The organism is Arthrobacter sp. TJ-217, assembly GCF_058269255.1.
Window position 1 is genome coordinate 113,131 of sequence record NZ_JBZCNJ010000007.1, and the last position, 54,772, is coordinate 167,902.

Consider the following 54,772-nt stretch of genomic DNA (forward strand, 5'->3'; position numbering starts at 1 on the left):
CCCGCAGCCCGCTGCCGATCAGGATGCGCACCAGCTCGCCGCCGCTGACCTCCACCGCGCCGAGGCGGACCAGCTCCGGGTACCGGTGTGAGGGTACGTCGTAGTGGTCCTGGTCGAAGGCCCGGGCCGGCACCCCGGCCAAGGCGGCGAAATCATGGAGTTCCGCGAGGGAGGCGTCGGAGATGAGGTGCGAGAAGACAGTGCCGTGCGCCGGCCAGAGCGGCGGATCGATGAAAACGGCCATGGGGCAAGTCTAGGCGGGGCGGCGCAGCCTATCCGGGCCCGTCTATGTACAGATGGGCGGGGCTGTGCCATTCTCGCAGTGGCATCACAAGCACCGCTCATCGTCCTTGGAAAAACACCGTGGGGGAGTTATGACGGATCAGAACAGTGCTGTTCTGGCGATTGGCACGAAAAAGGGACTGTGGCTGGCCACCAGCCCCGACCGGCGTTCCTGGACCTTGTCCGAACCCATGTTCCTCATGCAGGAAGTCCCGAGCGTTGGTATCGATACCCGGGGCGGAGGCACCCGGATCCTCGTCGGCACCCGTTCCGAGCACTGGGGACCCTCGGTGGTCCACTCGGACGACCTCGGCGCCAGCTGGACCGAGCCGGAACGAGGTGGCATCGGTTTCGACGCCGCCGACGGCACCGCGCTGGAGCGCATCTGGCAGCTTCAACCGGACTCCGAGAACAGGCCCGGGGTCGTCTGGGCCGGTTGTGAACCGATCTCCGTGTGGAAATCCACCGACGGCGGGGAGCACTTCGAGCTCAACCGGGCACTGTGGGACCACCCGCACCGGCAGGACTGGGGCGCGGGTTACGGTGGCGCCGCCGCCCACACCGTGCTGCCCAGCCCGGCCGATGACACGGTGCACGTGGCGATGAGCACCGGAGGGGTGTACCGCTCGCGGGACGGCGGTGCGTCCTGGGAGGCCCGCAACCGTGGAATCTCCGCCTATTTCCTGCCCGACCCGCAGCCCGAGTTCGGCCAGTGCGTCCACAAGATCGCGCGCGATGCACAGGACCCGGAGCGCCTTTTCGCCCAGAACCACCATGGTGTCTATGTGAGCGAGGACGGAGCGGAATCGTGGGACTCGATCGCCGATGGCCTGCCTTCCGACTTCGGGTTCGTCATGCTCGCCCATCCCCGCCGGTCCGGGACGGCCTGGGTGATTCCGCTGAAGGCCGACGGGGAGAGGATTCCCCCCGACGGCAAACTCGCGGTCCACCGCACCGACGATGCGGGCGGCTCCTGGACCCGGCTCGATACAGGCCTTCCCCGCCGCGAGTTCAACGCTGTCCTGCGCGACGCGGCGTCGGTGGACACCGCCGAACCGGCCGGTGTGTATTTCGGCACCCGCGGCGGAAGCGTCTACGCCAGTGCCGACGAGGGTGCCACCTTCACCGAGGTCGCGGCCAACCTTCCCGACGTCCTCTGCGTCCGCGCCGCCGTCATCGGCTGACCCCGAACACGCCATGGGCAACTCCGTCACCGTCCTGCTTCCCACCCTCCTGCGGCCCTACGCGGAAGGGCGCAGCGAGGTCGACGTACCACTGCGCTCCCCTGCCACCGTTGCCGGGGTCCTCGAGGAACTGTGCAACGGGCGTCCCCTTCTCGCACGCCGCCTGCGCGATGAAACAGGTGAACTGCGCCGATACGTCAACGTGTACGTCGACGGCGAGGATGTGCGCCGGCTCCAGCTCCTCCAGACCCCGGTTGAGCCGGGCGGCACGGTGATGGTCATGCAGTCGGTGGCCGGCGGCTGAACTTCCGGGCGCCCGCGCTGCGTGCGTAACGTGGAGCTGAGCTGTATACCGGGCACACGGCGCAGAGTACGATCGCCGCCATGGAATCCACAGAAGCCCCGGGCTGGTTTGAGGGTTTTGAAGCCCGCTCCTTCGACGTCGAAGGCGCCTCCATCTTCGCCCGGTACGGCGGCAACGAAGCCGGCCCCACCCTGCTTCTGGTCCACGGCTCACCGCAGACTCACGTCATGTGGCGGCGTGTGGCGGAGGAGCTGCGCCGGGAGTACTTCATCGTTCTGCCCGACCTGCGCGGGTACGGTGATTCGTCGAAAGCACCGGGGATGCCCGACCACAGCAATTACAGCAAACGCGCGATGGCCCAGGACCTCGTGGATGTCGTCGATGCCCTTGGGCGCGGGAGTTTCCTTCTCTGCGGGCACGACCGCGGGGGGCGCGTCGGCCACCGGCTCGCCGTCGACCATCCGAACCGCCTCGACAAGCTCTGCGTGATCGACATCGCCCCCACTTTGGACATGTACAACGCGACGGACATGGCCTTCGCGACCGCGTACTACCACTGGTTCCACCTCATCCAGCCGAAGCCGCTGCCGGAGCAGATGATCACGGGCAGCGCCCTGCCCTACCTTCACGCCACCCTCGGCGGCCTGGGCGGCGGCGGGCTGGGGTTCATCGAACCTGCAGCGCTCGCCGAGTATGAACGCTGCTTCGAGCCCGGCACCATCCACGCCATCTGCGAGGACTACCGGGCGAGCGCAGGCATCGACCTCGAGCACGACCGCGAGAGCAGGGCGAACGGCGGGAAAATCCGCTGTGACACCCAGGTGCTCTGGGGCGAACGTGCCGTGGTCAACCGGCTCTTCCAGCCCATTGACCTGTGGCAGGCGCAGTGCGGGGGAAAGGTCAGCGGCCAGTCCCTGCCGTCCGGGCACTTCATCCCCGAAGAACTGCCGGGTGAAACCGCCAAGGTCCTCGCCTCCTTCTTCGGTGCGGAGCAAACCGTCGCCGGCTAGCCGATGAAGGCCCGCCGGCATCTCCAGGGCACCGGCGAGTGCTCTGAAGAATGGGAGAGCCCGGCGTAACGCACAGGGAATTTCGGGGATTCGCTTGCCTTCGGGAAGGCCGCCGCTATGTTTGGTTATCTGGTAGAGAGCCGATCAAGGCATCTCAATTCCCTGCTGAACCGCTTCCGGAAGCGTCGATTCGGCAGGGCGACAGGCCGTGCCAGCAGCCGGATCTGAACGCCGTTTTCCGCACCTCCGGACGGCACTCCGGCCGGGCGGCCTGGCCTCTCTTCAAGCAGGACCTCAATCCAATCGAAGGGAAGAACAATGAGTGATTCATCAAGGCCGCTGGCGGTACTCATCCACGGCGCGTACGCCGAGTCGGCAAGCTGGAACGGCGTCATCGAACGCCTGCAGCGTGAAGGCTACACGGCCCTGGCCGTGGCCAACCCGCTGCGCGGAGTTGCGGTCGACACTGAATACCTCGCCAGTGTGGTCGCCGGCCTGAACCGCCCTGTCGTGCTTGTGGGCCACTCGTACGGCGGCATGCTCATCTCCCGGGCCGGGGCGGACAACCCTAACGTGCGCGCACTGGTCTTCGTCGGCGCCTACGCCCCTGAGGACGGCGAAAGCGCAGCGGACCTTTCGGGCAAGTTCCCCGGCGGCAGCCTCGGGCCGACCCTGGTGACCTACCCGCTTCCCGACGGCTCCAACGACACCTACATTGACGTGAAGAAGTACCACCACCAGTTCGCCGAAGACGTGCCCGACGACGTCGCATTCCTCATGGCCGCCACCCAGCGCCCCATCCCCGACAAGGCCCTTGGGGAGGCCTTCTCCGGCGAGCCGGCGTGGAAGTCCGTCCCTTCCTGGTTCGTCTTCGGCGACCAGGACCTCAACATCCCCGCCGCGGCGCACCGCTTCATGGCAGAGCGGGCAGGATCCCGGCGCACGGAGGACGTCGCCGGGGCCTCCCACGCCGTCGGTGTCTCCCAGCCCGACGTGGTCACCAGCGTCATCCTCGACGCCCTCAAGGCCAGCAACGGCGGCTGACGAGCCCGCGCGCCATCAGGGGGCAGGGACCGTCCGGGCGGTCCCTGCCCCCTGATGCGTCAAGGGCCTGCGGCGGGTGCCTGACGCGTGTTAGTTCGCTCACCCGCGCCCAGTCCCGGACCGCCCAGCGCTCATGGGTGCGGCCCCATGCTGACCTGTTCGGGGAATTTCTCCGTATAGTTGAACAGTTGGACAAAAAGCTACCTGACTGCCCTCCTGCCACCCGCGGACGCGGAGTGCTGGGCCGCCAGGGGCCCGCGCCAACCGCAGTGCCAGTGATTCGCCCGTACGGGGCCGAAGCGATACGCGGTAACCAGGCCTTTTCCCGGACCTACCGTTCTCCCCCGCGCCGGTGACCGCTCCGGCGGCAAGACACCGGCCCGCACCGCACCTCCGTCTTACCCGTGAAAGGCCTCCCCCATGGCAGAAATTTCAGTACACCAGCTCAACGAGCTGCGAACCCTTATCTCAGGACCGGTGTTCGCACGCGGCGATGAAGGCCTCCCAGCGGAAGCGGCAGCGTACAACCTGTTTGTGGAGCACCGCCCTGATCTGGTGGTGGGCGCCGAGTCCGAGGCCGATGTGGCAGCCGCCGTGCGCTTCGCGGGGGATAACTCCCTTCCGCTGACCGTTCTGGCCACGGGCCACGGATCCTACGCCAACGTCACCGACGGCCTCCTGCTGACCACGTCCCGGCTGGCGGGGGACGTGCAGATCGACCCCTCGAGCCGCACCGCCACAGTGCTGGCCGGGCACCGCGTCAGTGACGTCGTCGCAGCCGCGGCCAAGCACGGCCTGGCACCCGTTGTGGGTTCCTCGACGAATGTCGGAGCCGTCGGCTACCTGCTCGGCGGCGGGGTGGGCCCGCTGGTGCGCACCTTCGGCATGTCCTCCGACTGGGTCCGCAGCTTCCGGGTCGTCACCGGTGACGGCGACCTCCTCCACGCCGATTCAATGACCAACCCCGACCTGTTCTGGGCGCTGCGTGGCGGAAAAGGCGGCCTCGGCGTGATCACCTCCCTTGAGCTCGAACTTGTGCCACTGGAGACGCTGTATGGCGGTTCCCTGTTCTTCGACCCCGAACACGTCGGACGTGTCTTCACCGCCTGGCTCGAGTGGACGAAGACGGTACCCGAAACGCTCACCTCATCGGCGGCGATCGTCCGGTTCCCGCCGCTCGACTTCATCCCTGAGCCGCTTCGCGGCAAGACGGCGCTGCACCTGCGCGTGGCGTACGTGGGCGACGCGGGAGAGGGCGAGCGGCTCCTGGCACCCCTGCGTGGGGCCGCCCCGGCGCTCATCGATGCGGTCGGTGAGATGGCGGCAGCCGACATCGGAACAATCCACAACGACCCATCGGATCCGATTCCCCTATGGGACGGCAGCGTCCAGCGGCTCCTGACCCACGCCGATGCCGGCTTCGCGGCCGCACTCCTTGGAGCCGTTGGCCCCGAGGTCAACGTTCCCGTCGTGGCAGCGGAAGTGCGCCACCTTGGAGGTGCGGCCGGCCGCGATGTCCCCGAGGGAAGCGCCGTCGGTGGGCGAAGCGCCGACTACTCGGTCCTGCTGGTCGGCGTGCCCGATCCGAGCCTTTTCGAGACGGTCCTGCCGCAGGTCATGGAAAACGTCACGGCCCAGCTGGACCCGTGGCTCTCGGACGGGACTCTGATCAACTTCCAGACCCGACCCGCGGACGAGGCGGCCCTCAGCTCCTGGCCCGCCGAGACGCGCACCCGGCTGGCGGAGGTCCGTGCGGCGTACGATCCCCGCGGCATCCTCTAACGGAATACCTGCAGCGGGGCGGCACCAAACCGGTGCCGCCCCGCTGCCGGTGCCGCAGCATTGAGCACTCAGGATTCGCTGCCGAGGATCTCCCGGACCAGGGGGATCACCTTGGTGCCGTACAGCTCGATGTTGTTCATCACCGCGGTGTGCGCCAGGCCCGTCATGCCGAACTTGAGCTGGAACCGGGACGCGTTGAGGACCCTGAGGTTGGCGGCGATCTTGCGGGCCACCGTCTCGGGGGAACCGACATAGATGGCGCCGTGCGGGCCGATTTCGTGCCTGAACGATTCCGGGGTTGGAATGGCGAACCCACGGGTCTTGCTCACATGCTTCATCACCGCGAGGTACCGGGGCCAGAACTCCTTCTGGGCCTGCTCGTCGGTCGCGGCCACGTGGCCCATCGAATGCACGCCGATCGGCTGGGCCGGGCGCTCGAAGTGCTCAAGCGCCTCGAGGTAGAGGCTGGAGAACGGCTGGAAGCGGGCGGGCGAGCCGCCGATGATGGCAAGGATGAGGTTGTACCCGTGGCGGGCGGCCCGGACAACCGACTGCGGGCTCCCCCCGACGCCGATCCAGGTGGGGAACGGCTCAGCCTCGAGGTGCGGGACGACGTCCTGGTCCTTGAGCGCCGCGCGGGTTGTGCCGGTCCAGGTGACGGGGCTTCCCTTGAGCAGCTCGGCGAACAGCTCCGACTTCTCCTCGAAGAGCACTTCATAGTCGCTGAGGTCGTAGCCGAAGAGCGGGAACGAATCGATGCTCGAACCACGGCCCAGGATCACCTCGGCCCGCCCCGAGGACAGCGCGTTCAGGGTGGAGTACCGCTGGAAGACGCGGACGGGATCGTCGGAGCTCAGCACGGTCACGGCGGAGCCGAGATGGATGTTCCTGGTCCGCGCTGCAATGGCACTGAGGACCAGGTCGCCGGCGGAGAGCGGGTAGTCGTAGGTGTGGTGCTCGCCGATGCCGAAGAAATCAATGCCCACGGAATCCGCAAGGACGCCCTGCTCGACGATGTTGCGGACCGTCTGGGCGTGCGAATTGAGGGTCCCGTTCTCGTCGGAATGGACATCACCGAAGGTGTCGAGTCCGAAGGTCAGGGGAAAGCCCGTCCGCAGGCTTGGTGAGTCGTTCACAATTGTTCCTTTTATCTGGGTGGTGGGTGCGGGCACTCCCGCAGGGTCCCTAGCGGTGTGACCGCGGACAGCGGTGCGGCCTAGGCCGCGGTCTTCTCGGTGAGGACCTGCGCGAACTGCTCCTCATTGAGCGAAGCGCCGAAGACCGGCCCGCCGGGTTCGAGGATCCGCCCCTCGCGGAGGCTGTCCAGCAGGACGGCGTCGTAGCCGATGTTCTCCACCAGGGCGGCGACCAGCTCCACCGCTTCCCGGTCGTCCCCCGCCACTCCGAGCGCCAGTCGATCCGCGGCGCCGGCCGGCCGGCGGTCGGCTTCGAGCTCGTGGTACCCGGCGTGGTTGAAGGACTTGACGACCCGCGCGCCGCTGAGGTGCCGCTGGACGATTTCGCTGCTGCCATAGCGCGGGTCCTCGAACAGCTGCTGCGTGCCGTCGATGGGTGCCCAGTAGTTCATCAGGTCGACGACGACCTTGCCGGCCACCAGGGACGGGTCGAAGGTACTGAACTTGTGCAGCGGGATCGCCAGGATCACGATGTCGGCCTCGGCCGCCACCTGCGCGGGCCAGTCGGCCTTCGCTCCCGGAACGAGGATCTGGGTGATGAGGGCGATCTTCGCCGGGTCGCCGGACCCGGCGATGGAGACCGGGTAGCCGGCCTCGATGGCAACCCGGCCGATGGCCGGGCCGACATGGCCTGCTCCGAGAACGCCGATGCGGGGGAGGTTGGAGGCGGAAGGAGTATTGCTCATCGTGGGTCCCCCTTGGAGGAATTGGCTTCGAAGTGCTGGTGGAGTGAATCAAGGATGTCGGCGAGGTTCTCCAGCTGAGATGGCGTCAAGGCGTCAGAGAAGTGCTCCTTCACCGCCTGGAGCTGCGGCACCGAGGCACGCCGGAAGGCGTCGGCTCCGGCGTCTGTCAGCTGGACGAAGGCGCCACGGTTGTCCGTCAGGCATTCTTCGCGGCGCACCAGGCCCCGCTTCTCCATCCGCCCGATGTGGTGGGAGAGCCGGCTGCGCTCCCAGTTGATGGCCCCCGCCAGTTCCGAGGACCGCAGCTCGCGCCCGTCCGCTTCGGTCAGGGCCAGCAGGACCTCATAGTCCTGGCCGGACAGATTCGAGCTGCTCAAGACAACGCCCATGCGCCGGCGAAGTTCGGCCGTCATGTCGAGAAGATCCCGCCAGATGGCCAGCTCGGCGGCCGTCGGGCTGCGGCGCGCTGGATTGTGCTGCCGGTTTTCCTTGGCGGTGCTGTAAGCAGCCATGACTTCCCCTCCACAATTGATTGACATGTCCACTATATGTTCGAGTAGTTGATATGTCAACATCATGAGGCGGTGGCTCGACTTTGTTGACATGTCCATTACATCGGTCCTAGGGTTCGCATAGTTGATACATCAACTACAAGCACCAGGCGTTGGAGATGAAATGGCTGAAATCCTCGAGCAGTACCCGATCATGATCGGCGTCGACAGTTTTGGCGACGTGACAAGAGGCAGCGACGGGGAGCTGCTCAGCCAGCCCCGCAGCATCCACGCCCTGGTGCGTGAAGGTGTTGTCGCCGAGGAATCGGGCCTCGATTTCTTCGGCCTCGGCGAGCACCACGTTGAGGAAATGCCCCTCTCTGCGCCCGACATCGTCCTGGCGGCCGTCGCCGGCCAGACCTCCCGCATCCGGCTCGGTTCGGCCGTCACCGTCCTGAGCTCGGATGACCCGGTCCGGGTCTTCCAGCGGTATGCGACCCTCGATGCGGTCTCGCAGGGGCGGGCCGAAGTGATTCTCGGCCGCGGCTCCAGCAAGGAATCCTTCCCCCTGTTCGGCTTCGACCTCGAGGACTATGGCCGCCTGTTCGAGGAGAAGCTTGAACTGTTCTCCCGGCTCCGGTCCGAGAAGCCGGTCACGTGGTCCGGCACCACCCGCCCCGCTCTGGACGGCCTCGATGTCTTCCCGCGGACCACGGACGGCGCCTTGCCCACCTGGATCGGAGTCGGCGGGAACCCGGCGTCGGTTGTGCGCGCGGCGCAGTACGGCTTCCCCCTGATGCTCGCCGTGATCGGCGGCAATCCGGCACGCTTCGCCAAGCTGAGCGAGCTGTACCGGCAGGCGACCGCTGAGGCGGGCTTCGGTGAGCTCCCCATCGGGCTGCACTCCACCGGCCATGTCGCGGCCACCGACGAGCAGGCCATCGAGGGGTACTGGCCGACGTACGAGACCTTCCAGCTGGAGGCGCGCTACGAGCGGGGGTTCCCGCCCATCACCCGGGAATTCTACGAAAAGGAGATCGCCGTCGGCTCGCTTTATGTGGGATCCCCCGAGACGGTGGCACGGCGGATTGTCCGGAGCATGAAGGCACTGGGAGTGAACCGGTTCGACCTCAAGTACGGGCTGGGTCCGATGCCGAACGCCGTCCTCCTTGAGAACCTGCGCCTCTTCGGCACCGAAGTGGCCCCTCGCGTCCGGGATGAACTGTCCCGTTCCTGAACCCCTCAATGGCGGCCAGCGCCGTCCGCCATTGAGGCCCCGGGCATTCTAGGAACCGGGGCTGAGGTTGTCGACGCCGGGCGGCCGTGGAAAAATCCCTGCCCCGGCGTAGCTCCCTTTATACAATTTCCGCACGGGCATCCGGCGTCCGGCCGCTGCCTTCGGAGCCGAAGGTGGGATCGCCATGGCAACCGGCGTGAAGAGAACGGCCAATCCGCAGCGGGGCGCGCTTCTCGGCGCGATGTTCCTCATGGCCACCAGCGCTGTCGGCCCGGGCTTCATCACCCAGACGACTGCCTTCACTGTGACGCTGGGGGCGGCCTTCGCGTTCGCGATCCTTGTGTCGATCTGCGTCGACATCGCCGTCCAAATGAATGTGTGGCGGGTGATCGGAGTCACCGGCCGCCGCGCGCAGGAACTGGGAAATCTCGTGCTTCCGGGTGTCGGCTGGTTGCTCGCGGTCCTGATCTTCCTCGGTGGGATGGTTTTCAACATCGGCAATACCGCCGGTGCCGGTCTCGGAATCAACGCCATGCTCGGCGTCGACCCCAAAATCGGCGGAATTGTCTCGGCGTGCATCGCGATCGCCGTGTTCCTCGTCAAGCGTGCCGGCGCCGCACTCGACCGGGTGGTTGTTGTGCTGGGTGCCGTGATGATCCTGTTGACCGCCTACGTGGCTATCGTTTCCGGTCCGCCGGTGGGGCTCGCCCTCCGCAACGCGGTGCTGCCCGAGCGGATCGAGTTCCTCGTTATCACCACGCTCATCGGCGGGACAATCGGCGGCTACATCACGTATGCCGGAGCCCACAGGATGCTCGACTCCGGAGTGACCGGGCCCGGAAATGTCGGGCAGATCACCAAGAGCTCAATCCTTGGCATCATTGTCACAGGCGTCATCCGGGTGCTGCTCTTCCTCGCCATCCTCGGGGTGGTGGCCGGAGGCGCCGAACTGGCAAGCGAAAACCAGGCGGCGGAGGCCTTCCAGATAGCTGCCGGGGAGGTGGGGCTGAGGCTTTTCGGGGTAATCCTGTGGTCGGCCGCGATCACCTCGGTCATCGGCTCCGCCTACACGTCTGTTTCCTTCATCACCAGCTCACGGACGAGCCCGCGGCGGCGGAACCTCTACACGTGCGGCTTCATCGCCGTTTCGGCAGTCATCTACCTATTCCTGGGGCAGGCGCCGACGACGCTGCTGATCATGGCGGGCGCGGTGAACGGGTTGATCCTCCCGGTCGGGTTCGCGGTGATCCTCTGGGTGGCCTGGCGCCGCCGGGATCTCCTCGGCGGTTACCGCTACCCCAAGTGGCTGCTCATTGTGGGAGTGGCTGCGTGGCTGCTGACCCTCTTCCTCGGCTACCAGTCGCTGAGCGGCCTCGCCCAGCTCTGGGAGTAGCGCGGCTCAGAGCGTCGGTGCACCCTCCGGTACAGCGGAGAACCGGACAACCGAGCCGGGAGGCAGCTGGGCCACCCGGTCCAGGTCCTCGGCGATGACGACGGCGATCACCGGGTAGCCGCCGGTCACCGGGTGGTCAGCAAGGAACAGAACGGGAAGGCCCGACGGCGGCACCTGCAGGGACCCGGTGACCACACCCTCACTGGCAAGCTCACCGCTGTCACGACGGGTGAGTGGAGGACCGTCGAGGCGCACGCCGATCCGGTTCGATTGCACCGTAACCGACCAGGAGGCCTCGCACAGGCGTTGGAGCTCTCCTTCGGCGAACCAGTCGGCGCGTGGACCCGGGACGATTCTCAGCAATGCCTCGGTATCAAACTCGCGGGGCAGTTCGGCGGTTCCGACAGGGGAGCCCGCGTGGGCCTCCCCCACCGCAAGGAGCGTTCCGGCGGCCAACGGCGGAGGCCCCAGCCCGGACAGGGTGTCGGAGCTCCGGCTGCCCAGGCTGGGGGCGAGATCCACCCCACCACGGACGGCGGTGTAGGAGCGCAGCCCCTTCGAGGGGAAGCCAACCTGAAGGGCCTCCCCCGCACGCAGCACGAAGGGAGCGCAGAGTTCGGCATTCCGCTCGGTGCCGTCGACGCCGCTGATCGTCAGCGGCACCAGCGCACCGGTCACGGCGATCACCTGGTCGGCCCGGGCTTCGAGGGTTAGTCCGCCGAAGACGGATTCGACGGCCGCGGCGCCCGGCGGGTTTCCCACAAGCCGGTTGGCCTGGCGGAACGATGCCCTGTCGAGCGCTCCGGAGCCCGGGACGCCGATTGCCGCCAGTCCCGGCCTGCCCAGATCCTGGATCGTACTGGAAAGGCCCGGACTCGCGACGGTCAGCCCGCCGGCCGCCCCCGGTCCGGCAGCAGCCCCCGGCCGGTACCGGGGAGAGCCCGCCCCGCCCGCGGTCCTGATTGATCCCCGGACCGCGCGGAACCGCACGCGGTTTCCCGGCCGGACCAACGCCGGATTTTCCCGGGCGAGGTCCCACAGCACCGCGTCGGTGCGCCCGATGAGCTGCCAGCCGCCGGGAGATTCCCGTGGATAGACCGCCGAGAAATTGCCGGCAAGGGCAACCGTCCCGGCGGGCACGCTGGTTCTCGGGGAAGCACGCCGCGCCACCTCGAGGCTTTCATTCTCGCCCACGAGGTAGGCGAAGCCCGGGGAGAACCCCCCGAAGGCAGCGGTCCAGGTCTGGGCGGTGTGCGCTTCGACCACCCCCTGCTCGCTGAGCCCCGTGGCGCTTGCCACATCGGCAAGGTCTGCCCCGTCGTAAACCACCTCGATTTCAACGAGCGCGTCGTCAACCTCCGGGGAGGCCGAGAGGTCAAAGCCGCGGATGCGCCCGGCGATCCGCTCCGCTCCCCTGCGGCTTCCGGCGGTCACCAGGACCGTGCGGGCGGCGGCCACCACGTCGATCTGGTCGGGGTCCGGGTCGGCGTCCAGCTGCGCCTGAAGGCTCAGCACCTCGGGCAGCCCTTCGAGTTCGACGAGCACCGCGCGGTCGCCGACCGGGAGAAGGTTGGGAAACGGCGCCATCTCAGACAAAACCCGCTATTTCAACACCCGCATCGAGGAGCGCGTGCCGGACGGCGAAGGCCATCTCCACCGCCCCCGGGGTGTCGCCGTGGACGCAGATGCTCTCCGCCGCGACCGGGACAAGGGTCCCGTCGATCGCGCGCAGCCGCCCCTCGGTTGCGATGCGCAGGACGTGCTCAAGTACTTCGGCGTGGGTTGACAGCACGGCGCCTGGTTCCGTGCGCGGAACCAGCGTCCCGGCCGGGGTGTACGCCCTGTCCGCGAACGCTTCGACGACGGTGCGAAGGCCTGCCGCCCGGGCGGTGCGTTCGATCTCCGAATCCGGCAGCACGAGCAGGGGCAGGGAGGGGTCGACGTCCTTCACGGCCTCGACGACGGCGCGGGCCTGTCCCTGGTGGTGGACGATGGTGTTGTACAGCGCCCCGTGCGGTTTAACGTAGGCCACCTCCGTTCCGGCGGCCCGCGCGATGGCCTGGAGGGCGCCGATCTGGTACACCACGTCGTTCGTCAGTTCAGCCGGGGCCACGTCGAGGAAGCGGCGTCCGAAACCGGCAAGGTCGCGGTAAGCGGGATGGGCGCCGACCTTCACTCCGGCGCCGGCTGCCGCTGCACAGGTGGCCCGAATGCCCGAGGGGTCGCCGGCGTGGAACCCGCAGGCCACGTTCGCGCTTGAGACGGACCGGATGATCGACGCGTCGTCACCGAAGGTCCAGTTGCCGAACGACTCGCCGACATCGCTGTTCAGGTCAATCGTCGTCATGCTGGCCGCCCTTCCCCCGTCGATGCATCAAGCTTGACGGAGGAGTGCCCGCGGTTCAATTAATTCCCGTCCGGGTCGACTCAGACGTCGGTCTTGAAGCCGATCAGCTTATGCGTTCCGTCGCAGTACGGCTTGAGCACCGACGCTCCACAGCGGCACAGGGCAACTGTCCGGCGGGTGCGGGGAAGCGGTTCGCCGTCGGCGCCAAGGATTTCAAATTCCCCCCGGACGAGCAGGGGCCCGTCGGGGCAGGCAACGATCGAGGCCTCGCCGCCGGCTGCCGCGGCGGGCCGCTCTCCGGGAAGCCCCGGCTCCTGGGTGTCGTTCATGCGGCGAAGGTCGGATCTGCCTGGAGGGATGAGCGTCCTGCCTTCCATGACTCCATGATGTGCAGGGTCATCCAGGAGTCGACAAGCAGTGCCGCCGCCGCACCAAAGATGACGTCCTCGAGCAGCCGGGGATCCGACTCAACAAGCCCGCCGGCAAGGTCGCGGCCGGCGATCTGCTCGTGGACGGCGTCGGCCTCAACGTGCTCGTCGAAGTATTCGGCGGCCTCCTGGGAGTAACCGAGGCGGCTGAGGCCGCGGGAGTAGAGGCGGTTGGGCTGGGAGGACGTCATTTCGTAGGCGGCCAGGTGGCCAACGATGGCTCCCCGGAGACGGCGGTTCAGGCCGAACAACGACATCATGTTGTTGGCGGCGAGCGTGATCGCAGGCGCCGCGTCAAGGTATGCGCCGTAGCTGTCGTCGAGGTCAAGGGCGCGCAGGGTGCGGGCGAACAGCGCGGAGTGCATCCGGGCGGGTCTTCCGCCGCCGTACTCGTCGGCCTGGATTTCAACCATGGCGGCCTTGGCCCTCCCCGTGAGCCGGGGGATCGACCAGGTATGCGGGTCGGCTTCCTTGAGCTGGTAGATCGATTTGTGGATGAGGAATTCGCGCAGCTGGGCATCCGTCGCCTCCTTCGCGACGAAGCGGGACATGCTCGGGCCGGAGTCTTCACCCGTCATGCGGAACAGCTCGGCGGCCACCGCCTCACTGGTGGGCTCGGGCAGGTCCGCCGCGTGTACCGCCGCGCGGAGGCGGTCCTCGAACGCCTGCTGGAGTTGGGCGCGCACTCCGAGCAGCCCGGGGTTCCACTCCCATTCCTCATCGGCGCCGTCGATACCGCTGTAGTGAAGTTCATAGAGGCAGAAGAGGCTCAGCTGCAGGTCGTCGTCGTAGACGATGTCCGATACCTCGGCCAGCGCTTTCTCCACCAGCACGGACAGCTGACGCAGGCGTTCATCGGCACCGGCCGGTCCGCCGGCAAGTATGTCGGAGAGGAGCGCGCTCACATCTCCGCGCGCGGTGGGCTGCTTCATCTAACACCCTTTCCTGTTTCGCCCAGATGGGCCTCGGCACAACACCAACACTAAGCGTACTTCGCTTTTTACGGCGAGCCGAAGCCGGTAACGCATCTCAGGGAGCCGCCTGTGGCGGCCCCCTGAGAAAAGCGGCGTCGGCGGAAGCCCGCCCGGCGCTAGAGACGGTTGGCACTCCTGCTGCCCGAGGTGCGCGTGCTCTTCTTCCCCAGCAGCAGGGCGAGCGCAATCATCCCTACTCCGAGGAAGAGGTGGAGCCAGTCGTCCGCATTGTTGAGCGGGACGAAGTTGGCTGCCGTCTCGTGCCCGACGAACAGGCCGTAAAGCCAGAGGACAAGGTAGATTACCCCGCCATACAGCAGATAGCTGCGGGCGCCCGCGATTGTCTTCGCCAGCGCCAGCCCCGCAACACCGAACAATAGGTGGACGATGTTGTGGAGTACCGACACCTGGAAGAGTCCGAGCAGCAGGGCCTCCGACTGGTGACCGGCGAACCGCAGGGTGTCGTAGTTGGTGGTGACGCCGGGAATGAAACCGAGAACCCCGATGAGGAGGAAGACGGCGCCGACCGCCTGGGCCGCCTTCTGCACGCTCGTCTTGCGGTCCACCGCATTATTCCGTGCTGATGTCATTGCTCTCTCCTTTGCATAATTGGCGGAACGTTGAGTCATTCGCGGTTCAGTTTGTCTTGGACGGCCCCTGCGGCCTTTTCAAGCACATTTGGAACCTCTGTGGTTCCGTAGAACCGCGCGTCGGGCCGCGTCGGCGCAGGCAGCGGAGCGCTTGTCGTCGGCCCGTCGTGGTAGGAAAACTCCCCGTGCCCGTCCGGTGTCGGACCCGAGGTCCAGCTCCCCGTTGAAGCGGCTGCGCCGTCCGAGAAGTTGAGGTACTGGTAGGAGACGCTGCGCTCCTCCTTCGCGAGCGGAAAGTTGCTGGGGACCGGAAGCTCCTCGAACTTCTCCTCCTGCAACTCCCGGGCAGCAGCGATCCACTGGTTCTGATGCATCGTGTCGCGTGCCAAAAGGAAGGACAGCATGTCCCGCACGCCGTGGTCGTCAGTCATGTGGTAGAGCCGGGCCACCTGCAGGCGGCCCTGCATCTCCGCGTTTGCATTGGCAGTGAAATCGGCGAGGAGGTTGCCGCTCGCCGTGACATAACTGCCCTGCCAGGGGTTGCCGTTGCTGTCCACCGGACGCGCTCCGGCGCCGGCCACGATGGCCTGCTGCATGTCGGTTCCGCCGATGACCGCGGCCACCGCCGGATCGGACTGGACGGCGTCGCTGGTGATGCCGAGGGGCGCCTTTTCGAGCAGCTGCGCAATCATTGTCGCAAGCATCTCAACGTGTCCGAATTCCTCTGCACCGATACCAAAGAGCAGGTCGCGGTATTTTCCGGGGATGTGGGCGTTCCATGCCTGAAAGCTGTATTGCATGGCAACGGTTATCTCGCCGTACTGGCCCCCGAGAACCTCCTGGAGTTTCCGGGCGTAGACCGCATCGGGCCTGTCAGGACTGGCTTTGTACTGAAGCTCCTGCTTGTGAAAAAACACAGACTCGCACCTCCCCATCCCGGCCCGGTCCTATTTCGATGAACCCACCCCGGGCGGGGCGGCGCCCGGACCTCTTGATTCGAGGCTATGCCCTGAGTAGCATCTTCGAAAGATAATAAGCGTGCTTATTTTAAGCTTGCAATTATCGCCGAACGGCTTGCATGAGTAAACTAAGCATGCTTAGCTTTAGGAAGTAAGTCTGGTGGGCAACCGTCGGACGAACAGATCAGAACACGATGGAGCATCCGTTTTACCGGCAATATCAACGTAAGGAATGAACATGACTACGCAGAATTGGCCGCAGGATCCCTTGGTTCCGTCAACAACCGGCACGGATTTCGAGGGCAGCGGGACACAGTCCGGCCAGTCGACCACTTCGACAGCGAAGGATCAGGCGAAAGAGGTCGGCCAGGAAAGCGCCGGCGCCGCACAGCATGTCGCACAGACTGCTGCAGCCGAAGCGAAGAACGTTGCACAGGAGGCGGGCAGCCAGGCCAAGAGCCTCGTCAGCGGACTTGGATCCGACATCAAGAGCCAGGCCGGGGCACAGCAGCAGAAGGCAACCGAAGGCCTCCGCTCGATCAGCGACGAGCTCCGCTCAATGGCCGAGAAGTCCGATAATAAAGCAGTCTCAAGTATCGTTCAGCAGGCGTCGCAGCGCGCCGGTGCTGTCGCGGGCTGGCTTGAAGGACGCGACGCCACGGACCTCCTCGAGGACGTTAAGGGCTTCGCCCGTCGCCGCCCGGGAGCATTCCTGGCAATTTCCGCAGGCGCCGGCCTCCTCGTTGGCCGCCTCACCCGCGGGCTGACCGGAGCCGCCCAGTCCGGATCCGACGGTTCGCAGACCCGCCCATCGGGCACGTACGACACTGACTACACCGCCACGACGACCTACGACGCATCGACAACGCTCCCGCGGACATCCCGCGGTACCCACGTCGCTGAGTCGTCGCCGGCGTTCGTCGACCCGGCCGTCGAGTACCCCACTATCCCCCCGGGAACTCCGCCCGTGGGCACGCTTCCTGATGAAAGGGACCTGCGCTAATGAGCGAGGCATACTCGGGCGGAGCCCATTCCGCCTCTCCGCCGCCTCCCTCCGAGGCGGAACAGCGGGCCGCGAACAACTCCGTCGGTGAACTGCTTGCCGATGTGACCCGCAACCTCTCCACTCTGATGCGGCAGGAAGTCGCCCTCGCCAAGGCGGAACTGCGCGAGTCCGGGAAGAATGCAGGAAAGGGAGCCGGAATGTTTGCCGGCGCCGCCGTCGGCGGCCACTTCGTCCTGCTCTTCCTCTCGATTGCCCTGATGTGGGGCCTCGGTGCCATCATGCCGCTTGGCTGGGCCGCCGTCATCGTTGCAGTCATCTGGGGCATCATTGCCGCAGTTCTCGCCGCGATGGGCAAGAAGGAAATGAAGCAGATCCGCGGCCTACCCGACACCGCTGAAACCATCAAAGAAATCCCGCCAACACTGAAACCAGGTGAGGAAACCCCATGAGCCAGACTCCAGAAGAAATCCGGGCCGACATCGAGCGCACCCGCCGTGAACTCGGCACCGACGTCGATGCGGTAGCCGACAAGGTGAACCCCTCGAACATCGCGCACCGCCAGACCGAGAAGGTCAAGAACACCTTCAGCAATGTGAAGGACACCGTCATGGGCAAGGCAGACGACGTGAAGGAGTCAGTGATGGGCAAGGCGGACGATATGAAAAGCGGAGTAGCCGGCACGGCCGGCGATACCAAGAGCTCAGCCAAGTCGGCCGCCCACACCGCGCAGGAGAAGGCGCACCAGGCGGGCCAGGCCGTGCAGGACGCTCCGCGGCAGATCAGCAACAAGACGGCCGGCAACCCGTTGGCTGCCGGACTCATCGCCTTCGGAACGGGGCTGCTCGCAGCTTCCCTGATTCCGGCAAGCCAGAAGGAGAAGCAAGCCGCTTCGGCTTTGAAGGAGCAGGCCGCTCCGCTGGCGACCGGGATTACCGATACCGCGAAGGAGGTCGTTGAGAACCTCAAGGAGCCGGCGCAGGAGGCAATGGCGTCCGTCAAGGAAACCGCCACGCAGTCGGCGCAGACCGTCAAGGAAGAAGGCCAGCAGGCCGCTTCCGACGTCAAGGACAAGGCGCAGGACGCCAAGAGCCAGGTTCAGGACTCCCGCTCGGGCGGCATGTAGGGTCCGTTCCGGCTCCGGCTTCAACGCTGACAGCTAGACGCAATAGACGGAAAGAGAGGGAGGGTGCGGATGTCCGCACCCTCCCTTATCTCTTGCCCCGTGCTACCCCCAGGCGGCCCGCAGGGTGCAGTCAGGCCACGGTGCGGTCGGCCGTCGATTGAAGCCGCTGCAGCGCCCGCTTGGTGGTCAGTACCGGTTGGCGGTACTCGTCACTGAGGATGGTGAGCATCGACTCGGCGTAAGTGGGGTTCGTACTTGCGATCGCATCCCGGACGAAGGCCACGCGGAAGTTGTTGGCGAAGGCATCGGCCGCCGTGTGGGCAACGCAGTTGTGGGTGGATACCCCGGCAAGCAGCAGGCCCTCAACCCCCCGCGCATGCAGGCGCTCGGCGAGGTCCGTCCCGAAAAAGGCGCTGTCCCTCGTCTTGACGACCCGCTCGAACCCGTCGGCGCGAAGGCCGGGCACGTAGGCCGCCTGGTCGCTGCCGGCGAAGATGAACCCCTGGTCGTCGTCAAGCATGCTCACGGTCCAGGTCGATTTGTCCCTCAGGTGCTCGGTGGCGACGAACAACACCTCGGCCCCGGCTGCCACCGCCTGGGTTACCAGCTGGTTGCACTCACGGACGAGGGTGTCCCGCTCCCGCCTGAGCGTCTCGTCCTCGAAGTACGCATTCTGCATGTCGATGACCAGAAGCGCCTGCTTCACTGTTTTCCTCCGTTGCTACGTTCCCTGCCGACCGGCATGCTGCCCTAGGACTCGACTGCCCGAAGCTCATCGGCGGGCGTTATCTCCTGCGTGCCCGTCTCGGGAGCGCCGGAGAGGATCGGCACCACGTCGTCGGCCCGCGGCGCTCCAAGCAGCCGTGCGAGGTCGGACTCGGGGATACCCGCAGCCGCGGCGACCTCGGCGGGGGGAACTTCGTCGCGCAGCGCACTCTCGACCGCTTCCCGGCACACGACCGCAAGGCGGTCGCGTTCGAATTCGGCGTTCTCCAGGTCAGCTGCGGCAACAAGGATGCGCTTCAGGTGCCGGTTGTCTTGCTCAAGCATGGATGCCCCTTCTAGTGATGACTCTGTCGTTGGAACGGCGTTGATTCACTGCGCGGAAGCTGCTTCACCGTGGACGAGCCCAACGGCCATCGAGGCCACATCGGGGCGGGGCTGCGGCGCGGCCCTTGGGTCCCCTGCCGCAGACGGTCACCAAAAAAAGGCTCGCGTCGGTGCTCCGAAGTGGAGTTTCCGAGGCCTTTGGCTGGACCTGTTCTCGATTCTACGAAGAACCCGGGCATTTTGCGAAGCTGCGGCTCACAAGGACTCCCGCCCGGGGGCTTCGGGCGAAATTATTTCAACTTGGAAGCTAAGCAGGCTTTCAATTAAGTACTAAGTGTGCTTACTCTATAGGCCGGTGGTCCCTTGAGGGGAGAAGATCCCATCACCGCTGACCTAAGAGCCAGGAAAGTCACGACCCCTCACATTGAGCTACATCGAGAAGGAGAACGACATGATTTCCCAGGAAAACATTGACACCATTCTGAGCCGCGGCGGCAACGTCGTCGGATCCGATGGCGACAAGATCGGGTCGATCGGTCAGATCTACCTTGACGATCAGACCGGCGAGCCCAGCTGGGTCACCGCAAAGACGGGCCTCTTTGGAACCTCGGAGTCATTTGTGCCGCTCCAGGGCGCAGACGTTGAAGGCCATGACGTCCGCGTGCCCTACACCAAGAGCCAGGTCAAGGATGCGCCGCGCATCGAATCCGACGGATCGCTCAGCCCGGAGGAGGAAGACCAGCTCTACCGCCACTATGAACTGGGCGGCGGCTACACCGGGACAACGACCGGCACCACCGGCACCGAGACCTACACCGGCACAACGACCGGCACCACCGGCACGATGCGCGACGACGTCGACATCGATGCCACCTCCGGCCGGCGTGACGCCGACTTCGTTGACAACGACCGCCGCGGCACAGTGGGACACGACACCTCGGGTCCCACCACCGACGACGCAATGACCCTCTCGGAGGAGCAGCTGCACGTTGGAACCGAGCGCCGCGAAGCCGGCAGGGCGCGCCTGCGCAAGTACATCGTAACCGAGAACGTCACGAAGACGGTGCCCGTGAGCCACGAAGAGGTCCGCATCGAGCGCGAGCCGATCACCGACGCGAACCGCGACGCCGCCTACGACGGCCCCGCCATCAGCGAGGAGGAGCACGAGGTGATCCTTCACGAGGAGCGCCCCGTGATTGAGAAGGAGGCCGTGCCGGTTGAACGCGTCCGCCTCGACAAGGAGACCGTCACCAGCGAGCACACCGTCAACGAAGAGGTCCGCAAGGAAGAAATCGACGTAGACGGCGACGAGCGCCGTGGCGGCCGCATCTAGGCTGCCCGTCCGCTGTGGAAGGCCTGGAGCCAGCGCTCCAGGCCTTCCGTCGTCCCGGGGGCATTCTGCCCCGCTGAGGCCCGCCTGCTCGTGCCCCTCCTATGACAGGGGCCAATATAATAAGCAGGCTTCCTATCGGGGTCCGAATTGTTTACAGTAGTAACTAGGACGACCGGGAACCATGAAGGGGAAGGAACCTCCAAAATGCCGGAGCTGAACGAATGGTCGACCAGCCGGCTGCTGACCACCGCGGCGCGCATCGTGGAACACTCCTGGAACGAAAAGCTGCTCAGCATTGGCATCACCCACGCGGGTCTGACGACCCTCGGGGTTCTTGCCCGTGAGGGCACAGTGACCGGGGTGCGCCTAGCCCAGCTGGTGCATGTTCAGGCCCAAACCATCGGCAGGACCCTTGATCGGCTTGAGAAGCGCGGGCTTGTGACGCGGCTGAGAAATACGGCTGACCGGCGGAGCCAACGCATCACCATCACATCGGCCGGGCTCAAGGCCCTTGAAAAGGCCAAGAACATCGAACACGAGCTGATGCCCGAAGACGGGCTCGCCTCGGAAGACCTGCGCACGCGCCTCAAGACCGTCATCGACGAACTGGGCCCGCGCAAGTAGCCGCGGATCAGGCGGGGGCTAGAAGCCCCCGCCGTCTGCGGCCATGTTGTTGAACCGCGAGTAGTGCCCCTGGAATCCGACAACCAGGGTCTTCGTTGGGCCGTTACGGTGCTTCGCCACAATGACGTCGGCCTCCCCGGCCCGAGGGGACTCCTTGTCGTACACATCGTCGCGGTGGAGCAGGATAACCATGTCGGCGTCCTGCTCGATCGAGCCGGACTCGCGGAGGTCGGAGACCTGGGGCCGCTTGTCGGTCCGCTGCTCCGAGCCACGGTTCAGCTGCGACAGCGCAACCACCGGAACATTGAGTTCCTTGGCAAGAAGCTTGAGCGCACGGGAGAATTCCGAGACCTCCTGCTGGCGCGACTCCACCCGCTTGCCTGAAGACATCAGCTGCAGGTAGTCGAGGACAACGAGCTTGAGGTCGTGCCGCTGCTTCAGGCGCCTGCACTTCGCCCGGATCTCCATGAGCGACATATTGGGGCTGTCATCGATGAACAGCGGAGCATCGTTCATGCGCCCCATGGTTGTTGCGATCTTTCCCCACTGTTCGTCCTTGATGGTGCCTTTCCTCAGGTCCTGGAGCCCGATTGTGGCCTCCGCCGAGAGCAGGCGCATCGCGATCTCGTTGCGGCCCATTTCCAGGGAGAAAAACACGGTCGTCATGTTGTGCTTGATCGCGGCGGAGCGCGCCCAGTCAAGGGCGAAGGTCGACTTACCCATAGCCGGACGGGCTGCGACGACGATCATCTGGCCGCCGTGCAGCCCCTGGGTCAGCTCGTCGAGCTCGTAGAAGCCCGTGGGCACGCCGGTCATCCCCTCGCCGCGGTGCCCCGCGGATTCGATCTCGTCGACCGTTCCCTCGATGATGTCCTTGAGCGCCACGTAGTCTTCGGCCGTGCGGCGTTCCGCCACGGCGTACACCTCGGCCTGGGCGGCGTTGACGAGGTCGTCGACCTCGCCGTCGTTGGAGTATCCAAGCTGCACGATCTTGGTCCCGGCATCGACAAGGCGCCGGAGCACGGCGCGCTCCCTCACGATTTCGGCGTAGAAGCCAGCGTTCGCGGCCGTCGGGACGGACTGGATCAGCGTGTGGAGGTAGGCAGGCCCGCCGATGCGCGAAATTTCGCCGCGCTTGGTGAGCTCGTCCGAAACCGTCACGGCATCGGCCGGCTCACCACGCCCGTACAGGTCGATGATCGCTTCGTAGATGCTCTCGTGTGCGGGCCGGTAGAAGTCGATGCCGCGGAGCACCTCGACGCAGTCGGCGATGGCGTCCTTCGACAGCATCATTCCGCCGAGCACCGACTGCTCGGCCACAAGGTCCTGCGGCGGTGTGCGTGAAAATTCGGGTGACCGGGTGTCCGGTGTTGAGTCTGCATGTGCCAAGGACACTGGCGCACCCTTTCTACTGAAAATCGTCCCTCCACGCAGCGGCGCAGCCGTCGGCTGAGGAGCTGGGCCGGGATCGCTTACGGAAGGTGTATCACCCGGCACTCCCATTCTCGATGGGACCTCCGCAACGCTAGCCCCAGCGGCCCGGCACACCAAGCGAGTTGCCAACAGGGCCTGTGGATTACTTGTGGATACTGCGGCGTGTCTTGTGCACAGGCTGGGGAGAACCCTGTGGACAAAAAGAAATCTTTCCACTGAAACCCGCTCTGACGTGGGAAAACTTTATCCAGTGCCTGTGGAGGAAAAGTAATTTGGCGGAAACCTTCATCCACAGGTTGTATGTTGACACCCCGGTTGAGGGAGCGTAGCCGGGTGCGCCGCCGGCGGCGGGCCCGGCGACGGAACGGCGTGGAAGGGCGCTGGAGAGGTGCCCGGCCCCGGAGCCGGGCGCAGGGATACCGCAGCACCCGTGCGCTCCTTCGTGGCCCTGGTGAGGATCCGCTGCCGAGGATCCTCGCCCCGGGTCCGGCCCGGGGCGTGAGCGCCCTTAACGGGCTCCTGACGCGGCCCATGGGGCATTGGCGGGGTCCGCAGGGCCCGGCCACCGGCGAAGGGCGGTACTGCTGCCCGGGAGGCGCGGAGGCCCTCACAGGCTTCCATGGCGCTTTCGGTTGAGGACGAAAAGGGACCCCCGCCGAGGCGGGGGTCCCTTTTCGGAGCGTCGTGCGAAAAGCGCTGGACTAGCCGGCGACGACGTCCAGGTCGATCACTGCGGCAACGTCTTCGTGAAGACGAACGTTGGCCTGGTAGGAGCCAACCGACTTGATGTGCGCAGGCAGTTCAACCTTGCGCTTGTCGATGCTGCCGAGGCCTGCGGCCTCGACGGCCTTTGCGACGTCGTCCGCCTTGACCGTGCCGAACAGGCGGCCGGAGTCGCCTGCCTTGACGGTGAGCTTGACAGGCTTGGCCGAAAGCGCCGCTGCCTGCTTCTGCGCGTCTTCGAGGCTTGCGTGCTCGCGTGCCGAGCGGGCGGCCTTGAGCGACTCAACCTGCTTCTCGCCACCCTTGGTCCACGTCAGGGCGAAGCCGCGGGGCAGAAGGTAGTTACGGGCGTAACCGTTCTTCACCTCGACGACGTCGCCTGATGCACCGAGACCGGTTACTTCCTGGGTCAAAATAAGCTTTGCCATGAAATAGGTTCCTTTCCTTTAGCCGCGGCCGGCGCCGGAGTAAGGCAGGAGCGCAACTTCGCGGGCATTCTTGATTGCCTGGGCGATCTTGCGCTGTTCCTGCACCGTCACACCGGTGACGCGGCGGGCGCGGATCTTTCCGCGGTCGGAAATGAACTTGCGCAGCAGTGCTACGTCCTTGTAGTCGATGACGGTGACGTCAGCGGCCTTCAGGGGATTGGACTTTGGTTTGGGCTTACGAAGTTCAGCCTTAGCCATCGTGGTGCTCCTTTTATCTGTTGGAGCCCGCAGAACGATTCTGCGGGATGGGACGTACTGGTGAATCTTGTGCAAACAGGGGCTTCGGGACCGAAGCCTGCCTGCGGTTAGAAGGGAGGCTCGGAATCCGGACCGTTGCCCCAGCCCTGGGAATTTCCGCCCGCGGGCGCACCCCAGGGATCGTCGGCGGGCTGCTGTGCCTGCTGGCCGCCGCCGCCCCAGTTCGAATTCGTACCGGAGCCGCCGCCGAAGCCACCGCTGTTTCCGCCGAACCCGCCGCCGCCACCGCCGGAGCGCTGGGTGCGGCTGATCTTGGCCGATGCGTAACGCAGGGAGGGGCCGATCTCGTCGACCTCAAGCTCCATGACGGTGCGCTTTTCGCCTTCTTTTGTTTCGTACGACCGTGACTTCAGTCGGCCCTGGGCCACGACCCGGGTCCCCTTTGTGAGGGTCTCGGCGACATTTTCGGCCGCCTCACGCCACACCGACGCGCGGAGGAACAGCGTTTCGCCGTCCTTCCACTCGTTTGACTGGCGGTCGAAGGTACGCGGCGTCGACGCGATGGTGAAGTTCGCCACCGCAGAGCCCGACGGCGTGAAACGAAGCTCAGGATCGTTGGTGAGATTGCCAACGACCGTAATTGTGGTTTCGCCTGCCATGGTGCCTCCTTGGGTCACGTCCCGCCGGAGCGGGCTTGTTGAGTAAGAAAGGGGTACGCCGAAACTACTCGGCGGAAACCTTCTGCTCCTCGGGGCGGATGATCTTGGTCCGCATGATGGTCTCATTGAGGCCAAGCTGGCGGTCGAGTTCAGCTGCTACTGCGGGAGTCGCGGTGAAGTTGACGACGGCGTAGATGCCTTCGGCCTTCTTCTGGATTTCGTAAGCCAGACGGCGACGTCCCCAGATGTCCACCTTGTCCACGCTGCCGCCGCCGTTGCGGACGACGTTCAGGAACTTCTCAAGTGTCGGTTCGACGGTACGTTCCTCGACATCGGGGTCGATGATTACCATCAATTCATATGCACGCATGTGTGAACCCACCTCCTTTGGGCTAAACGGTCACGGCCTTTCCGTAACAGGAGGTTCTTTAGCGTTGATCCGGCTGCCGCCGGCGGGATTTCCCGCCCACAGGACTCAGCACAGACTTGTCAATACTAGCGGATGAACGGGCGGCGGGAGAATCGGTCCGGTTCAGGGGTGGAGGGGGCGCACGAAGAAGCGCGACGCCACCTGTGCAAGGCGTACCGGGTCCTCAACACCGCACATTTCGCGCGCCGAATGCATCGACAGCAGCGGGGTTCCGACGTCGACGGTGCGGATGCCCAGACGGGTAGCGGTGAGTGGACCGATCGTTGAGCCGCACGGCACCGTGTTGTTTGAGACGAACTCCTGGTACGGGACACCGGCCTCGGCGCAGAGAGCGGCCCAGAGCGCGGCGCCGGGGGCGTCGGTGGTGTACCGCTGGTTGGCGTTGATCTTCAGCAGCGGGCCGCCGTTGAGCACCGGATGGTTCGCGGGGTCGTGGCGTTCGGCGTAGTTGGGGTGGATGGCGTGGCCGGCGTCGGCGGAAATGCAGAACGAGGAGGCCATGGCGCGCAGGCGGTCCTCCAGGCCGGCCCCGAGACCCGCCGAAATCCGCAGCAGGACGTCCTCGAGGAACGGCCCGCTCGCCCCTGAACGGGAGGCGCTTCCCACCTCCTCATGGTCGAAAGCCGCGAGCACCGCGATGGGCCGCCCTGGCCCGGCCGCGGACCCGGCGGTGTCGATGAGCGCGGAGAGTCCGGCGTGGACCGAGGTGAGGTTGTCCAGCCGTCCCGAGGCGAAGAACTCGCCGTTCGCGCCGAACACTGCCGGTTCCTGTGTGTCGGCTACGACGATGTCGAACCCGCCCACCGCTGCGGGGTCGAGGCCGGCGGAGTTCGCAAGCACGCCGAGGAGGTCCGCCGCCTGCGGCTCACCGAGACCCCAGACCGGGTTCATGTGCTGCTGTTTGTTGAGGCTCAGGCCGTCATTGGCTGAGCGGTCGAGGTGGATGGCGAGCTGCGGGAACCGAAGCAGCGGTCCGGTTGCGACAAGGTGTTCGCTTCCGTCACCGGTGACGAGCCGCCCCGCCAGGGCCAGCTCGCGGTCCAGCCACGAGTTGAGCAGCGGCCCGCCGTAGACTTCGACGCCGGCCTGGAGCCAGCCGTGCCGGCCGATGGTGGGCTTGGGCTTGAGCTTGAACGACGGCGAATCGGTGTGGGCGCCAAGGATGGCGAACCCCGTGGCGGCGGTCGCATCCTCCGGAACGGACCACGCAATGAGGGCGCCGTCGCGGATCACAAAATAGTTCCCGGGTCCGGAGGGCCACGCGTCGTTCTCCGAGAGTCGCTCGAACCCGGCCGCGGCAAGCCGCCGTCCGCCTTCTGCCGCCGCGTGGAAGCTGGAGGGGGAGGCACTGACATACGCGCCGAGGTCGTTGATGTGGGTTGAGGCTGAAGGCATGTTCCGATTCAACCAGATCCCGCGCGCTGCCGGTCCTAGACGTCCCGCTTCCGGGCGACCACAAGGGAGGCGACAAGCAGGACAACGGCCCAGGCTCCGAGGACGAGGCCGCCTTCCCACTGGGTCAGGGCACCCTCCTCCGCCGTGATGGCGACAAGCCGGTCTCCGGCATTGGTCGGCAGGAAGCGGGCCGCATCGGGAATCCAGTCGGCCAGCCCGGAGATCAGGTTGACCACGATCACGGGAACCACAAAGAACAGTCCCACGGCCGTGACCACCCCGCCTGCGGTGTTGCGCAGCAGTGTCCCGATCCCCATGGAGATCACGGCAATCAGCGCCAGATAGGTTCCGGTGTTGAGAATGCTGGCGCCCACACCCTCGTCGGTGAGGGCGAAGCCGAGGTCTTCGACGGCCAGGATGGGCTGGACGGCGAAATACGAGAGCAGGGCTGCAAGTGCGCCGACAAGGAACGATACGAAGGCGGCGATGACGTTCTTCGCGAGCAGGGCAGGCACGCGTTTGGGAACGGCAACCATCGTTGACCGGATCATGCCCGTGGCCCACTCGGAGGCGATCAGCACCACCGCGAGGGAGGCGATGAGGAGCTGCCCGAAGATGGTGCCCGACGAGGGAGCGGTGCGGGCAAGGTCTCCGATATCCGGCATCGGCTCCTCCGGCGGACCCATCTGGGGCGCGGGCCCGCCCGAATTCAGCTGGGCCTGGGCCGTCTGGAGGGACCACGCGAACAGGGCGGCAAGGCCCACCATCACCACAAGCGTGCAGACGAGGAGGATCACCGTCGACGGAACCGTTGTGATCTTGATCCACTCGGACCTCAGGACGCGGGCGAAGCTGAGGTGGGGTGCGTTTTTGCTGACGGTCCCCGCCCCGGCCGGGGCCGGCGGGGTGGAGGTTGAGGTGCTCATGAGCGGTCTCCTTCGGGGACACCCTGGACGCCCAGGGGCAGGTCGTGCGAGGCGTATTCGACTTCCGAGGCCGTGAGCTCCATGTAGGCCTCCTCGAGGGAAGCCTGAAGCGGCGTCAGTTCGTAGACGAGCACCTGGTGGCGCAGGGCCGTTTCGGCGATCCTGCGGGGATGGGGTCCGGATATTTCGAGGAGCTCGGCTTCGAGGAGTTTCGAGGTCGTTCCGTCGCCCGCGAGCGCCGCCAGCAGGTCGGCCGGGCGGTCGGTGCGGACCCGGGTCTTGAGCTGGCCCGCGCCCGCGAGAATCTCCGAGACCGGGGCATCGGCGATGATCCGGCCACGGCCGATCACGATGAGGTGGTCCGCCGTCATCGCCATCTCGGACATGAGGTGGGACGAAAGGAAGACGGTGCGGCCCTCGGCCGCGAGGCCGCGGGCGAGGTGCCGGACCCACTGGACGCCCTCAGGGTCCAGGCCGTTGACCGGCTCATCGAGAATGACCGTGTGAGGGTCGCCCAGCAGCGCGACGGCGATCCCGAGGCGCTGGCCCATCCCCATCGAGAATCCACCGACCCGCTTCTTGGCGACCGGCCCCAGCCCGGTCATTTCAATGACCTCCCGGACCCGGCTGTTGGGGATGCCGTGGGTTGCGGCCATGGCGCGCAGGTGGTTGTAGGCGCTGCGCTTTGTGTGGAACGCCTTCGCCTCGAGCAGCGCCCCCACCTCGCGCAGCGGCGCCCGGTGTTCGGAGTACCGGCGCCCGTTGACCCGCACCGAACCGGCGCTCGGCGTGTCAAGACCGACGATCATGCGCATGGTCGTGGATTTCCCCGCGCCGTTGGGACCGAGGAATCCTGTCACCTTGCCAGGCTGGACGGTGAAGGAGATGCCGTCGACGGCGGTTTTGGGGCCGTAGCGCTTGGAAAGGCCGTGTGCCTCGATCATGACGTGTCCTTTGGCTGGTTGGTCTGGAGGTGCCGCACGCGGCTGTTTCGCCCCACTCTAGGCTGCCGCCCCGCCGGCACCCCCGGTCCGCGGAGGTTTCCGTGGACCGGGGCGGCGCGGCGCGCGGACGGCCGGGTGCGTGGGCGTGGGCGGAGGCCCGTCAGCGGGAGCTGATCGAGGCGAATTTCCGGATGCACAGCGGGACGAAGATCAGCAGCATCAGGACCGCGCCGATCAGGACCGTGGGCACCGCGTTCTGCATGGGCCAGGAGTCCGGGGTGGGCACCGAGCCGACATTGCCGAAGAGCTCGCGCGCGGCCTGCACCAGCGCAGAAACGGGATTCCAGTTGGCGAACGCTTCAAGGGGTGCCGGGAGGTTCTGGCTCTGCACGAAGGCGTTCGAAATGAACGTCAGGGGAAACAGGATCATGAAGGAGGCGTTGTTGATGACTTCCGGCGACTTCACGCTCATGCCGAGCAGCGCCATCACCCAGCTGAAGGCGTAGGAGAACAGCAGCAGCAGTCCGATGCCCGCGAGGAAGCTTCCAAAGGAGGCGTTGATCCGCCACCCCACAACGAAGCCGGTGGCCATCATGATGATGACCGAGATCCCGTTGAGGACGAGGTCGCTGTTCGTGCGCCCGACCAGGACCGCCGATGAGCTCATCGGCAGGGTCCGGAAGCGGTCGATGATGCCGTCCTTGAGGTCCTGGGCCATGGCGGAGCCGGAGAAGGTCGACCCGAAGATCACCGTCTGGGCGAAGATCCCGGCCATGAGGTACTGGGTGTAGTCGGTGCCTTCGACCGCGATCGAACCGCCGTAGATCTGGCTGAAGAGCAGCACGAACATGATCGGCTGCAGGACGGCGAAGACCAGCATGTCGGGGGAGCGCTTCAGTTTGGTCAGGTTGCGCTTGGTGACGGTCCAGCCGTCCGACAACCACATCGAAGCGGCGCCGGGGTCGGCAGCCGGCCCGGCGTGCCGGTTCTCGGGAGCCAGGACGCTCATTTTGCGTTCTCCTTTGCTGGTGTCGCGGAGCTGTCTTCGGCCGCTTCAGCGTGCCGGCCGGTGAGTTTGAGGAAAACGTCGTCGAGGCTGGGCCGCCGCATGCCGGCGTCGTGGAGTTCGATTCCCGCCTGGCCCAGGTCGCCCAGGACGTACTGGAGGGCCCGCGGCCCGTTGATGACGCCGACTTCCACGGTGCGGCCGTCGTCGGCGACGGTCGGCAAACCGTCGCCGTGGCGCCCAAGGACCTCGCGTGCCGCCGCGGCGTCGGAGGCATCGACAAGGGTCACAACCACGCGGTGGCCGCCGATCTGTGCCTTGAGCTGGTCCGCTGTGCCTTCGGCGATGACCCGCCCGCCGTCGATCACGGCGATGTCATCCGAGAGCTGGTCCGCTTCCTCAAGGTACTGGGTGGTGAGCAGCAGCGTTGTACCGTCGTTGACAAGGTCCTTGATGATTCCCCAAAGCGACAGCCTGCTCCGCGGGTCGAGCCCCGTTGTCGGCTCGTCGAGGAACAGGATCTTCGGATTGATGACGAGGGCGCCGGCCAGGTCGATCCGGCGGCGCATGCCTCCCGAGAAGCCCTTGACGGGGCGGTTGCCCGCCTCCGTCAGTTCGAACTGGTCGATCAGTTCCTGCGCCCGGCGCTTGGCCTCGCGCGCTCCGAGGTGGTACAGCCTGCCGACCATCTCGAGGTTCTCGAAACCGGTGAGGTTCTCGTCGACCGCCGCGTACTGCCCCGAGACACCGATGATCCGGCGGGCTGCCTTGGGGTTGCTGAGGACGTCGATCCCATCGACGTGTGCCGTTCCCTCGGTGGGACGGATCAGGGTGGTCAGCACCTTCACCACCGTGGTTTTGCCGGCGCCGTTCGGCCCGAGCAGCGCCTTTACTGTGCCCTGGGGCACGGAGAGATCCATGCCGTCAAGGGCATGCACCGGTCCGCTCTTTGACTTATAGGTCTTTTTCAGACCGCGTGCCTCAATAATCGCCATTCCCACAGCGTAGGAGGAAAGCGCCCCGCAGACTAACCGATCAGGTCAAATGCTGTCCTTATCCAAAATTGCCGTGCGCTCGGTCTCCCGGCGCTCCCGGGCGGCGGGGGCAACGATGAAGGAAGCGAGGACGGCGACGCCGACGGCGAGCAGGGCCGTGCGGATGCCCACGATGTCGCCGAGGAACCCAAGCAGCGGCGGGCCCGCGAGGAAGGCCGAGTAGCCGATGGTCGACACCACCGACACCCGGGCGGCGGCGCGTGCCGGCTCGTCGGCTGCGGCAGACATTCCCATGGGGAACCCGAGGGCGGCCCCCACTCCCCACAGGACGGCGCCGGCCGCAGCCAGGAGCACGGTGGGCGCGAAGACGAAGAGCAGCAGGCCCAGCAGGGAAGCCCCGAGGCTGGCCTGGAGCACCCGCACTCGGCCGTAGCGGTCGATGAACGGGCCGCCGATGAACCGGAAGGCCGTCATTGCCGCAACGAAGAGGGCGAACATGACAGCCCCGGTGCTCTCGCTTGTGCCGAGCCCGTCAACGCTCGCCTTGGCCAGCCAGTCGTTGGCCGCGCCTTCAGTCAGCGCCGCACCCAGCACGACGAGGCCGATCAGCAGCGTGCGTGGTTCCCGCCAGACGGCGAACCGGCCTCCTGCCGCGGCCGACGGCACCTCGCTCTGGTGGGCGAGGGTGGGAAGGAAGTACCGGGGGATCCAGAGGGAGATGGCCAGGGCCACAACGGAAACCGCCAGCAGGTGGGCGGCAAGTTCCACGTCCAGCGCCGCGAGCGCCGCCCCCAGGAGCGCCCCGAGGAACGCTCCACCGCTGAACGCCGCGTGGAAGCGCGGCATGAGAGTGAAACGGAGCCGGCGTTCAACCTCTGCGCCCTCGATATTCTGCGCCACGTCCCAAAGCGCGACACCGGCGCCGAAGAGGAAAAGCCCGACGGCCGCCAGGGGCACCGAATGGGTCCAGAGCCCCGCGGCGACGGTTGCCGCTGCGACCGACGACGCCGTGCCGCCGGCCCGCACCGTGTTCGCTGTGCCGATCCGTGCCGCCACTGTTCCGGCGAGCGGCAGGGACAACACCGAGCCGATCGCGCCGACAAGCAGCAGCGCCCCCATCTGCCCGGAGCCGAGGCCGAGGGTGGCGGAGGCCGCCGGGATCCGCGCGGCCCAACTCGCAAACACCAGTCCGTTGAGGCCGAAAATGGCAAAGGTCGCCCACATTGCAGGCCGAAGTTTGGGGTTCACCTTGTCACCGTATGCGGTGCGGTCCACGCCTTCCAAACCTGTCAGTCATACGCTTGCGGGATGGACGAACCACTCAACTCGACAGACTCCGCGGGAAAGAAGGCCGGCCGGTGGGAGGAGCGTTTCGCCGGGGGCGGGTTGTCCGGCGAAGGCCGGTATGAGGACGGCGAGCGCTCGGGCCCGTGGACCTTCTACTTCCGCAACGGGCAGGTGAAGGCCAGCGTTTCCTATGTGAACGGACAGCTCGACGGCGAGTGCCTCTGGCACCGCGAGAACGGTGGCCTGCTCCAGCACGGCGCATTCAGCAACGGGCTGCAGCAGGGCCCGTGGAAGCGCTACCACGCCAGCGGCGCGGTCCTCGATGCCGGCCACTACGTCGATGGGAAGAAGACCGGCGAGTGGATCACCTACGATGCGGAAGGCAATGTGACCCGGACCAGGTCCTTCGGCTGACCGCGGCCGCTGCGGAAACCGGCCTCAGCGGACCCGCTCGACCCTCTTTTCGTCCCAGACGGGTTCCTCGGTCTCGTACACCTTCCCGTCGGAGCCGAACACCAGGAAGCGGTCGAAGCTGCGGGCGAACCAACGGTCGTGGGTGACGGCAAGGACGGTGCCCTCGAACCCGTCGATCGCATGCTCGAGCGCCTCGGCCGAGTGAAGGTCGAGGTTGTCGGTGGGTTCGTCGAGGAGCAGCAGGGTTGCCCCTGAGAGCTCGAGCAGCAGGATCTGCAGCCGCGCCTGCTGCCCGCCCGACAGCGAGTCGTACTGCTGCTCGGCCTGACCCGCCAGGCCGTAACGGTCAAGCACGGCCGATGCGGCTTCCCGCCCGAGCCCGGACCGGTGCTCGTCGCCGCGGTGCAGGATGTCCAGCAGGGTGCGCCCCAGGAGGTCGGGCCGCGAGTGGGTCTGGGCGAAGAACCCGGGCCGGATCCGCGCTCCCAGCTTGACCGAGCCCTCGTGCGGAACCTCGGCGATGTCGACGTCGGACACCGGCAGGTGTTCCTTGTCGGGATCCGTTCCGCCGCCCGCGAGGAGGCGGAGGAAGTGGGACTTGCCGGATCCGTTGGAGCCGAGCACTCCCACACGGTCGCCGAACCAGATCTCGGTGCTGAACGGCTTCATCAACCCGGTCAGCTCGAGCTTCTGCGCGACGACGGCCCGCTTGGCGGTCCGGCCGCCGTGGAGGCGCATCGAAACGTTCTGTTCCAGGGGGATCGCCTCGGGCGGACCGGCCTCAAGGAACTTCGCCAGACGGGTCTGCGCCGCGTGGTAGCGGTTGGCCATGTCGGAGCGGAAGGCAGCCTTGTTCTTGTACATGTTCACAAGCTCCTTGAGCTTGATGTGCTCCTCATCCCAGCGCCGCCGCAGCTCCTCGAACCGGGCATTGCGGTCGCGACGGGCCTGGAGGTAGGTTTCGAACCCCCCGCCGTGCACCCATGCCGAGGCGCCGAGCACACCGGGTTCGAGCGTGACGATCCGGGTTGCCGCGTTGGCCAGCAGTTCGCGGTCGTGGCTGACGAAGAGCACCGACTTGGTCGACTCCGCGAGCTTCTTCTCGAGCCAGCGCTTTCCCGGCACGTCGAGGTAGTTGTCGGGTTCGTCGAGCAGCAGCATCTCGTCGGGCCCGAAGAACAGCGCCTCGAGGATGAGCCGCTTCTGCTCGCCGCCCGACAGCGACGACGCGGCCCGGTGCTGGGCGCGCTCAAACGGTATGCCGAGGGCCGCCATCGTCACTTCGTCCCACATGGTTTCGAGCTCGTAGCCTCCCGCGTCGCCCCAGTCGGAGATCGCCTGGGCGTACCGCATCTGCGTCGGCTCGTCGTCGGTTTCCATCATGGCGAGTTCGGCGTCGTCGACCGCCCGCGCCGCGGCGGCAAGGACGGGAGGCGCCGCGGAGACCAGGAGGTCCCTGACGGTTGTGTCGTCACGGACCTGGCCGACGAACTGGCGCATGATGCCGAGGCTGCCGGAGCGCGTGACCGCTCCCTCGTCGGCGCTGATGTCCCCTGAGATGATGCGGAGCAGGGTCGTCTTGCCGGTGCCGTTGGGCCCGATCAGGGCGGTCTTGTGGCCCTCCCCCACCTTGAAGGAGACGGCGTTGAGCAGTTGCCTGCCGTCGGAGAGGAAATAGTCGATGTTGGAAACGTCAAGGTGTGCCACTCCTCAAGCTTAGCGACGCAAAGCCGGGCTGCCGCCGCGGGGCCTGTTCAGGTCCTTCCGCCGGACGTATCATCCCAAGGACGAGGGAGCTTCAAACCCCCGAAGCCCCATCACCCCAGCAGGGCCCACGGGAAGGAACCGCTTCAATGACCGCCGACGCCCCAGCGGATCAGCCGTACGCCTCAGTCCGCGTCGCAGACGCTCCGGAACGCAACCGGTACGAGCTGACCGGCGACGGCTCCACCCTTGGCTTCGTCCAGTACAGGCTCCGTCCCGAGCAGAACCAGATCGTGCTGATCCACACGGAAATCGATGAAGCCTACACGGGACGGGGCTTCGGCACGGTCCTGGTCAAGGGAATGCTCGACGACATCCGCGACGAAGGGCGCAGGATCGTGCCGCTGTGCCCGTACATCGTGTCGTACCTCAAGGACCACCACGAGTACGACGGGCTCATCGACCGCCCGCAGCGCCGGCGTCCCTGAGTTCCCCGCAGGGAAGTCCGCCGACGCGGGTTGCGGCGCCTAGCGTGCGCTCGTTGTCGTGGGCGTCATCCGGTAGCCCACTCCCCGCACGGTGCGGATGAAGCGGGGATTGCTTGTGTCCTCGCTGAGCTTCTTGCGCAGGTTCCGGATGTGCACCTCGACGAGGTGGTGGTCGAGCGCCCATGCCTCGCCCCACACCCGGGTGAGCAGGGCCTCCCTCGTCCAGACCCTGGAGGCGCCGTTGAGGAGCGTTTCGAGCAGGTCGAACTCGATGCGGGTCAGCGGGAGCTCGACGCCGTCGAGGCTGACGGTGCGTCCGTCGACGTCGAGGATGAGTCCGTCGTGGCGGAGGACCTCATGCGGAGCATCGGAGGCGGCGCTGGACGAAGGACCGGTGCGTGGCCGGCGGAACATGGCCGAGACGCGGGCGGTGAATTCCCGGGGGCTGAAGGGTTTGCCGATGAAATCGTCGGCGCCGGTTTCGAGGCCGATGAGGCGGTCGATCTCATCCTGTCGGGCGGTGACCATCACGATGTAGGCGTCACTGACCGCGCGCGACTGGCGGCACACCTCAACGCCGTCAAGGTCGGGCAGGTTCAGGTCGAGGGTGATCAGGTCGGGTTGGTGTTCCCGGACCTTTTGGAGACCTTCAGACCCGGTCGAGGCCTCAAGGATGGTGAAACCGTTCTTGCGCAGCGCTGTGCCCAGGAGCTGGCGGATGTCCTCGTCGTCCTCGACAATGAGGGCGGTGCGGGCGGGTTGAAGATCGGGCATATGAATACATTGCCAGATATTTGTCCTAGCCGCTGGCTGGTCTTGAGGCTGTCTTGAACTTTGTCCTGTAAACGGCCCCATATACTCGCCGAATGGTCTCAGCCACGGTCTCAACCTTTCACGCCCTCGGACAGCAGGTCCGTTTCCATTTTTCGCCGGGCCCCGCGGGGAACACGGAACCGCCGTTCGTGCTCGTTCACGGCATCGGCATGTCCTACCGCTACTTCAAGCGGCTGCATGAGGAGCTCTCCGCGACGGCGGACACGTATTCCGTCGACCTTCCCGGATTCGGCCCGAACCCCCGTCCCCCGGGAATCCTCTCCGTGCAGGATCACGGCGCGGTCCTCACCGATGCCCTGCGGGAGCTGGGCGTGGAAACCTGCGTGCTTGTGGGGCATTCGAAAGGCGCGCAGGTCGTTGTGGCCGCCGCGAGCGCTTCCCCGCTGCTCGCAGCCCGCGTCGTCCTGCTGGGACCGGTGGTTGACCGGGAGCGGCGCTCCGTGTGGCGGCAGTCCGCGGCTTTGGGCCACGATGCCCTCCGGGAGACGGCCTCGGCCAATTACCTGGTGCTGTCTGATTATGCACGTACAGGCATACGTTGGTACCTCAGGGAACTGGGCCCGATGATGGAGTACCGCATTGAGGATGAAGTGCGCCGGCTCTCCTGCCCGGTGCTCGTACTGAGGGGTTCCCGCGACCCCGTGGCGAGGGAACCCTGGTGCAGGGAACTGAGTGAGGCTGCCCCGTCGGGTGCCCTGCTGTCGATTCCTGGGCAGCCGCATGTCGTTCAGCATTCCGCGCCGCGCGAGGTTGCTGCGGCGGTCCGCGAATTCGTCGACCGCCCGTGGCTGGGCGGGCAGACCCGTCCGGATGCCGCATCGGGAGCCGCGCACCAGTAATCGGCGTCGAGCAGGACAATCCCCGCCGCGCCTGACGCATCTTGCCGAAAGCTTCGCCGGGATCACAGGGGAAACTTGAACATCACACTTCATAGTTGGTGTATTGCTGAAAGTCGATACCCGGAAGAAGACCAGTCATGCCCGATCTGAACGAGTGGTCAACGAGCCGCCTCCTCACCACCGCAGCCCGCCTTGTGGATCACGCCTGGAACGAGCGCCTCCTCGACATCGGGATCACCCATGCCGGCTACACCACGCTGGGAGTTCTCTCCCGCGAAGGAACGATGACCGGCTCCCGTCTTGCCCTCGCCGTCCATGTTCAGGCGCAGACCATCGGCAAGACCCTCGAGAAGCTTGAACGGCAGGGATTCATCTCCCGCATCCGGGACACCCGCGACCGCCGGAGCCAGCGGATCACCATCACCCCGTCGGGCCTCCAGGCCCTGACCATGGCGCAGGACATTGAGCGGACCCTGATGACCGGGGAAGGCCTGGAGTCGGCCGAACTGCGCAACCTGCTGCGCGGGATTATCGGTGAACTGGCACCGCAGCGCTCACGGCCGGTGGCCGCGGCGGTCTGACCGGAGCCCCGCAGGGCCCGCGGTCAGCACTCCACGACGTTGAGCGCGAGCCCACCCCGCGCCGTCTCCTTGTACTTGTCCATCATGTCGGCGCCGGTGTCGCGCATTGTCTTGATCGCGATGTCCAGCGAGACGTGATGCTGTCCGTCACCGCGGACCGCCATCCGCGCAGCGGTGATCGCCTTCATGGCGCCGACCGCGTTGCGCTCGATGCACGGAATCTGGACGAGGCCTCCCACGGGATCGCAGGTGAGCCCCAGATTGTGCTCAATGCCGATCTCCGCCGCGTTCTCGACCTGTTCCGGGGTGCCCCCGAGCACCTCGGCGAGGGCGCCGGCGGCCATCGCGCAGGCCGAGCCCACTTCGCCCTGGCAGCCGACCTCCGCACCGGAAATCGAGGCGTTCTTCTTGAAGAGCGAGCCGACGGCGGTAGCGGCGAGCAGGAACCGCACGACGCCGTCCTCGTTGGCTCCCGGGACGAAGTCGACGTAGTACTTCAGCACCGCGGGGATGATGCCGGCCGCCCCGTTCGTGGGGGCCGTGACCACGCGCCCTCCCGCTGCGTTCTCCTCGTTGACGGCGAGTGCGAAAAGGGTGACCCATTCCATTGTGCCGAGGCGGTCTTCGGGATCGTTGGCCTTTTCGAGGAGCTCAAGCTGGCGGGCCGCGCGGCGGCGCACGCCCAGGCCCCCCGGAAGGATTCCCCCGGTGGCCGTGCCGCGGCGGATGGTGTCCTGCATGACCTCCCAGATCTCAAGCAGCCCGCCCCGCACCTCCTGCTCGCTGCGCCAGCCGCATTCGTTGGCCAGGACGACGTCGGAGAAGGACATTCCGTTGGCCCGGCACAGCGCCAGGAGCTCATCCGCCGAGTCGAAGGGGTAGGCCACGGGCACGGCAGCAGCCGCCGCAGCCGCCGGCTCGGAGGCGACCTGGTCCTCGTCGAGCACGAACCCGCCGCCCACCGAGAAGTAGTCCCGGGCCTTCAGGAGAGCGCCGGAGCCGTCGAACGCCTGGAAACGCATTCCGTTGGTGTGGTAGTCAAGCCGCTTGCGCCGGTGCAGGATGAGGTCGACGTCCGGGTCGAAGGTGATGCTCCGGCCCCCGCCGAGCCGCAGCAAGCGGGACGTCGAAATACCCGCAACTCGCGCATCCGCCGTCGTCGGGTCGACGAGGTGGGGCTGGCTGCCCTCCAATCCGAGGAGGACCGCCTTCACGGTGCCGTGGCCGTGTCCCGTGACGCCGAGCGAGCCGAACAGCTCGACCTGCACCCGTTCCACCCGTACGGTCAGGTCCGCCGCCTCGAGCAGCTCGGTGTAGCGGAAGGCGGCGGTCATCGGGCCGCCGGTGTGGGAGCTCGACGGGCCGATGCCGATTTTGAAGAGGTCGAACGCGCTGACCGTCATCGCTACTTCTGCCGCTTGTAGAAAGGGGTTTCAACGACGGTGAAGACCTCGGGCTTGCCGCGCAGGTCCACGTGCAGCTCGGTGCCCGGCTCAGCCATCGAAGCCTGGACGTAGGCAAGGGCGATCGGGAATCCGAGGGTGGGGCTGGGGAGCCCGGAGGTGACGGTGCCGACCGTGGATCCGTCGCGGACCACGTCGTATCCGGCCCGCGCCGAGCGCCGTCCCGAGCCCTTCAGGCCCACGAGGCGGCGTTCCGGCTGTTCGGCCTTCAGCGGTTCAAGCACCGACCGCCCCACGAAGTCTTCGGTCTTCTTCAGGCTGACCACCGGCCCGAGTCCTGCCTCGAACGGGTTGGTGTCCAGCCGCAGTTCGTTGCCGTACAGGGGCATTCCGGCTTCGAGGCGCAGCGAATCCCGGGCGGCAAGTCCGCAGGGCATCAGCCCGTGCGGGGCGCCGGCCTCGATTGCGGCCTCCCACATCCGGACCGCGAAGGAATTGCCGACGAACAGTTCGAACCCGTCCTCGCCCGTGTATCCGGTGCGGGCGAGCAGAACCGGCACGCCGGCAAGCTCGACCTCGACCGCGGCGTAGTAGCGCAGCTCCCGGATGGTCCCTGCGGCTTCTTCGGGGGCCAGGGCGAGCACGACCGCTTCGGCGTTGGGTCCCTGCACGGCGATCAAGGCGGTGTTCTCCGACTGGTCCTCAACCGCGACGTCAAACGTCTCGGCGCGGCGCCGGAGTTCGGCGGCAACGGTGTCGGCGTTGCCGGCGTTGGGCACAACGAGGAAGCTGTCATCGGCCAGCCGGTACGTGATGAGGTCATCGATCACCCCGCCGTCGGCGTCGCAGATGAGGGAGTACTTCGCCTTCCCCACCGGGATCACCGCCAGGTTGCCGACGAGCGCGTAGTTGAGGAAGTCCGCTGCCTGCGCCCCGGTCACGAGAACCTCGCCCATGTGGGAGAGGTCGAAGAGACCGGCGGCCCGGCGCACCGTGTGGTGTTCTTCGAGCTCGCTGCGGTATTTCAGGGGCATCTGCCAGCCGCCGAAGTCGGTGAACGAGGCGCCGAGGGCTTCGTGCTGGGCGTAGAGCGCCGTCTGCTTGGGCATGGTTTAGTCCTCGAACTCTTCGATGGGCGGGCAGGAGCAGATCAGGTTCCGGTCGCCGTGGGCGCCGTCGATGCGGCGCACCGGGGCGAAGTACTTGTCGTGCCGCAGGGACCGCAGCGGGTAGGCCGCGGCCTCCCGGGGGTACGCCTGGTCCCAGGCGTCGCTGATCAGCATCTGGGCGGTGTGCGGGGCCTGACGGAGCGGGCTCTGCTCGACCGGAACGTCACCATTGGCCACGCTCTCGATTTCGCCGCGGATGGCGATCATCGCGTCGATGAAACGGTCGAGTTCCGCGATGTCTTCGGACTCGGTGGGCTCCACCATGAGCGTTCCGGCGACCGGGAAGGACAGCGTGGGCGCGTGGAACCCGTAGTCGATGAGCCGCTTGGCGACATCCTCGGCCGTTACTCCGGTCTTCGCGGTCAGCGGCCGCAGGTCCAGGATGCACTCGTGTGCAACAAGTCCCTGCGCCCCGGTGTAGAGCACGGGGAAGTGCTCGGTGAGCCGGGCGGCGACGTAGTTGGCGGCGAGCAGCGCGTGCGCCGTCGCGCTTGTGAGGCCTTCGGCGCCCATCAGGGCGACGTATGCCCAGGAGATCGGCAGCACACCGGCCGAGCCGTACATCGACGCGCTGACGGGAGCGCCGCCCTCGGCGGAGGGGGCGCCGTCGGTGGCGATGTCGCGGTTCGCGTCGCCGGGCAGGAAGGGAATGAGGTGCTCGGCTACCGCGACGGGGCCAACGCCGGGTCCGCCGCCGCCGTGGGGGATGCAGAAGGTTTTGTGGAGGTTCAGGTGGGACACGTCTCCCCCGAACTCACCGGGCTTGGCCAGCCCGACGAGGGCGTTGAGGTTGGCGCCGTCGATGTAGACCTGGCCGCCTGCAGCATGGACCTGCTCGCAGACCCAGCGGACGTCCTCCTCAAACACACCGTGCGTGGAGGGGTAGGTAATCATGATCGCGGAGAGGTTCTCGGCGTGCTGCTCGATCTTCGCCTTGAGGTCGTCGTGGTCGATATTGCCGTTGGCGGCTGTGGCGACGACAACCACCTTCATGCCGGCCAGGACGGCCGAGGCCGCGTTGGTGCCGTGCGCCGAAGAGGGGATGAGGCACACAGTACGGTTCTCGTCCCCGCGGGAGCGGTGGTAGCCCCGGATGGCGAGCAGGCCCGCGAGCTCGCCCTGGGAGCCGGCGTTGGGCTGCAGGGAGACCTTGGCGTAGCCGGTGATCTCGGCGAGCCGTTCCTCGAGGTCGGTGATCAGTTCCCGCCAGCCCTCGGTCTGGGACTCGGGGGCGAAGGGGTGGATCGAAGCGAACTCCGGCCAGGAGATGGATTCCATTTCCACAGTGGCGTTGAGCTTCATGGTGCACGAACCCAGCGGGATCATGGTGCGGTCCAGCGCCAGGTCCTTGTCGGAGAGCCGGCGCAGGTACCGCAGCATCGCCGTTTCGGAGCGGTGGAGGGAGAAGACCGGGTGGGTCATGAAGTCCGAGGTGCGGACAAGGTCCGCCGGAATCGCGCTCTGCGCTTCGGAATCCGCAGGGACTGCTCCGCCGAAGACCCCGGCGAGGGCTTTGATGTGCTCCTCGGTGGTTGTCTCGTCGCAGGAGATCCCCAGGTGGTCCGCGTCGATGCGGCGGAGGTTGTAGCCCTGGGCCTCGGCGGCGTCGGCCAGTTCAGCGGCTTTCCCGGGCACGCGGACCAGGAGCGTGTCGAAGTACTGCTCGTGGACGACCGTCGCTCCGGCGTCGGCGAGCACCGCGGCGAGCTGGACCGCACTCCGGTGGGTGCGCCGTGCGATTTCCTTGAGGCCCTCGGGTCCGTGGTAGACGGCGTACATGCTGGCGGTGATGGCCAGCAGGGCCTGCGCGGTGCAGATGTTGGAGGTGGCCTTCTCCCGGCGGATGTGCTGCTCGCGGGTCTGGAGGGCCAGCCGGTAGGCGGGGGCGCCGTCGGCGTCCTTGGAGACCCCGACGAGGCGTCCGGGCAGCATCCGCTCAAGCCCCTTGCGCACTGCCATGTAGGCGGCGTGCGGTCCGCCGAAGAACAGCGGCACCCCGAGGCGCTGGGCGGAGCCGACGGCGATGTCGGCGCCCTGCTCACCGGGAGCGGTGATCAGGGTCAGGGCGAGCAGGTCCGCAGCCACAGTGACAAGGGCGCCGCGTTCCTTGGCTGCCGCGATGACGGCTTCGTGGTTGTGCAGGGCCCCTGACGCCCCGGGCTGCTGCAGGACAATGCCGTTGATGTCGCCTTCGGGCAGGCCGCCCGACAGGTCGGCGATTTCGATTTCGAAGCCGAGCGCCTCGGCGCGGCCCCGGACGACGGCCACGGTCTGCGGCAGGCAGTCGGCGTCGATCACGGTGCGCCCGGACTTGTTCCTGCCCGAACGGCGCATGAGCAGCACGGCCTCGGCGACGGCGGAGGCTTCGTCGAGCAGCGATGCGTTGGCGATGTCCAGCGCAGTGAGGTCCTGCACCATTGTCTGGAAGTTGAGCAGCGCCTCGAGGCGGCCCTGGGAGATTTCCGGCTGGTAGGGGGTGTACGCGGTGTACCAGGCGGGTGATTCGAGAACGTTGCGGCGGATCACCGGCGGGGTGACCGTGTCGAAGTACCCCTGGCCGATCATCTGCACGGCGGTCTTGTTCCTGCCGGCGATGCGCCGCAGCTGCGCCAGGACCTCCGGTTCGCTGAGCGCGGGAGGAAGGTTGAGGGCGCGCGCGGAGCGGATGCTCGCCGGCACCGCCATGTCAACGAGCTTGTCGATGCTGGGGTATCCCAGCACGGAAAGCATCTGGGCGGCGTCGGTTGAACGCGGGCCGATATGTCGGTCGGCGAAGGTGGATGCCAAGGCGGGATGGGCGGTCATTGGGAACTCCGTACGTCAAAAAAGCGCTGGGGGCGCACCTGGTCGAGTTCCTCCCCGCTCTGTCTTGGACCTGAGAGATTCCGCAGGGCTCCGTGCCTGCTTGCACCGTCGGTGAGCCGGGCCGCCCCTGGCGGGGAGATCGAGCTGCTTTCCAGAGTTGCCTAACCGCAGCGGTACTAGGGCCTGAGAGATTCCTGGGGAGGATTTGCTCCTACGGCGCCTGCCGGTGTGAACGTCAACGGCAGAACTCTCCCGCTGCAGGTCAAGGGCATATGAAATTTTGTGGTGTGTTGCCACTCACAGACTACCGCGGCTGGGCGCCGCGGGCAAAGGACGGCCCGGCACCTCACTCGACCGCCGGCTCGGTCCTGCGCGGGAGCTCACCGGTGCTGGCAAGCAGTTCGGCGGTGCGGGCGAGTTTGATATTCCTGTCGGAACTTGCCTTGGCGAGCAGGACAAACGCCTGGTCCGCGGTGATCTTGTACCGTTCCATCAGGATGCCCTTGGCCTGCCCGATCAGGTCCCGCGACACCAGTGCGCTGCGCAGCTGCGCCGCCTTCTGCGCATCGGCCAGGGCGATCGCGGCATGGGCTGCGACAAGCAGCCCGGCATGCTCGGAATCCTCATCGAAGGCTTCGGGCTTCCTGCCGTAGAGATTCAGCGCTCCGAGGGTGTCTCCGTCGACGAAGAGCTGGAAGGAGAGCATGCTGGCCGCCCCCAGGGCGGAGGCGCCGCTGGCGAACTCGGGCCAGCGGTTTTCGGTTCGCATATCCGGAACGCTCACCACCCGGTCGTGATACACCGCGTCGAGGCACGGCCCCTGTCCGGTCTGCATCTGCAGTGCGTCAACCTGTCGGGGAAGATTCGACGACGGCGCACGGGACTCGATCTTCTTCCGCCCGGTGACCATACTGATTGACGCTTCGTCCGCTCCCGGCACAAGTGCGACGGCGGCCTCGACGAGCTGGAAAAGGATGTCCGCCTCGTCCTTCTCGGTCTGCATTGACCGCGCAAGGTCTCCAAGGCGCATTGCGAGGTCGTCCTCGGGGACGCCGCCCGCCCCGGGATCGAACCCGCTGTCGTGACGATCATTACCGGTCATTTCCTTGCCTCCCGGGCAATCCTCGCGCTCTAGAAAGAGGTTACGCCTCCGGCGCACCCCGTGCGCCACCCCCGCCCGGGTGATATACCGGCATCAGGGCAAAGCACTGGGCCGGGAGGAACGCCATGCAGTCAACCACAGCAGACCTCGCCGATGAGTTCGGCGACCGCATTGACAGCTGCGCCACCCAGTTCCGCCAGTTCGGCGGCCACCGCGTGTTCTCCGGCGTCATTCTGACCCTTCGTTGCGGGGACAGCGCGCTGGTGGAGCGCGTCCTCGATGAACCGGCGGACGGGCGGGTCCTTGTCGTCGACGGCGGCGGCTCCCTGGACGCCGCGCTTTTCGGCGAACGTGCTGCCCGCCGCGCTGTGGCCAACGGCTGGGCGGGCATGGTGGTTCACGGGGCCGTGCGCGACACGGGGGCACTCGCCGCCCTGGGCCTCGGCGTCAAGGCCCTTGGCACCAACCCGCGGCTGGCCCGGACGGCAGGCGCCGGCGAGCGGAACGTGCCGGTGTCGTTCGGCGGGATCATCTTCACCCCCGGCGCGTTCCTGTGGAGCGACGACGACGGCGTGCTGACCAAATCCCCCCAGTAGACCTTCCCCCGGCATCCCTCCCCGCGGAGCCCGGGCCGAACCGGCGGGGTTTTTCCGGGACCACGGGGCACGGCGGCACTGCCTTCTGCAGCGGGCGCGCCTAGATGCGCAGTTCAGTGGCGGGATCGGGGACGCCGTCGAAAAACACGTCGAGGATGCGGCCGAAGGCCTCCTCCTGGGGCGCGGCCCGGTGGAAGAGGGTGGCAGATGAGTGAAGCTTCTGCGCATCGATGTTCCCAAGGATGTCCCGGGCGCTCCTGCCCGGATGACCGGCGACCAGGGCGGCGCATTGGTGAAGCCGCGGGCCGAGCACGGGGTGGGAAAGATACGCCTGCGCCTCCTGAAGCGAGGAAAGCGCATACCTGCGCGCTGTCTCGCTTCTTCCCAGGCCCGCGATCTGCGGAAAGACGAACCACATCCAGTGGCTGCGCTTCTGGCCCCGCCGGAGCTCCTCCACGGCGCCGGCATAGGTGCCGCCGGCGTCCTGGGCGCGGACGAAGCGCTCGAGATCGTAAGGATCCTCCACGGGTCCTCCCGGGATAGGGGCGGCTGTTTCCTTTGTTCTTAGTACGGCGGCAGTACCGGCGCAACCCGGGCGGGGGTTGACCCGCCCAAACCCTCCCACTAGTGTTCAGGATATGAACTTCTGTTCGTATGTTGAACACGCAGAATGGCTGGCAGCCTCCCGGGCGGCCGGGTTCCCCGTCGTCATCTGAGGAGAAACCGAAAAATGCACGAAGCATTCCTTTACGATGCCGTCCGGACTCCCTTCGGCAAGTTCGGCGGAGCACTGGCCGGCGTGCGCCCTGATGACCTCGCCGCTGGGGTCGTCAAGACGGTGGTCGGCCGCGCCCCCGCGCTGGACCCCGCGCGGATCGATGAAGTGGTTTTCGGCAATGCGAACGGCGCCGGCGAGGACAACCGCAACGTGGCACGCATGGCCACACTGCTTGCGGGCCTGCCGACCTCGATCCCCGGCACCACGGTGAACCGGTTGTGCGGGTCGAGCCTTGACGCCGCGATGATTGCGTCGCGCTCGATCCAGACCGGTGACGCCGACATTGTCCTCGTCGGAGGAGTGGAGTCGATGAGCCGCGCCCCGTGGGTGCTGCCGAAGACGGAGAAGCCGTACCCCGCCGGAGACATGGCCCTTTCCTCGACCACCCTGGGCTGGCGGCTGGTTAATCCGGACATGCCCAGCGAGTGGACCGTGAGCCTCGGGGAGGCCACCGAGCAGCTGCGCGAACGCCACGGCATCTCCCGGGAGCGCCAGGACGAATTCGCTGCGGCCTCGCACCGGCTGGCCGGTGCGGCATGGGACCAGGGCAGGTACTCGGATCTTGTGGTGGCCGTGCCCGGCACAGGTCTGACGCGCGATGAAAGCATCAGGCCCGGGAGCACCGCCGAGGTTCTCGCCGGACTGCCGACCGTCTTCCGCCGCGCCGGCGGGCCCCGGAGCGGAACCGTCACGGCGGGCAACGCCTCACCGCTCAACGACGGCGCCTCGGCCGCCCTGCTCGGAAGCGGATCCGCCGGCCGGGAACTGGGCCTGGACCCGCTGGCACGCATCGCCGGGCGCGGCGCGTCAGCCCTCGACCCGCAGTTTTTCGGGTTCGCGCCGGTGGAGGCGGCGCACCAGGCGCTGAAGCGAGCAGGAATCAGCTGGTCGGACGTGGGTGCGGTGGAGCTCAATGAGGCGTTCGCCGCCCAGTCGCTGGCCTGCATCGACGCCTGGGGCATCGACCCGGACATCGTCAATGCCTGGGGCGGGGCGGTGGCGATCGGGCACCCGCTGGGCGCCTCGGGGCTGCGCATCCTCGGCACGCTCGCCCGCCGCCTCGAGGCAGGCGGGCAACGCTGGGGAGTGGCGGCCATCTGCATCGGAGTGGGTCAGGGCCTCGCCGTCGTCCTCGAAAACACGAAAGCCTAGGAGGACAGAAACGTGCCAGCATTTGCCAGTACCGTCGACGACGCGGTTGCGGGAGTCCGCGACGGAGACACGGTCCTCATCGGAGGCTTCGGAAACGCCGGCCAGCCGATGGAGCTGATCGATGCGCTGCTGCGGTGCGGGGCCAGCGGCCTGACCGTGGTCAACAACAACGCCGGGCAGGCCGACGCCGGCCTGGCGTTGCTGATCAAGGAGCGGCGGGTGCGCAGGATCATCTGCTCCTTCCCGCGCCAGAGCGACTCCTGGCACTTCGACGCCGCCTACCGCTCCGGGGAGATTGAACTCGAACTCGTTCCGCAGGGAACCCTGGCTGAACGCATCCGGGCCGGCGGGGCCGGCATCGGAGGATTCTTCACTCCCACCGGGTACGGGACGGTTCTCGCGGAAGGGAAGGAAACGCGGATGATCGACGGACGCGGGCACGTGCTCGAAGCACCGATCCGGGCCGAGGTTGCGCTCATCAAGGCGCTGGCCTCCGACCGCGCCGGCAATCTGGTCTACCGGAAGACGAGCAGGAATTTCGGCCCGGTCATGGCCACGGCGGCCCGGCGCACCGTGGCGCAGGTGGCGAAGGTCGTGGAGACCGGCCGTCTGGACCCGGAAAGCATCGTGACGCCCGGCATCTACGTCACCACAGTGGTCGAGGTTCCGGGCCCGGCCGAAACCTCCAATGGACAGGACCTCAGCGCGTGACCACCAGACTGAACCGCGACGACCTTGCCCGCAGGATCGCCGCCGACATCTCCCCTGGATCCTTCGTGAACCTGGGCATCGGGCAGCCGACGCTTGTTGCCGACTACCTCACGCCCGCCCAGAACATCACGCTCCATACCGAAAACGGCATGCTGGGCATGGGACCCCAGGCGCACGGCGCCGACGTCGACCCTGACCTGATCAATGCAGGAAAGATCCCGGTGACCGAGCTGCCGGGCGCCTCGTACTTCCACCACGCGGACTCGTTCGCGATGATGCGCGGCGGGCACCTCGACGTGTGCGTGCTGGGTGCCTTCCAGGTCTCCGCCTCCGGCGACCTCGCGAACTGGCACACCGGTGCACCCGATGCCATTCCCGCCGTCGGGGGCGCGATGGACCTCGCCTCGGGGGCAAAGGAGGTCTATGTGATGATGAACCTGTTTGCCAAGGACGGGGCCTCAAAGCTCGTGCCGGAATGCACCTATCCCCTCACCGGCATCGGGTGCGTGACCCGCGTCTACACCAACGACGCCGTCTTTCTGCTCTCCGGGGGCGGGGTCCGGGTGCAGGAGACCTTCGGTACGACACTCCAGGACCTGCAGCACCGCATGGACGTCGAACTCCTTCCGGCCCTGCCGCTGACCGGTGCGCCTAGCTGAGGCCCAGGTAGGGCACCTTAAGCCCGTACCCGCCCTGCAGCGCGGCCGCTGCGGCATGGAGTCCGGCCATGCCGTGGACGCCGGGGCCGGGCGGCGTCGACTGCGAGCACAGGTAGACCCCGGGAAGCGGTGTTGCCCACGGCCGGCGCGAAAGCACCGGCCGCGCAACCACCTGTCCGATTGTCACGGCTCCCGCACCAAAGTCTCCGCCCACGTAGTTGGCGTTGTACGCCTCCAGCCGGGCCGCCGTCGTTGCGCTTGAGCCGACGATGACATCGCGGAAGCCCGGGGCGAAGCGTTCGATCTGGGCGGTGACGGCCTCCGTCATGTCTTTTTCCGACCCGTTGGGAACGTGGCAGTAGGTCCAGAGGACCTGCCGGTCCCTGGGTGCGCGGGTGGGGTCGAACACCGACGGCTGCGACACAAGCACGTACGGGCTCTCCGGATGGCGTCCGGAGTTGACCGCCGCCTCCCCCGCGGCGATTTCCGCCCGCGTCCCGCCAAGGTGAACGGTTCCGGCACGGGCAACGTCGGGGTTGCTCCAGGGCACCGGACCGGAGAGGACGAAGTCCACCTTGCATGCCGCGTTGCCGAACCGGAACCGGCCCAGCGCGCGCCTATAGGCCGGCGGGAGCCGCCCCCCTGCCATGCGGACGAAAGCAGGCGGCGCCACATCGAGCAGGATGGTCCCCGCGCCGGACAGCTCGTCCAGCGATTCGATCCGGCTGCCCAGCTCGATCCGCCCGCCGTGGGCCTGGAGGTCCCGCGCCAGCGCGTCGGCAATCGACTGGGATCCGCCCACCGGGATCGGCCAGCCCACAGTATGGGCCAGCAGGCCGAGCGTCAGGCCGGCTCCGGCACTGCTGAGCGATGGAAGGGGCCCGACCGGGTGCGCCATCACCCCCGTCATCATCGCTGCGGCCTCCTCCGTGCGGAACCTGCGGCTCCACATGGGCGAACCTTGATCGAGGACCGAGAGCGCGAACCTCGCAGCAGCCGCGGGATGCCGGGGAACGCGCAGGAGGTGGTTGAGCGTCAGCGAGAGGATTTCGTCCTGCCGCTGAACGAGGGGCTGCATCAGCCGGCGGTAGGCCGGGCCGTCAACGCCGAGCCCTTCGACGGTCCGTTCAAGGCTGCGGTGGGCGACGCCGGCCCGGGCACCATCCAGGGGATGCGCGTAGGAAATGTCGGGCACGGCGAACTCCACCCGCCGGTCGAGTTCGAACGCCCGGAAGAACTCCGACGCAGCCGCCATGGGGTGGACGGCGGAGCATGCGTCGTGAAGGTGGCCCGGCTCGATCAGTTCAATGGTCCGGGTGCCGCCGCCGATCGTGGCTGCGGCCTCGTGCACCCGGACCTGGAGGCCCGCCCGGGCCATGACCACCGCAGCGGCCAGCCCGTTGGGGCCCGACCCTACAATCTCGACCTCGGCCATCGGCTACACCTTCCCAATCAACTGCGCTTGGCGCATCCATGAGTCCCGGGTGGGAGCCTCAGCCTTTGCCCGCCTCAGCCGGGCTCCCGACCGTTTTCCCGCGCAGCCGGGCCGTCAGGTTCCGAAGCCGTGCAACGCGGGCCGGCAGGGCTTTGCGGCCCGCCAGCGCTGCGGCAACGGCCCGATACCGGAGAGGTTTTGTCGGGATGTCGTAGGTGGTGGGAACCACAACGACGTTCTTGGAGAAGTTCCGCTTGAAGGTTGTCACGTTGGCGAGCTGGGGGTAGTTCTCACTCACAATTCCGGTGAGCCCACACGAGCGGTTCCCCGCTGCCTTCAATTCCCTGAAGGCCTCCCACAGGAGCAGATAGGGAGCGAAGGTGGTGCGCGCCTCCCGCGTGCTGCCCGCAAAGTAGTAAACGGAGTGGCCGCGGTACTCGGTGGTGATCAGCCAGCTCACCGGCCGCTCGTCAATGTATGCGACAAGGAGCCGCAGGCGGTCCCCGAGGCGCTCCAGCAGCCCCTCGTAGTAGCCGGCACCGAAGGTGGAGAAGTTATCGCGTTCCGCCGTCTCCTCCATGATCGGGAACAGATCCCGGCGGAACACCTCAACCCATTCCTCGCGCGGAATGCTTTGAACGGTGACGCCGACCTTCTGGGCCCTGCGGATGCTGTTGCGCGCGTTGGGCCTGAAGCTGCGAAGGATCGCGCCTTCGTCGGGGGTGAGGTCGACGACGATCTCCCGCTCGTACCACCCGTGTTCAAGCGGACCGGTGGCCGGGGGCTGCGGAGTGTGCACCTGCATCCGGACAAACAGCGGATCCATGGCGGGGTCACTGGAGAACTGGGCCTGGACGGTGCGCAGGAGCCGCCCCTCGGCCGCAGGAGTCCGCTCAACAAACCACGCCGGGCCGTTCACCACCACCAGCGACCGCCGGAAGCGGCGGGCGCTCTCGAGGTAGCTCGCGACGGCGACTAATATTCCATCGTCGTAATACGCCCATGAGCCGTGGTGGCTGCGGCCTTGGGAGGCCTCGAAGTCCGCCCACTCAAAGGTCTGCTCAAGCGAAATTGCGGCGTGGGGATGCGCCTCCGCGAGTGTGTCGAATTCTGCTCGGGTTAATTTTTTGGAGGAGTATAAAGCTGCGCTCACTGAGGTTCTTTCACTTGTCGGCCGGCCTCGCCCAAGCGTACCCGAGGTACCCTGCCCCGCGGCCGGCGGCTGCGCCGGCGCCGGCGGTCCCGGGCTCCGTCGAACGGGCCTCCCTGCGGGTCGTCGCCTCCCAACTGCCGCACCTTGTCCATCTCGGGATGCAGGATCTCCCAAACAACGCGGTAGCAAATATATGCAACGGCGAGCATATGAGCGGCGATGGAGAGGAGGTAGTACCCGGGCACTCCCGTCTGCTCCCCGCCGCCGGTGATCCGTGCGAGGTACATCCACACCGCCCACCAGTGGAGGGCCTCAACGAGCTGCCACGCAAGGAAGACCCGCCATCGGGGAAGGGCGAGCGCCACCAGCGGTACGAGCCACAGCATGTACTGCGGCGAGTAGACCTTATTGGTCAGGAGGAAGGCCGCCACGATCAGGAGGGCGAGTTGGGCGATCCGGGGTCTGCGGGGCGCGGCAAGGGCCAGAACGGCGATTGCGGCACACGCCAGCGCGAAGAGGACAAACGCCGCCTGGTTGATGAATCCAGCCGACGCCTCGGCCAGACCTGCCCGCTCGGCGAGGGCGTTGTAGGCGAACCACACCGAGGAGAATCCCGCCGGCCTGTCTCCTGTGAACCAAAGGAAGTAGCTCCAGGCGGGGTAATCGAGGAGCAGGAACGGGAGGTTCACGGCGCTCCAGCTCACGGCGAGGGCCGCACCGGCCAGGGCCGCGGGGCGGAGCCGGCCGGTGCGCAGGGCGAGCAGGAGGATGGCTCCGAAGATCAGGACCGGGTACACCTTCACGGCCGCTCCCAGCCCGAGCAGCACCCCTGCCAGCACGGGGCGGTGGCGGGCGAAGGCAAGCATGCCGAAGGCGGCGAGCATCACAGCCCACATGTCCCAGTTGATTGTTCCGGCGAGGATGATGCCCGGCGCCAACGCCACCATCGCGGCGTCCCAGGGGCGGCGATGCGCTGCCCGCATTGTGGCGCTGACGGTGAGGATCCAGACTCCCGCGACGAGGACCGCGTTGATGTCGAAGTACTGCACCGCACGCACAGTGGCGTCGTCGCCGGGCCCGCCGGGCACCAGGAGTGCCGTGAGCGCCGCGAGCAGCCCGAGGAGCACCGGGTACTCGAAGGGCGCTCCGTCCGGCAACAGCGGCAGTGCGCCGTCGGCAAAGCCGCGGCTCTGGAACAGTTCGGGCCAGTCCGAGTAGCACGCCATCGCGAAGTGGGCCGGGGCGGACCACCCATTGACACGGCAGGGGTTTTTGGCAAGCACCGAGACCAACGCCGCAATCGTGGTGAGGATGATGAGCACCCTGTGCACGGTGAAGAACCCCGGCGCGACGACGCCGGGGGCGCTCCGGCGCCCCAGCGGACCGCCGACGCCCTCAACGAGCCCGGCGAGCAGCGGGTCGCTGCGCGTGGGTACACTGATGCGGGCCGGTGCCGGCCGGTTGCTTCGCAGTGCCATGAGGGAGAGCCTAGCCCGGCCCCGGGGCGGAGAACTTCAGGCCCGCACGCCGGAATGGACGTAGACTGGGAACTCTCTGCCCGGGACTTCGAACGCAGGTCTGGCCGGGCCGACCAACTTCATCAGGCTTTTGAGGAGAACTGTGGGAACTAACCCTATCCGGGTCGCAATTATCGGCGTCGGCAATTGTGCCGCATCCCTGGTCCAGGGCGTGCACTATTACCGGGATGCCGACCCTTCGGGGAAGATCCCCGGCCTGATGCACGTCGAGTTCGGCAAGTACCACGTCAGCGACGTCAAGTTCGTCGCCGCCTTCGACGTCGACGGCAAGAAGGTGGGGCACGATCTCGCCGAGGCGATCGGGGCCAGCGAGAACAACACAATTAAGATCGCCGACGTCCCGCCGACCGGCGTGATCGTCCAGCGCGGACACACCCTCGACGGCCTGGGCAAGTACTACCGCGAGACAATCGTCGAATCCGACGAAGAGCCCGTCGACATCGTCGGCCAGCTCAAGGCGACCAAGGCCGACGTGCTCGTCTGCTACCTCCCCGTCGGCTCGGAGCACGCCGCGAAGTACTACGCCCAGTGCGCCATCGATGCCGGTGTCGCCTTCGTGAACGCCCTGCCCGTGTTCATCGCCGGCACCAAGGAGTGGGCCGACAAGTTCACGGCCGCCGGTGTTCCGATTGTCGGGGATGACATCAAGAGCCAGATCGGTGCCACGATCACCCACCGCGTCATGGCCAAGCTGTTCGAGGACCGCGGGGTCACGCTCGACCGCACGTACCAGCTCAATGTCGGCGGCAACATGGACTTCAAGAACATGCTTGAGCGGGACCGCCTGGAGTCGAAGAAGATCTCGAAGACCCAGGCCGTCACCTCCAACGTCAAGGCTGAACTTCATGCCGACGACGTCCACATCGGCCCCTCCGACTACGTCGCCTGGCTCGATGACCGTAAGTGGGCGTTCGTCCGGCTCGAAGGCCGCAACTTCGGCGATGCGCCGGTCTCGCTTGAATACAAGCTCGAGGTCTGGGATTCACCGAACTCGGCCGGTGTCATCATCGACGCGATCCGGGCTGCGAAGATCGCGATGGACCGCGGCATCGGCGGACCGATCCTCTCGGCATCGAGCTACTTCATGAAGTCCCCGCCGGTGCAGTTCGCCGACGATATCGCCCACGAGAAGGTCGAGGCGTTCATCCGCGGCGACCTCGACGCCTAGCCGCCGCCGTAGCGTCGGAATGCATGGCTGGCCTGCGCCAGTGCCAGCAGCTTCAGGAGCAGCTGGCCGTGCATGTGCATTCCGACGGCGGCGGTGAGGATCTGCTCGTCGAGCGATGACTTCGCGTCGGTCGCCGCCAGGTCGAGTTCCGCGACGGCGTCGACCGCCGCGGCATAGGTCCGAAGGGTTTCCGGACTGACCGTCACGCCGGCCGCGGACATCGCCGCGAGGTGGGCGTTGAACGCGTTGCGCGCGTCGCTTGGCTCGTCGGGCCAGCCCCGTTCGGCAAGCACCGCATCACCGGTGGCGGAACGCACCTCCGGGCCCCGGAGGCCGAGCACTATCGACTGGACCGTGCCCAGCAGGTTCAGGGTGTGCTCGGGTGAGCCGTCCGAGGCGTCCGCTGCCGCGACGATGACCGCGATCTCGTCAAGGCCAAGGCCCACGACGCGGCGCAGGCCCTGGATCAGCCGCAGCCGCACAAGATGCCGCTCGTCATAGCTGGCAAGGGTCGGACGGACCCGCTCCCCGGGCTGGAGCAGCCCGGTGCGCAGGTAGAACTTGATGCTCGCCGCGCTGACCCCCGAAGCGCTGCTGAGTTCACTGAGCTGCAATGATGCCTCCCTGCTGCGGTGCGGCCTGCCGGGATAGCGGAAAAGCCCCGGACTATCCTGATATACACGCAAGGATAGTGGAACTATCCTATCGGCATGGAATGGAATCCGCTCATTGCCAGTCACGCTCTTGCTGCGCTCTATGTGCTGCTGCTGGGACCGGTCAACATCTTTCGGCCGCGCCGCGACCGCACGCATCGGATCCTCGGCGGCACCTGGGTCGCCGGCATGTACTACGTGTGCCTGAGCAGTTTCTGGATAGTGTCCGAGGGGCACTTCACCTGGCTGCACGGGCTTTCCGCCTTCACCCTCGTCACGGTGACCCTCGGCGTCGTTGCCGCCCTCCGCCGCAACATGACGGCACACCGGTTCAATATGGTGGGCAGCTACCTCGGCATCCTCATCGCCTTCGTTTTCGCGGCAGCGGTTCCCGGGCGGCTGATTCCCCGGCTGCTCGTGTCCGACCCGGGAACCGCCGCCGCAGCCGTCGTCCTGGCCGGATGCGCCGTGGCCGCGGCGTATCTGTCGGTCCGGCCCGGCAGGACGCGCACACTCAGCGTGCAGCGGCGCTGAGCGCGGGCAGGCTCAGAAGAGACCGACGGCGTTGCCGCCTGCGTCGACGTCCATGCGCAGTGCCGCCGGCTCCCGGGGCAGGCCCGGCATCGTCATGATGGCTCCGGTCAACGCGACGATGAAACCGGCCCCCGTCTTGGGAATGAGGTCGCGCACATGCACCGTGAACCCGCTCGGCGCGCCGAGCTTCGCCGCATCGTCGGAGAAGGAATACTGGGTCTTCGCCATGCAGACCGGGAGGTCGCCCCACCCGTTCGCCTCGATCTCGGCGAGGCGGCGCAGCGCCGGGACGGAGAAATCGACGCCTGCCGCCCCGTACACCTCCCGGACGATGACGCGGATCTTCTCTTCAACCGGCAGGTCAAGCTCGTACAGGTGCTGGAAATCGGTCTTCCGGTCCAGTGCGGCAAGGACGGCCGCAGCAAGGTTGTCCCCGCCTGGACCGCCCCCTCCGGCACCCCACACGTCGGCGACCGCGGCGTCGATCCCCTCCGAGGCGCACCATTGCATCAACCAGTCGAGCTCGTCCTGGCTGTCCGTTCCGAACCGGTTGATGGCGACGACGGGCGAGATGCCGAACTTCTCGACGTTCCGCACGTGGCGCAGCAGGTTTGCGCTGCCCGCCGCCAGGGCGGCGGTGTCGGGCGAGCTGAGATTGTCCTTGGCGACACCGCCGTGCATCTTGAGCGCGCGGATCGTCGCGACGATCACGACGGCGGCGGGGGCGACGTCGGCGACGCGCGCCTTGATGTCCATGAATTTCTCGGCGCCAAGGTCGGCGCCGAATCCCGCCTCGGTGACGACGATGTCGGCAAGGTTCCGTGCCGTCTGCGTAGCGATGACGGAGTTGCAGCCATGCGCGATGTTGGCGAAGGGGCCGCCGTGGATCAGGGCGGGGGTGCCCGCGATGGTCTGCACGAGGTTCGGCTTGATTGCGTCCTTGAGGAGCAGGGTGAGCACTCCCTCGGCTCCCAGCTCACCGACGGTGACGGGGCGCCGGTCGTAGGTGTAACCGAAGGTGATGCGCGAGAGGCGGTCCTTGAGGTCGGCGATGTCGGTGGCGAGGCAGAATACGGCCATGACCTCCGAGGCGACGGTGATGTCGAAGCCGTCCTGCCGGGGGGTGCCCTCGGCCGGTCCGCCCAGACCGATGACGACGTCCCGGAGGGCCCTGTCGTTCATGTCGAGCACCCGGCGCAGGGTGATCCTGCGCGGATCAAGGTTGAGGGGGTTTCCCTGGTGAATCGAATTGTCGATCAGCGCCGCGAGCGCGTTGTTCGCCGAGGTGATGGCATGAAAGTCCCCGGTGAAGTGGAGGTTGATTTCATCCATCGGCAGGACCTGTGAATACCCGCCGCCGGTCGCTCCGCCCTTGCTTCCCAGAACCGGACCGAGGGAGGGCTCGCGCAGCGCGATCATCACCCGCTGTCCGGCACGCGCCAGCGAGTCGGCGAGGCCGACGGTGCACGTCGACTTCCCCTCGCCGGCCGGCGTGGGGCTCATTGCGCTGACGAGCACCACCCGCCCG

General features: G+C 66.8%; 57 protein-coding genes and 1 riboswitch (2 of these 58 running past the window's edge). Of the genes, 22 read left to right on the forward strand and 35 right to left on the reverse strand.

The window, feature by feature from the left end; genetic code table 11:
* Positions 1-244 carry the 5' portion of a DUF4031 domain-containing protein gene (locus AC4D2R_RS13415; RefSeq protein WP_490940490.1) on the reverse strand. The gene continues 680 nt to the left of window position 1, outside the view, so 244 of the gene's 924 nt are visible here — the first part of the coding sequence; its start codon is at positions 242-244; its stop codon lies beyond the left edge, outside the window.
* Positions 245-374: 130 nt separating this feature from the next.
* Between AC4D2R_RS13415 and AC4D2R_RS13420 the strand changes: the two genes are divergently transcribed.
* The 5 genes from AC4D2R_RS13420 to AC4D2R_RS13440 all read left to right on the forward strand — a co-directional run bounded on the left by AC4D2R_RS13420 (position 375) and on the right by AC4D2R_RS13440 (position 5,606).
* A complete protein-coding gene (locus tag AC4D2R_RS13420; protein WP_490940492.1) occupies positions 375-1,466 on the forward strand; it encodes a WD40/YVTN/BNR-like repeat-containing protein in 1,092 nt (363 codons plus the stop codon).
* A gap of 13 nt (positions 1,467-1,479) precedes the next feature.
* Complete coding sequence (locus tag AC4D2R_RS13425) at positions 1,480-1,770, forward strand: MoaD/ThiS family protein (protein WP_490903192.1); 291 nt, start codon at positions 1,480-1,482, stop codon at positions 1,768-1,770.
* 80 nt (positions 1,771-1,850) lie between these two features.
* Entirely contained in the window at positions 1,851-2,780 is a 930-nt protein-coding gene (locus tag AC4D2R_RS13430; RefSeq protein WP_490940494.1) for an alpha/beta fold hydrolase, read from the forward strand.
* Between the two features lie 318 nt (positions 2,781-3,098).
* Entirely contained in the window at positions 3,099-3,824 is a 726-nt protein-coding gene (locus AC4D2R_RS13435; protein WP_490940496.1) for an alpha/beta fold hydrolase, read from the forward strand.
* Positions 3,825-4,244: 420 nt separating this feature from the next.
* Entirely contained in the window at positions 4,245-5,606 is a 1,362-nt protein-coding gene (locus AC4D2R_RS13440) for an FAD-binding oxidoreductase (protein ID WP_490940497.1), read from the forward strand.
* Positions 5,607-5,674: 68 nt separating this feature from the next.
* On the opposite strand, the gene AC4D2R_RS13445 is transcribed toward AC4D2R_RS13440, so the two are convergent.
* The 3 genes from AC4D2R_RS13445 to AC4D2R_RS13455 form a co-directional block, all read right to left on the reverse strand.
* Entirely contained in the window at positions 5,675-6,742 is a 1,068-nt protein-coding gene (locus tag AC4D2R_RS13445) for an LLM class flavin-dependent oxidoreductase (protein ID WP_490940499.1), read from the reverse strand.
* 80 nt (positions 6,743-6,822) lie between these two features.
* Entirely contained in the window at positions 6,823-7,488 is a 666-nt protein-coding gene (locus tag AC4D2R_RS13450) for an NADPH-dependent F420 reductase (RefSeq protein WP_490940501.1), read from the reverse strand.
* Positions 7,485-8,000: a MarR family winged helix-turn-helix transcriptional regulator gene (locus AC4D2R_RS13455; protein ID WP_490940503.1), complete on the reverse strand. Its 516-nt coding sequence runs from the start codon at positions 7,998-8,000 to the stop codon at positions 7,485-7,487. The genes AC4D2R_RS13450 and AC4D2R_RS13455 overlap by 4 nt, the downstream gene beginning before the upstream one ends.
* A 163-nt stretch (positions 8,001-8,163) precedes the next feature.
* Here AC4D2R_RS13455 and AC4D2R_RS13460 point away from each other — a divergent pair, with 163 nt between their 5' ends.
* The gene (locus tag AC4D2R_RS13460; protein WP_490940505.1) at positions 8,164-9,216 is read left to right on the forward strand and encodes an LLM class flavin-dependent oxidoreductase; all 1,053 of its coding nucleotides are present in this window, start codon (positions 8,164-8,166) and stop codon (positions 9,214-9,216) included.
* A 184-nt stretch (positions 9,217-9,400) separates the two neighbouring features.
* Positions 9,401-10,609, forward strand: a complete 1,209-nt coding sequence (locus AC4D2R_RS13465) for an NRAMP family divalent metal transporter (RefSeq protein ID WP_490940507.1) — start codon at positions 9,401-9,403, stop codon at positions 10,607-10,609.
* 6 nt (positions 10,610-10,615) lie between these two features.
* Here AC4D2R_RS13465 and AC4D2R_RS13470 read toward each other — a convergent pair whose 3' ends face one another.
* The 6 genes from AC4D2R_RS13470 to AC4D2R_RS13495 form a co-directional block, all read right to left on the reverse strand.
* Positions 10,616-12,196 (reverse strand): 5-oxoprolinase subunit B/C family protein, encoded by a 1,581-nt coding sequence (locus tag AC4D2R_RS13470; RefSeq protein ID WP_490940509.1) that lies wholly within the window; start codon positions 12,194-12,196, stop codon positions 10,616-10,618.
* Position 12,197: 1 nt separating this feature from the next.
* On the reverse strand, positions 12,198-12,956 hold the full coding sequence (locus AC4D2R_RS13475; RefSeq protein WP_490940511.1) for a LamB/YcsF family protein: 759 nt from the start codon (positions 12,954-12,956) through the stop codon (positions 12,198-12,200).
* An 80-nt stretch (positions 12,957-13,036) separates the two neighbouring features.
* Entirely contained in the window at positions 13,037-13,285 is a 249-nt protein-coding gene (locus tag AC4D2R_RS13480) for a CDGSH iron-sulfur domain-containing protein (RefSeq protein WP_490903176.1), read from the reverse strand.
* Positions 13,282-14,316, reverse strand: a complete 1,035-nt coding sequence (locus AC4D2R_RS13485) for an iron-containing redox enzyme family protein (protein WP_490940512.1) — start codon at positions 14,314-14,316, stop codon at positions 13,282-13,284. Before AC4D2R_RS13485 ends, AC4D2R_RS13480 begins: the two co-directional genes overlap by 4 nt.
* A gap of 158 nt (positions 14,317-14,474) precedes the next feature.
* Positions 14,475-14,948, reverse strand: coding sequence for a DUF4383 domain-containing protein (locus AC4D2R_RS13490; RefSeq protein ID WP_490903173.1), 474 nt, complete (start codon positions 14,946-14,948; stop codon positions 14,475-14,477).
* A gap of 35 nt (positions 14,949-14,983) precedes the next feature.
* On the reverse strand, positions 14,984-15,865 hold the full coding sequence (locus tag AC4D2R_RS13495; protein ID WP_490903172.1) for a manganese catalase: 882 nt from the start codon (positions 15,863-15,865) through the stop codon (positions 14,984-14,986).
* A 280-nt stretch (positions 15,866-16,145) separates the two neighbouring features.
* Between AC4D2R_RS13495 and AC4D2R_RS13500 the strand changes: the two genes are divergently transcribed.
* The 3 genes from AC4D2R_RS13500 to AC4D2R_RS13510 are packed head-to-tail and all read left to right on the forward strand — an operon-like array spanning position 16,146 to position 18,036.
* Positions 16,146-16,910 (forward strand): hypothetical protein, encoded by a 765-nt coding sequence (locus AC4D2R_RS13500; RefSeq protein WP_490940514.1) that lies wholly within the window; start codon positions 16,146-16,148, stop codon positions 16,908-16,910.
* Entirely contained in the window at positions 16,910-17,362 is a 453-nt protein-coding gene (locus tag AC4D2R_RS13505; RefSeq protein ID WP_490903169.1) for a phage holin family protein, read from the forward strand. Before AC4D2R_RS13500 ends, AC4D2R_RS13505 begins: the two co-directional genes overlap by 1 nt.
* A complete protein-coding gene (locus AC4D2R_RS13510) occupies positions 17,359-18,036 on the forward strand; it encodes a DUF3618 domain-containing protein (protein ID WP_490940516.1) in 678 nt (225 codons plus the stop codon). The genes AC4D2R_RS13505 and AC4D2R_RS13510 overlap by 4 nt, the downstream gene beginning before the upstream one ends.
* Before the next feature lie 130 nt (positions 18,037-18,166).
* Here AC4D2R_RS13510 and AC4D2R_RS13515 read toward each other — a convergent pair whose 3' ends face one another.
* Both AC4D2R_RS13515 and AC4D2R_RS13520 read right to left on the reverse strand, forming a co-directional pair.
* Positions 18,167-18,742, reverse strand: coding sequence for a cysteine hydrolase family protein (locus AC4D2R_RS13515; protein ID WP_490940518.1), 576 nt, complete (start codon positions 18,740-18,742; stop codon positions 18,167-18,169).
* Positions 18,743-18,786: 44 nt separating this feature from the next.
* Positions 18,787-19,086, reverse strand: coding sequence for a hypothetical protein (locus tag AC4D2R_RS13520; RefSeq protein WP_490903165.1), 300 nt, complete (start codon positions 19,084-19,086; stop codon positions 18,787-18,789).
* A gap of 451 nt (positions 19,087-19,537) precedes the next feature.
* Here AC4D2R_RS13520 and AC4D2R_RS13525 point away from each other — a divergent pair, with 451 nt between their 5' ends.
* Complete coding sequence (locus tag AC4D2R_RS13525; protein ID WP_490940520.1) at positions 19,538-20,419, forward strand: DUF2382 domain-containing protein; 882 nt, start codon at positions 19,538-19,540, stop codon at positions 20,417-20,419.
* 204 nt (positions 20,420-20,623) lie between these two features.
* Positions 20,624-21,043 (forward strand): MarR family winged helix-turn-helix transcriptional regulator, encoded by a 420-nt coding sequence (locus AC4D2R_RS13530; RefSeq protein WP_490903163.1) that lies wholly within the window; start codon positions 20,624-20,626, stop codon positions 21,041-21,043.
* Between the two features lie 18 nt (positions 21,044-21,061).
* On the opposite strand, the gene dnaB is transcribed toward AC4D2R_RS13530, so the two are convergent.
* The 11 genes from dnaB to AC4D2R_RS13585 all read right to left on the reverse strand — a co-directional run bounded on the left by dnaB (position 21,062) and on the right by AC4D2R_RS13585 (position 31,465).
* Positions 21,062-22,438 carry a replicative DNA helicase gene (gene dnaB / locus AC4D2R_RS13535; RefSeq protein ID WP_490903161.1) on the reverse strand — a complete coding sequence of 459 codons (1,377 nt, stop codon included), beginning with the start codon at positions 22,436-22,438 and terminating at the stop codon, positions 21,062-21,064.
* A gap of 740 nt (positions 22,439-23,178) precedes the next feature.
* The gene (gene rplI / locus AC4D2R_RS13540; protein ID WP_490903159.1) at positions 23,179-23,628 is read right to left on the reverse strand and encodes a 50S ribosomal protein L9; all 450 of its coding nucleotides are present in this window, start codon (positions 23,626-23,628) and stop codon (positions 23,179-23,181) included.
* 18 nt (positions 23,629-23,646) lie between these two features.
* Positions 23,647-23,886, reverse strand: coding sequence for a 30S ribosomal protein S18 (gene rpsR / locus AC4D2R_RS13545; protein WP_005273147.1), 240 nt, complete (start codon positions 23,884-23,886; stop codon positions 23,647-23,649).
* A 107-nt stretch (positions 23,887-23,993) separates the two neighbouring features.
* The gene (locus tag AC4D2R_RS13550; RefSeq protein WP_490903157.1) at positions 23,994-24,545 is read right to left on the reverse strand and encodes a single-stranded DNA-binding protein; all 552 of its coding nucleotides are present in this window, start codon (positions 24,543-24,545) and stop codon (positions 23,994-23,996) included.
* 64 nt (positions 24,546-24,609) lie between these two features.
* Positions 24,610-24,915, reverse strand: a complete 306-nt coding sequence (rpsF, locus tag AC4D2R_RS13555; protein ID WP_490903156.1) for a 30S ribosomal protein S6 — start codon at positions 24,913-24,915, stop codon at positions 24,610-24,612.
* A 162-nt stretch (positions 24,916-25,077) separates the two neighbouring features.
* On the reverse strand, positions 25,078-26,370 hold the full coding sequence (locus tag AC4D2R_RS13560) for a M18 family aminopeptidase (protein WP_490940522.1): 1,293 nt from the start codon (positions 26,368-26,370) through the stop codon (positions 25,078-25,080).
* Between the two features lie 35 nt (positions 26,371-26,405).
* Complete coding sequence (locus AC4D2R_RS13565; protein ID WP_490940524.1) at positions 26,406-27,296, reverse strand: ABC transporter permease; 891 nt, start codon at positions 27,294-27,296, stop codon at positions 26,406-26,408.
* A complete protein-coding gene (locus tag AC4D2R_RS13570) occupies positions 27,293-28,240 on the reverse strand; it encodes an ABC transporter ATP-binding protein (protein ID WP_490940526.1) in 948 nt (315 codons plus the stop codon). Before AC4D2R_RS13570 ends, AC4D2R_RS13565 begins: the two co-directional genes overlap by 4 nt.
* Positions 28,241-28,400: 160 nt before the next feature.
* Positions 28,401-29,249 (reverse strand): ABC transporter permease, encoded by an 849-nt coding sequence (locus tag AC4D2R_RS13575; protein WP_490903150.1) that lies wholly within the window; start codon positions 29,247-29,249, stop codon positions 28,401-28,403.
* On the reverse strand, positions 29,246-30,241 hold the full coding sequence (locus AC4D2R_RS13580; RefSeq protein ID WP_490940528.1) for an ATP-binding cassette domain-containing protein: 996 nt from the start codon (positions 30,239-30,241) through the stop codon (positions 29,246-29,248). The genes AC4D2R_RS13575 and AC4D2R_RS13580 overlap by 4 nt, the downstream gene beginning before the upstream one ends.
* A 45-nt stretch (positions 30,242-30,286) precedes the next feature.
* On the reverse strand, positions 30,287-31,465 hold the full coding sequence (locus AC4D2R_RS13585) for an MFS transporter (protein ID WP_490940657.1): 1,179 nt from the start codon (positions 31,463-31,465) through the stop codon (positions 30,287-30,289).
* An 84-nt stretch (positions 31,466-31,549) separates the two neighbouring features.
* On the opposite strand from AC4D2R_RS13585, the gene AC4D2R_RS13590 reads away from it, so the two are divergent.
* Entirely contained in the window at positions 31,550-31,942 is a 393-nt protein-coding gene (locus tag AC4D2R_RS13590; protein ID WP_490940530.1) for a toxin-antitoxin system YwqK family antitoxin, read from the forward strand.
* Positions 31,943-31,966: 24 nt separating this feature from the next.
* Here AC4D2R_RS13590 and AC4D2R_RS13595 read toward each other — a convergent pair whose 3' ends face one another.
* Positions 31,967-33,649, reverse strand: coding sequence for an ABC-F family ATP-binding cassette domain-containing protein (locus tag AC4D2R_RS13595; protein WP_490903145.1), 1,683 nt, complete (start codon positions 33,647-33,649; stop codon positions 31,967-31,969).
* Positions 33,650-33,795: 146 nt separating this feature from the next.
* Here AC4D2R_RS13595 and AC4D2R_RS13600 point away from each other — a divergent pair, with 146 nt between their 5' ends.
* Positions 33,796-34,134 carry a GNAT family N-acetyltransferase gene (locus AC4D2R_RS13600; protein WP_490903143.1) on the forward strand — a complete coding sequence of 113 codons (339 nt, stop codon included), beginning with the start codon at positions 33,796-33,798 and terminating at the stop codon, positions 34,132-34,134.
* A 39-nt stretch (positions 34,135-34,173) separates the two neighbouring features.
* On the opposite strand, the gene AC4D2R_RS13605 is transcribed toward AC4D2R_RS13600, so the two are convergent.
* Positions 34,174-34,908, reverse strand: coding sequence for a response regulator (locus AC4D2R_RS13605; RefSeq protein ID WP_490940532.1), 735 nt, complete (start codon positions 34,906-34,908; stop codon positions 34,174-34,176).
* A gap of 92 nt (positions 34,909-35,000) precedes the next feature.
* Between AC4D2R_RS13605 and AC4D2R_RS13610 the strand changes: the two genes are divergently transcribed.
* Complete coding sequence (locus AC4D2R_RS13610) at positions 35,001-35,807, forward strand: alpha/beta fold hydrolase (protein WP_490940534.1); 807 nt, start codon at positions 35,001-35,003, stop codon at positions 35,805-35,807.
* A 137-nt stretch (positions 35,808-35,944) separates the two neighbouring features.
* On the forward strand, positions 35,945-36,388 hold the full coding sequence (locus AC4D2R_RS13615) for a MarR family winged helix-turn-helix transcriptional regulator (RefSeq protein WP_490903137.1): 444 nt from the start codon (positions 35,945-35,947) through the stop codon (positions 36,386-36,388).
* Positions 36,389-36,411: 23 nt separating this feature from the next.
* Here the strand turns inward: AC4D2R_RS13615 and AC4D2R_RS13620 are convergent, their stop codons facing one another.
* The 4 genes from AC4D2R_RS13620 to AC4D2R_RS13635 form a co-directional block, all read right to left on the reverse strand.
* A complete protein-coding gene (locus AC4D2R_RS13620; RefSeq protein WP_490940536.1) occupies positions 36,412-37,791 on the reverse strand; it encodes an L-serine ammonia-lyase in 1,380 nt (459 codons plus the stop codon).
* Positions 37,792-37,793: 2 nt separating this feature from the next.
* A complete protein-coding gene (gene gcvT / locus AC4D2R_RS13625; protein WP_490940538.1) occupies positions 37,794-38,900 on the reverse strand; it encodes a glycine cleavage system aminomethyltransferase GcvT in 1,107 nt (368 codons plus the stop codon).
* A gap of 3 nt (positions 38,901-38,903) precedes the next feature.
* Positions 38,904-41,765, reverse strand: a complete 2,862-nt coding sequence (gene gcvP, locus AC4D2R_RS13630; protein ID WP_490940540.1) for an aminomethyl-transferring glycine dehydrogenase — start codon at positions 41,763-41,765, stop codon at positions 38,904-38,906.
* Positions 41,766-41,926: 161 nt separating this feature from the next.
* A riboswitch (glycine riboswitch) is annotated at positions 41,927-42,030 on the reverse strand.
* A gap of 81 nt (positions 42,031-42,111) precedes the next feature.
* Positions 42,112-42,867 carry a GAF and ANTAR domain-containing protein gene (locus AC4D2R_RS13635; protein WP_490940542.1) on the reverse strand — a complete coding sequence of 252 codons (756 nt, stop codon included), beginning with the start codon at positions 42,865-42,867 and terminating at the stop codon, positions 42,112-42,114.
* A gap of 125 nt (positions 42,868-42,992) precedes the next feature.
* Between AC4D2R_RS13635 and rraA the strand changes: the two genes are divergently transcribed.
* On the forward strand, positions 42,993-43,463 hold the full coding sequence (rraA, locus tag AC4D2R_RS13640) for a ribonuclease E activity regulator RraA (protein ID WP_490940544.1): 471 nt from the start codon (positions 42,993-42,995) through the stop codon (positions 43,461-43,463).
* Positions 43,464-43,563: 100 nt separating this feature from the next.
* Here rraA and AC4D2R_RS13645 read toward each other — a convergent pair whose 3' ends face one another.
* Complete coding sequence (locus AC4D2R_RS13645) at positions 43,564-43,989, reverse strand: DUF1810 domain-containing protein (RefSeq protein WP_490940546.1); 426 nt, start codon at positions 43,987-43,989, stop codon at positions 43,564-43,566.
* Between the two features lie 204 nt (positions 43,990-44,193).
* Between AC4D2R_RS13645 and AC4D2R_RS13650 the strand changes: the two genes are divergently transcribed.
* Genes AC4D2R_RS13650 through AC4D2R_RS13660 form a run of 3 tightly spaced genes read left to right on the forward strand, consistent with a single transcriptional unit; the run spans position 44,194 to position 46,763 of the window.
* The gene (locus AC4D2R_RS13650; protein ID WP_490940548.1) at positions 44,194-45,393 is read left to right on the forward strand and encodes a thiolase family protein; all 1,200 of its coding nucleotides are present in this window, start codon (positions 44,194-44,196) and stop codon (positions 45,391-45,393) included.
* A 12-nt stretch (positions 45,394-45,405) separates the two neighbouring features.
* Complete coding sequence (locus AC4D2R_RS13655) at positions 45,406-46,104, forward strand: 3-oxoacid CoA-transferase subunit A (protein WP_490940550.1); 699 nt, start codon at positions 45,406-45,408, stop codon at positions 46,102-46,104.
* Positions 46,101-46,763: a 3-oxoacid CoA-transferase subunit B gene (locus tag AC4D2R_RS13660; protein WP_490940552.1), complete on the forward strand. Its 663-nt coding sequence runs from the start codon at positions 46,101-46,103 to the stop codon at positions 46,761-46,763. Before AC4D2R_RS13655 ends, AC4D2R_RS13660 begins: the two co-directional genes overlap by 4 nt.
* Here the strand turns inward: AC4D2R_RS13660 and AC4D2R_RS13665 are convergent.
* Genes AC4D2R_RS13665 through AC4D2R_RS13675 form a run of 3 tightly spaced genes read right to left on the reverse strand, consistent with a single transcriptional unit; the run spans position 46,756 to position 50,829 of the window.
* Entirely contained in the window at positions 46,756-48,198 is a 1,443-nt protein-coding gene (locus tag AC4D2R_RS13665) for a phytoene desaturase family protein (protein ID WP_490940554.1), read from the reverse strand. The genes AC4D2R_RS13660 and AC4D2R_RS13665 overlap by 8 nt on opposite strands.
* 58 nt (positions 48,199-48,256) lie before the next feature.
* A complete protein-coding gene (locus AC4D2R_RS13670) occupies positions 48,257-49,351 on the reverse strand; it encodes a lipid II:glycine glycyltransferase FemX (protein WP_490940556.1) in 1,095 nt (364 codons plus the stop codon).
* Positions 49,348-50,829, reverse strand: coding sequence for a glycosyltransferase family 87 protein (locus AC4D2R_RS13675; RefSeq protein ID WP_490940558.1), 1,482 nt, complete (start codon positions 50,827-50,829; stop codon positions 49,348-49,350). Before AC4D2R_RS13675 ends, AC4D2R_RS13670 begins: the two co-directional genes overlap by 4 nt.
* A 142-nt stretch (positions 50,830-50,971) precedes the next feature.
* On the opposite strand from AC4D2R_RS13675, the gene AC4D2R_RS13680 reads away from it, so the two are divergent.
* The gene (locus tag AC4D2R_RS13680; protein WP_490903115.1) at positions 50,972-52,057 is read left to right on the forward strand and encodes an inositol-3-phosphate synthase; all 1,086 of its coding nucleotides are present in this window, start codon (positions 50,972-50,974) and stop codon (positions 52,055-52,057) included.
* Here AC4D2R_RS13680 and AC4D2R_RS13685 read toward each other — a convergent pair.
* Positions 52,054-52,671 (reverse strand): MerR family transcriptional regulator, encoded by a 618-nt coding sequence (locus tag AC4D2R_RS13685; RefSeq protein ID WP_490940560.1) that lies wholly within the window; start codon positions 52,669-52,671, stop codon positions 52,054-52,056. The genes AC4D2R_RS13680 and AC4D2R_RS13685 overlap by 4 nt on opposite strands.
* A 96-nt stretch (positions 52,672-52,767) precedes the next feature.
* On the opposite strand from AC4D2R_RS13685, the gene AC4D2R_RS13690 reads away from it, so the two are divergent.
* Complete coding sequence (locus AC4D2R_RS13690; RefSeq protein WP_490940562.1) at positions 52,768-53,244, forward strand: DUF2306 domain-containing protein; 477 nt, start codon at positions 52,768-52,770, stop codon at positions 53,242-53,244.
* A 12-nt stretch (positions 53,245-53,256) separates the two neighbouring features.
* Here the strand turns inward: AC4D2R_RS13690 and AC4D2R_RS13695 are convergent, their stop codons facing one another.
* Positions 53,257-54,772: the 3' portion of a formate--tetrahydrofolate ligase gene (locus AC4D2R_RS13695; protein ID WP_490940564.1), read on the reverse strand. It continues 155 nt past the right edge of the window; only the last 1,516 of its 1,671 coding nucleotides appear in the window; the start codon falls outside the window, past its right edge; it ends in the stop codon at positions 53,257-53,259.

Bases quoted from the DNA above. Each gene is read 5' to 3' on its own strand.
- AC4D2R_RS13420 (WP_490940492.1), top strand. From the start codon at position 375: ATGACGGATCAGAACAGTGCTGTTCTGGCGATTGGCACGAAAAAGGGA.
- AC4D2R_RS13425 (WP_490903192.1), top strand. From the start codon at position 1,480: ATGGGCAACTCCGTCACCGTCCTGCTTCCCACCCTCCTGCGGCCCTAC.
- AC4D2R_RS13430 (WP_490940494.1), top strand. From the start codon at position 1,851: ATGGAATCCACAGAAGCCCCGGGCTGGTTTGAGGGTTTTGAAGCCCGC.
- AC4D2R_RS13435 (WP_490940496.1), top strand. From the start codon at position 3,099: ATGAGTGATTCATCAAGGCCGCTGGCGGTACTCATCCACGGCGCGTAC.
- AC4D2R_RS13440 (WP_490940497.1), top strand. From the start codon at position 4,245: ATGGCAGAAATTTCAGTACACCAGCTCAACGAGCTGCGAACCCTTATC.
- AC4D2R_RS13450 (WP_490940501.1), bottom strand. From the start codon at position 7,488: ATGAGCAATACTCCTTCCGCCTCCAACCTCCCCCGCATCGGCGTTCTC.
- AC4D2R_RS13455 (WP_490940503.1), bottom strand. From the start codon at position 8,000: ATGGCTGCTTACAGCACCGCCAAGGAAAACCGGCAGCACAATCCAGCG.
- AC4D2R_RS13460 (WP_490940505.1), top strand. From the start codon at position 8,164: ATGGCTGAAATCCTCGAGCAGTACCCGATCATGATCGGCGTCGACAGT.
- AC4D2R_RS13465 (WP_490940507.1), top strand. From the start codon at position 9,401: ATGGCAACCGGCGTGAAGAGAACGGCCAATCCGCAGCGGGGCGCGCTT.
- AC4D2R_RS13470 (WP_490940509.1), bottom strand. From the start codon at position 12,196: ATGGCGCCGTTTCCCAACCTTCTCCCGGTCGGCGACCGCGCGGTGCTC.
- AC4D2R_RS13475 (WP_490940511.1), bottom strand. From the start codon at position 12,956: ATGACGACGATTGACCTGAACAGCGATGTCGGCGAGTCGTTCGGCAAC.
- AC4D2R_RS13480 (WP_490903176.1), bottom strand. From the start codon at position 13,285: ATGAACGACACCCAGGAGCCGGGGCTTCCCGGAGAGCGGCCCGCCGCG.
- AC4D2R_RS13485 (WP_490940512.1), bottom strand. From the start codon at position 14,316: ATGAAGCAGCCCACCGCGCGCGGAGATGTGAGCGCGCTCCTCTCCGAC.
- AC4D2R_RS13490 (WP_490903173.1), bottom strand. From the start codon at position 14,948: ATGACATCAGCACGGAATAATGCGGTGGACCGCAAGACGAGCGTGCAG.
- AC4D2R_RS13500 (WP_490940514.1), top strand. From the start codon at position 16,146: ATGACTACGCAGAATTGGCCGCAGGATCCCTTGGTTCCGTCAACAACC.
- AC4D2R_RS13505 (WP_490903169.1), top strand. From the start codon at position 16,910: ATGAGCGAGGCATACTCGGGCGGAGCCCATTCCGCCTCTCCGCCGCCT.
- AC4D2R_RS13510 (WP_490940516.1), top strand. From the start codon at position 17,359: ATGAGCCAGACTCCAGAAGAAATCCGGGCCGACATCGAGCGCACCCGC.
- AC4D2R_RS13520 (WP_490903165.1), bottom strand. From the start codon at position 19,086: ATGCTTGAGCAAGACAACCGGCACCTGAAGCGCATCCTTGTTGCCGCA.
- AC4D2R_RS13525 (WP_490940520.1), top strand. From the start codon at position 19,538: ATGATTTCCCAGGAAAACATTGACACCATTCTGAGCCGCGGCGGCAAC.
- AC4D2R_RS13530 (WP_490903163.1), top strand. From the start codon at position 20,624: ATGCCGGAGCTGAACGAATGGTCGACCAGCCGGCTGCTGACCACCGCG.
- rplI (WP_490903159.1), bottom strand. From the start codon at position 23,628: ATGGCAAAGCTTATTTTGACCCAGGAAGTAACCGGTCTCGGTGCATCA.
- rpsR (WP_005273147.1), bottom strand. From the start codon at position 23,886: ATGGCTAAGGCTGAACTTCGTAAGCCCAAACCAAAGTCCAATCCCCTG.
- AC4D2R_RS13550 (WP_490903157.1), bottom strand. From the start codon at position 24,545: ATGGCAGGCGAAACCACAATTACGGTCGTTGGCAATCTCACCAACGAT.
- rpsF (WP_490903156.1), bottom strand. From the start codon at position 24,915: ATGCGTGCATATGAATTGATGGTAATCATCGACCCCGATGTCGAGGAA.
- AC4D2R_RS13560 (WP_490940522.1), bottom strand. From the start codon at position 26,370: ATGCCTTCAGCCTCAACCCACATCAACGACCTCGGCGCGTATGTCAGT.
- AC4D2R_RS13565 (WP_490940524.1), bottom strand. From the start codon at position 27,296: ATGAGCACCTCAACCTCCACCCCGCCGGCCCCGGCCGGGGCGGGGACC.
- AC4D2R_RS13570 (WP_490940526.1), bottom strand. From the start codon at position 28,240: ATGATCGAGGCACACGGCCTTTCCAAGCGCTACGGCCCCAAAACCGCC.
- AC4D2R_RS13575 (WP_490903150.1), bottom strand. From the start codon at position 29,249: ATGAGCGTCCTGGCTCCCGAGAACCGGCACGCCGGGCCGGCTGCCGAC.
- AC4D2R_RS13580 (WP_490940528.1), bottom strand. From the start codon at position 30,241: ATGGCGATTATTGAGGCACGCGGTCTGAAAAAGACCTATAAGTCAAAG.
- AC4D2R_RS13585 (WP_490940657.1), bottom strand. From the start codon at position 31,465: ATGTGGGCGACCTTTGCCATTTTCGGCCTCAACGGACTGGTGTTTGCG.
- AC4D2R_RS13590 (WP_490940530.1), top strand. From the start codon at position 31,550: ATGGACGAACCACTCAACTCGACAGACTCCGCGGGAAAGAAGGCCGGC.
- AC4D2R_RS13600 (WP_490903143.1), top strand. From the start codon at position 33,796: ATGACCGCCGACGCCCCAGCGGATCAGCCGTACGCCTCAGTCCGCGTC.
- AC4D2R_RS13605 (WP_490940532.1), bottom strand. From the start codon at position 34,908: ATGCCCGATCTTCAACCCGCCCGCACCGCCCTCATTGTCGAGGACGAC.
- AC4D2R_RS13610 (WP_490940534.1), top strand. From the start codon at position 35,001: ATGGTCTCAGCCACGGTCTCAACCTTTCACGCCCTCGGACAGCAGGTC.
- AC4D2R_RS13615 (WP_490903137.1), top strand. From the start codon at position 35,945: ATGCCCGATCTGAACGAGTGGTCAACGAGCCGCCTCCTCACCACCGCA.
- AC4D2R_RS13620 (WP_490940536.1), bottom strand. From the start codon at position 37,791: ATGACGGTCAGCGCGTTCGACCTCTTCAAAATCGGCATCGGCCCGTCG.
- gcvT (WP_490940538.1), bottom strand. From the start codon at position 38,900: ATGCCCAAGCAGACGGCGCTCTACGCCCAGCACGAAGCCCTCGGCGCC.
- gcvP (WP_490940540.1), bottom strand. From the start codon at position 41,765: ATGACCGCCCATCCCGCCTTGGCATCCACCTTCGCCGACCGACATATC.
- AC4D2R_RS13635 (WP_490940542.1), bottom strand. From the start codon at position 42,867: ATGACCGGTAATGATCGTCACGACAGCGGGTTCGATCCCGGGGCGGGC.
- rraA (WP_490940544.1), top strand. From the start codon at position 42,993: ATGCAGTCAACCACAGCAGACCTCGCCGATGAGTTCGGCGACCGCATT.
- AC4D2R_RS13650 (WP_490940548.1), top strand. From the start codon at position 44,194: ATGCACGAAGCATTCCTTTACGATGCCGTCCGGACTCCCTTCGGCAAG.
- AC4D2R_RS13665 (WP_490940554.1), bottom strand. From the start codon at position 48,198: ATGGCCGAGGTCGAGATTGTAGGGTCGGGCCCCAACGGGCTGGCCGCT.
- AC4D2R_RS13675 (WP_490940558.1), bottom strand. From the start codon at position 50,829: ATGGCACTGCGAAGCAACCGGCCGGCACCGGCCCGCATCAGTGTACCC.
- AC4D2R_RS13690 (WP_490940562.1), top strand. From the start codon at position 52,768: ATGGAATGGAATCCGCTCATTGCCAGTCACGCTCTTGCTGCGCTCTAT.